This is a genomic window from Massilimicrobiota sp. An134 (genome assembly GCF_002160815.1).
Classification (GTDB): Bacteria; Bacillota_I; Bacilli_A; order Erysipelotrichales; family Coprobacillaceae; genus Allocoprobacillus; species Allocoprobacillus merdigallinarum.
The window spans coordinates 1-57,671 of record NZ_NFLH01000012.1; the positions used below are offsets into that span (position 1 = coordinate 1).

The following is a 57,671-nucleotide window of genomic DNA, read 5'->3' on the forward strand; positions in this document are numbered from 1 at the left end:
TTAGAATACAATCAAATCGCAAAACGAAAACTCACTTAGAAATGGAGAGCCGTATGCATTGAAAGGTGCCCGTACGGTTCGGGAAGGGGCGAGGTCTTCTAGACTTCGCCTATTTCATTATATTAATGAATCACTCTTGTAATATTATAAATACCTTGAATTTTATTTAAATTGTCAATAGTCAACTGTAAAAGTTCTGCATTTTCAACCGAAAGCTTTAATTGAATTTGCGCCTCTGTATCTACAACTCCAGCATTAATATTTAAAATGTTGACTTTCACCTGTCCTAATACAGTAATAATATCATTTAATAAATTAGGACGGTCTAAACCTCTGATATCAATATCAACTTCAAAACGTTTTTGCATAATATTAGTATAATCCCAATACACATCAATTAAACGTCCTTTTTCAACGCCTTTTAAGTTAGGACAATCACTACGATGCACTTTGATTCCCTGTCCCTTAGATACATATCCAACAATATCATCTCCAGGAATAGGATTACAGCATTTAGATAACTGTATTTTCAGTCCATCAACACCTTTAACACTGATTCCTAAACTACTGCTTTTCTTTTGATTTTTTAAAGCATTATTATTCTTCTTTAAAATCTTTGAAAGATTATCAAAGAATCCAGTTTTGCTTGGAAGAACCTTATCAATCAAAGTAGAAGCAGTTGCTTGTTTCTTTCCAATGACTAACATTAAATCATCAAAATGACGAGCACCAAAAGACCCAAAATAAGATTTATACGTATCAGGATCCATAAATTTCTTTTCATCCAAATTACGTTTACGAATTTCTTCCTTTAATAATTTTTTTCCTTCCTCAATAGCTTCTTTTTGAGTTTCAGCATCTTTCTTTGAAATATACTGTCTGATTTTATTTCTTGCTCCTGCTGTCTGAACAAATTTCAACCAGTCTTCACTTGGTCCAGAATTTTTATTTGTTTTAATTTCACAGACATCACCTGTTTTTAATTTGGTATTAATAGGAACCATAACATTATTGACAATAGCTCCTACAGCATGATGTCCAACTTCTGTATGAATACGATAAGCAAAATCAATAGGTGTTGAGCCGTTTGGTAACTCTACAATCTTACCTTGAGGCGTCATAACATAAACATTAGCTTCAAAAATATCTCTTTTTAAAGAATCATAATATTCCTTAGCATCACCATCTTTGATTTCATCACTTAAAGTAATAAAATCACCTAACCATTGTAACTTATCAACGATATCTTTTTGTTCCTGTTTAGATGAATATTCTTTTCCTTCTTTATAACGCCAGTGAGAAGCAACTCCACGTTCAGCTAATTCATCCATTTCTTCTGTACGAATCTGAATTTCAAAAATATGCCCGTCTTCTCCTATAACCGCTGTATGCAAAGACTGATACATATTAGGTTTAGGCATCGCAATATAATCTTTAAAACGTCCAGGTAATGGACGATAATGATCATGAATAATACCTAAAACTTCATAACATTTCATTTTATCTTTTAAAATAATACGTAAAGCATTTAAATCATATAATTCATCAAAACGTTTATGCTTGATAACCATTTTTTTATAGATACTATAAATATGTTTTGCACGTCCTTTAATGCGATATTCAATATGATTTTCATCCAATAATTCTTCTACTGACTTCATCATCTTCTCAACAGATTCTTTACGCTCACTACGTTTTTGTTCTAATAATTCAGAAATTTCTAAATAAGCTTTAGGATCCAAATAATGTAAGCATAAATCTTCTAATTCAATACGAATATCATTAATACCTAAACGATGTGCAATTGGCGCATAGACTTCCAATGTTTCCCTAGAAATACGTTGTTGTTTTTCAGGTGTCATATATTGCAATGTGCGCATATTGTGTAAACGATCTGCTAACTTAATCAAAATAACACGAATATCTTTAGCCATAGCAATATAAATTTTACGATGATTTTCAGCATAAACATCTGCTTCATCTTTAAATGGCATTTTATTAATTTTGGTTACACCTTCTACTAAACTTGTAATTTCTTCACCAAAACGCTCAACCATTTCATCATGCGAAACATCACAATCTTCCATGACATCATGTAAAAGCCCAGCTGCAATCGTTGTTGGTCCTGTCTGTAAAGTTGTTAGAATATATGCAACCCAAATCAGATGAATAGTATATGGTTCTCCACTTTTGCGCTTTTGTCCTTCATGTTTGACCATAATAAAATCATAAGCTTTTTGAATCAAATCTATACTTTCTTTTTTCGTAATGTAAGTTGAACAGCTTTCTAATACATCATCAAAAGTAACTTGATCATGTGCTCCTTTATATTTCATATATCCTTCCTCCTTTACTTTGGCTTTATGCTAAAAAAGAGACACCGTCTCTTCTTAATACTTCAAGACTGAATAAACGTCATAATCTTTTAAAAGTTCTCTACCTTTCAAAGCTTCAAGTTCAATCAAAAAAGCAATTCCTACAACGTTTCCGCCCATTTTTTCAATTAAAGATACAGCTGCATCAACTGTACCACCAGTTGCTAATAAATCATCAACAATTAAAACATTCTGTCCAGGTTGAATACTATCACTGTGCATTTGAATTTCATTTGATCCATATTCTAAATCATATGACTGGCTTACAACTTCACGTGGTAATTTCCCTGGCTTTCTAACTGGAACAAAACCACAATTCAATGCCAAAGCCACTGGACATCCAAATAGAAATCCTCTCGCTTCTGGTCCTACAACAAGATCTACTTTTTTCTCTTTTGCAAAATCACTCAATAAGCGAATAGATTCCTGATAAGCATCTTTATCAGCTAAAAGTGGTGTCACATCTCTAAACAAGACACCTGGTTCTGGAAAATCAGGAATATCTTTAATATACTTTTTTAAATCCATAGCTTAAAAGCCCTCCTTATTTGTTTATTATATCAAAATTTTATCTTTTTATAAAGTCATTATACGATATCTTTAATAATAAAATTCAGACTTTTCTGATTTCGATATTCATTAATTTGTAATGTTCCTATAACACTCATCTTTTTTATATTTTTAAGTTTTCCATATAAATCTCCATGCTGAAAATACAACATCGACACATGACTACGATTCAAGTCAGTTTGCATTTTTAAATGTTTTCCCTGACTTAATTGTTGTATTTGTGATACAGGTACATCCTTTAACATATATAACGGTTCTTCATTACTCATACCAAATGGTTCCAATAAAGATAAAGATTCAACATTTTTTATATCTATATCCTGTTCATCAATATGAAGAACTGCTGTTGTTGGATGCAAATGAAGATCTTTTAATGCATCCTTTATACATTGATAACATGAATCATAATGTGCTTCATCTACAGTAAATCCACCCGCCAAAGAATGTCCACCAAAAGCAACAAACTGATCTTGATGTTCCATAAAAAATTGATGTAAAGAAAAACCATCAATACTTCTGGCGCTTCCTTTATATAATCCCTTTTTCTCATCATATGCCATCACAAAGCCTGGACGCTCATATTCTCGAGTATATTTACCAGCAATCAAACCAACTAATCCTTCATGAACCTGATCACTTGACCAATATAGAAAATCATCTCCCATACCTTCTTTAGCCATTTCATATTGCTGATTTGTCATTGTTTGACGTTTGGTATTTAAAGAAATCGCCATTTGAGAAACTTTCACCATAAAATCTCTAGGAGCATTCTTTAAAAAATATTTCACTAAAACATTAGGCGAACAAAACTCTGGTAAACGTCCAAATGAATTAATTTTAGGGGCAATCACAAAACCTATACTTGTCGTTGAATATGTCTGCTGATTTCCTAATAATAGCTCTAATGAAGGATATTTTTCTTCCTTCATGAATGTTAAAGCTTTTTTCACTAATGAACGATTTTCATCCAATAATGGCATCATATCTGAAACCGTTGTAATTGCAGCCAAGCAATAAAGATATTTATCTTGTCTTCCTAATAAAGCACTCGCTAATTTATATGCTACAAAACCACCAGAAATTTCTTTAAATGGATAATCCGGAGATAATTTCGTATGAATAAAAGTACAGGCATCAGGTAAATCGTTATCAAATTGATGATGATCAGTAATGATAACATCAACACCCAATTCATTAGCTCTTTCTACCGCATCGAAAGCTTTGACTCCATTATCAACCGTAATAATAAGAGAATAACCTTTTTGTGCCATCTGTTCTACACGTTTAACATTGAGTCCATAACCATCATCAAAACGATTAGGAATGTGATACCCTACTTCTACACCTAATTCTAAAAAAGCTTGTACAAGAATTGTCGTTGCTAAAATACCATCACAATCATAATCACCATAAATACAAATTTTTTCATGATTTTCAATAGCTTCATGAATTCTTTCCAATGTCATATCAGCTTCTTCAAACAAAGAAAAATCATGATAAATCAAACGTGGACTTATAAAATCTTTTAAAGTGTTTTCATCATATTGACGACTTTCAATCACTTTTGCTAATAAAGAATTGATATGATATTGATTTTGAATCTGCTGATAATGTTGTGGCTCAATAATTTTATATTTCATAAAATATATCTATCTCCTTAAAGTTCATCCTTTTTCAATTACGTGTATTATAACATACGTATCTTTTATATTTCAAATAATCTGTTTGGCATGATATCAAATAAAAACACCTCTAACAAAAACAAAACGGTTAGAGGATCAATCATTATTATTATTTAGCTATAAAATCACTAAAATCATCTATATTCATGGTTGAAGCTTCTTTAATGACTTTCATTTTTAAATAATCAAAAACTTCTGAGAAACGTAATGACATAATATCATCAATAACATCACACATTGCTTTTGTTTCAACATCTTTCCATTTTATAGAATAAAGATAGTCTTTAATATCATAACTATCAATTTCATGAATTCCTTCATTTTTAAATTCATTAGCTTTTATACGAATTAAAAAAAGAATATCTAATGGCAAGTTATTCTTAATATTGATTTCCATTGACTGCACTTCCTAACATATTTTTTGAATAATTAACATATTTATTATAAAGGAAATTCGACAATAAAGGAAGTATTTTATGAAAAGAAAATTGATTAATTCATTTCTCATATTAACAAGCAGTACCCTCATCACAAAAGTCTTTTCTTTATTCAACAGAATGCTTTTATCCCGTCTTTTAGACGAAAATGGAATGACTCTTTATATTTTGGTTATCCCGACACTTTCTTTATGTATTACCTTAGCTCAGTTTTCCATTCCATCTACTGTTTTCCGCTTGATTTCACACCCCAAATACAACAATAAAAAAGTTATGATTTCAGCTTTATGCATTTGTTTAGCAACATGTTTATTGATTATGGGTGGACTTTTGTTTTTTTCAAAAATAATTGCTCTCTATTTTCTAAAACAAAGTGATGCATATTTACCTTTATTATGCATCCTTCCATTCATTCCATTAGTTGGTATAAGTGGTATTATTAAGAATTACTATTTAGGAAGAGAAGATGTTTGGAACTTATCACTTGCACAATTATTTGAAGAAGTTTCTCGTATTCTTTTTACCTACATTGTTATTCAACAGTTTCATTATTTACCGATGACGTATTTAGTCAGCATTGCTATTTTAGCTATGAGTATTGGTGAACTCACTTCTATTCTTTTTTTAATGTTACGTTTAAAAAGGAAAATCAATTGGCATTATCATCCCATATCCTATTTTCAAAAACATTTTATATTTAAAGATATGATGAATATTGCTTTACCATTAACAGGTTCAAGACTGCTTCATGTCTGCTATAATTTTTTAGAACCCATCCTTTTGGTTTCTATTTTAACAAAACTTCATATAGGAGAAAATCAAATACACCTTCAATATGCGATTATTAACGGTTATGTCATTTCTTTGCTGGTTACACCTACTTTCTTTAATAATGTTGTTTTAAGATTGTTGATTCCTATTCTTAATAAAGATATTGCATATAATCGTTTAGAAGCATTAAAAAAACATGTTTTTTATAGTTTGGTCATCTGTTTTTTTATCAGTCTTCCTTTTACACTTATATTTTATTTTTATGGCGATGTCTGCCTTCAAATCATGTACAATACAACCAAAGGTTATCGTTGTTTACAATACATGTGTATTCCCTTTACAATCTTCTATTTACAAACACCTTTAAGCGCCACACTTCAAGCATTCAACAAAAATAAAGAAATGTTTATGATGAGTACATTTGAAGTTATTATTGAATTAATTTGTTTAATCATTTTAATTCCACGTTTTCATGTAGAAAGTGTGGCAATTGTCATGCTGATTGGTTTATTTTCGACACTGATGTTCTCAACTTATTTTGTCTATCAATTAGTATATAGACGCAAAAAAGTCTATAGCTGAATATCTATAGACTGATGATCAAATTGTCTTAACCATTTAGAAAATGTAATAAGCCCTTCTTTTATCACTTTTTCATCTTGTGTAAAGCCAAAACGTAAATGATATTCTATATCAAATGCACTTCCTGGCACAAAAAATACACCCGTTTCTTTTTGAAGTTTTTCACAAAACTCTGCTGATGGTATATCCAAATGATAATGTAAGAAACAAACTGTTCCATGACGTGGTATAACACAAAAAACAAGCGGTTCTTGATCTAACCATTTTTTAAGAATAAGTTTATTTGTTTGACATATATCACGACTACGTTTTAAAATCATATCTTTATTTTCTAATACTAAACAAGCTAGATAATCATCTAATGGACCACTACTAATAATATGATAGTCACGTCGATAGTTTACTAAATCAATGACTTCCTGAGGTCCTTTTATCCAACCAAGTCTTAAACCAGCAAATGAGAAAACTTTTGATAAACTTTGTGTCACTATTGCTTTATCATAATAATCACTAAATGAAGGATATAATTCTAAGCTTTCAGTATCTACACCACGATAGATTTCATCACATAAAATATAGCAATCATATTTTTGAGCTAATTTTATAATATCTTTCATTAATGACAAAGGTATTGTTGTTCCAGTAGGATTATTAGGTGAATTTAAGCATATCATTTTTGTATGTTCTTGTATACATGATTCAAAATCTTCAATTGTTGGTAACCAGTCATTTTCTTCTTTTAAAGGAATTAAAGAAACCTCACAGCCTAATGATAATGGAAAATCATACATTTGCTGATAAGTTGGAAATAAACTAATAACATGATCTCCTTTTTCTAGCAAGCTCATTAATACCAGTTCATTGGCATTAATAGCTCCATGAGTTATAGTTATATTTTCAAGTCCACCCTGTTCATAGAGTGATAAGATAGCTTTTTTTAAACGTGTTGATCCAACAATAGGACCATAATCCATTTTCATAGACATCATCTGTTTCGCTATATCCTCTTGAACAAATTGTTGAAGTTCTAATAAAGATAAGGATGACACACATGTTTCTGTCAAATTATATTGACAATCGTTTTCATGATCTGTCATCCATGTTTCTACTTTAAATTCATTAAGTTTCATTAATGCATAACCTTATTTAAGAAATCCTGTGCTCTTTGTGTTTTAGGATTTCTAAAGAATTCTTCAGCCGTATTTTCTTCAACAATTTTGCCATCCTCTAAAAAGATAACACGATCTGCTACCGTTCTAGCAAATCCCATTTCGTGTGTCACAACAACCATTGTCATTCCTTCATTAGCCAATTCCTGCATAACTTCCAAAACTTCAATAACCATTTCTGGATCCAAAGCACTTGTAGGTTCATCAAATAACATGATTTGTGGATTCATGCATAAACTTCTTGCTATCGCAACCCTTTGTTTTTGCCCACCTGATAATTTATTTGGATATTCATCTTTCTTATCAAGAAGACCCACTCTTTCTAAATATTGACAAGCTATTTGTTCAGCTTCATCTTTGCTTTTTTTCATAACTTGAATAGGTGCTAAAGTCAGATTTTCTAAAACTGTCATATTTGGGAATAAATTAAAATGCTGAAAGACAAATCCCATTAAACTTCTTAATTTTTTATAAGTTTCTGGATCTTTTTCATCAAGCAATTGATCATTCACATAAATATGTCCACTTTCTGGTTTTTCTAATCCATTAATACATCTTAAAACTGTACTTTTCCCAGAACCAGAAGGACCAATCAAACAAACAATCTCACCTTTTTTTATTTCTAAGGAAACATCATTAACAGCTTTTAAATCCTTAAATTGTTTCACTAGATTTTCTACTTTAATCACTGACAGCCAACTTCCTTTCTAATTTTTTTGCAAAGTATGAAATTGTTAATGTCATTATCAGATAATAAACACCAGCAATACAATAAGGAGACATAAATTCATAATACTGATTCCCTAAAACTCTTGCTGAATTTAACAATTCAACTGCACCAATTACACTAACTAATGATGAATCTTTAATCAAAGTAATAAACTCACTAATTAAAGGTGGAATTATTCTTTTAAAAGCCTGTGGCAAAATAACAAGACGCATTGTCTGCCATCTAGATAAACCTAATGTTTCACAAGCTTCCCATTGTCCTTTATCCACACCGTTAATACCACTTCTGATAAGTTCTGTTGTATAGGCACCACTATTAATACTCATAGCGACAACACCTATGAGAAAATAATCCATTCTAAAAACATTTCCTGTTATTTGAGTAATGATGATAGGAACAACATTAAAAATCAACATAATCTGTAATAACATAGGTGTTCCACGGATTACTTCTACATATATATTTCCCAATATTCTTAAAAATCTATTTTTAGATATTTTAGCTGACGCACCTAATATACCAAAAATCAATCCAATTAAAAGGGATAGAGCTGCCATACTTAAAGCAACCATAGCCCCTTTAAAAAGATAAATTAAATTATCAACAGTCAGAATATCCCAAAAGGCAGTAAACATCATCTATCCCCTCTCATTTTTAATTTTCTAATTGTTTTAAACCATATTTTTCGCATAAAGTTCCATAATCATCACTTGCTAAGAATTGATCTAAACATTTATTAACCAAATCAATCATTTCAGTATTTCCTTCTTTAGCAATGATATAGTTTTCTTCATCTAATAATGATTCATCTAACATAACGAATCCTTGTTCTTTGACATAATTCTGAGCAACAGCTAAGTCTACAACAACAGCATCATACTGTTTACTTGTTAAAGCACTAAAGATTTCTTGAACATTTGATACTGAAACAACTTGAGCATTTTTAATTGATTTTGCTGCTTTTTCTCCAGTTGCTCCACTTTGAGCAGCAATGACTTTACCTTCAAGATCATCGACTGTTTTAATATCAGAATCTTTATTCACAACAGCAACCTGTGCAGTTGCAGTATATGGTTTAGACCATTCTACTTTTCTGCTTTCATCATATGTAAATCCAGATACTCCTAGATCTACTTGTCCATTTTGAACTTGAGTCACGATATTTTCAAAAGACATTTGATGCCATACAAATTTATATTCTGTATTTTCATCATTTAAATAACTTGGAAACAAAGCAATCATATCTGGATCAAATCCAATAATATTACCTTCAGTATCTAATGATTCATAAGGTGCATAATCTGGTGATACAGCAATATTAATTTCTACGACTTCTTTATCACTTGTGTTATCAGCAGTAGATGCATCATTTCCTCCACATGCAGTCATTGTTAATGCCATAGCGGCAACTAATAATCCTTTAAATAATTTTTTCATTTTCATTCCCTCTTCTTTCTTTTTTGATTTTATTTATTTTATAGCCTCTGTGATTTTAATCAATCATCGCCGTAAACTCATCCTCATCAAAATCAATTCCCCCTTTGTATAAAAAAACGTCTCTTAGTTGAACTAAGAGACGAAATCATCGCGGTACCACTCTTTTTGATATATCAAAGATATATCCACCTCTATCCTTAAAGCAGATTCACTCGATACCCTACTTCTTTCAAGCATCGTTCTCCAAAGTGCGGTTCATTTAAACGCCTATACTGATCTCACACCAACATCAGCTCGCTTGATATTTGTTTAAACTACTCTCTTTTTCATCGAATTTTTTTATATGCTTTTATTATATGCATTTGCATAAACATGTCAACACTTTTTTTACTTTTTATTTATATAAATCATTATATTTTGAATTTTACTATAAAGGCTATCATTATTTTGTTATATTCGCAAAAAATCATTTTATTTTTTCATATAAAATAAAATTTGTGAACTTATATCATGAGCCTTTTGAATAGAGTCATCCATCAAATCAAGTTGGTATTGAATCTCATCTAATTGATTATTCAGTTCTTGAATTTCTTGTTTTTGTTCTTTGATTTGTTTAATCTTTTTTGACATTTTTTCTCTACGATCTAATACATATATAGCCAATAATAAACAAACAAATCCACCAATAATATATAAAACTATCATATCTTTCCTCATTTCATTACAGTTATATCTTCAAATGTTTTACGTTGTGGTCTTTCAATTTCCATATCACTATAACCTAAAGCGATAACACTGACAACAGATTGATTATCAGGAACCGCAAATATTTCCTTTATTTTCTGTTCATCACGAATACCCATAACCAACGTAGATAATCCTAATTCTGTCGCCTTCAACAAAAGGTTCATATTATGCATACCACAATCATAATATCCCCATCCATTGCCAAGTTCATTCGTTGGTGTACCATCTTTATTATAACCAGAGCGATTCAAAACAATCGTAGAAACGATTAAAACAGGAGCTTGACCAACATTTTCCTGATTGAATTCTGGCAAAGCATTCTTCACCTGCTGTAAAGCTTCTTTTGATTTAGCAATATAATAACGTGTCACCTGTGAGTTCTTCCATGAAGGCGCTAAAATCGCCGCTTCAATAACCTGACGAATCACCTCATCATCAACTTCTTTTGACAGATATTGTCTTCTTATACTTTTTCTTTTATTCAAAACTTCATCTAATTCCATGTTTTCATCACCTATCCTTATTATAATCTTGATGAATCCGATTTGCAAATAAAGTTACATAGCATCATCTATATATTGTACAGGAATGATTGCCATTGGAGCAATATCAGGAATTTCATCACCATCATCATGAAGAGCATAATTTCCATTCAATGTTAAATAGACTTGATCACCTTTAGATAACTGATAAGGCATAAAAACATCTTCTCCATAAACACTATCTAAACACAAGCATAGCTTTTCATCTTTTTGATAATCAGATGATGTTGATTCAGGCTTGAAAAATATCTGATTGTCATTTTTTTCAATGACTGTTGCTAAAACTCTTGAATAACCTTCCAATTTTGAAGAGTCAGTCACATCATTTTGTTGACTTGTCAGCCAATCTTGAGAAGTGATCTGAATAGATTCATACGGAAAAATAGCTTCTGCAACCTGATAGTCACTATCTAAATTAATAATATGAATTTCAACAGCACTATCACAATCTCCCGTTGTCAATACACGACTTGCTGTAACAAGACTTATAATGCCAAGCATGTTCCCACCTACTTGAAATGTTTCACTTGAAAAAATATCTACAAAATGTTCCTGATCAATCCAAATTGTCATAGACGAATAATCATCACTATAATCCATCTGGTAATCTTCTCCCATTTTCATAAATTCTTGTGTAGCCTGTTCAATAAGCTGCTTATTTTGATTGATCAGTGCTTGTTTTTGTTCATCAGTTGCTTCTATAATCAGGTATTCACCATCTCGATAAATCTTTTCACCATATTGAGAATCAATCTTTAAAGATTGATCATTAGAGACATATGTCATAAAATCTTCATATTCCTCTTTTCCTAAAAACCAATCATAATAACCTGCAAAACGATATTCTGTTAGATTCGCCTGTTGAGATCCGTCTTGAGATTGACAACCTGTTATCAGTATTAATAAACAACTTATAATCATTATAGAAATACCCTTTTTTATCATAATTCCTCACCCAAATCTATTATAACATAAAAAGAAACGATTTATCAAAACCGTTTCCTCCAATGACTTATTTATTTGCATCTACCATTAATTGACAAACCTTATTAGAAAATTCAACAGGATCATCAATACTAAATCCTTCAATTAATAAAGCCTGATCATATAACAATGATGCATAATCATTAATTTTATCTTTATCTTTTTCAAATAAAGATTGTAAAGCTGTAAAGATTGCATGATTTGGATTAATTTCTAAAATTCTTCCTGCTTTGATATTTTGTCCATCAGGCATTTGATTGAGAACTTTTTCCATTTCAAAAGAAACACCTTCGCTACTTACCAAACAAACAGGATGTGTTTTTAAACGTGAAGACACTTTGACATCTTGAACTTTATCTTTCAATGCATCTTTAAGAGTTGAGATTAAGTCTTTATTATCTTCACTGACTTTTTCTAACTCTTTCTTTTCTTCTTCACTATCAATATCTAAATCACCTTGATTGATATTTTTAAATGGTTTTTCTTTATAATCTCTTAACATCTGAATACAGAATTCATCTACATTATCAATCATATAAAGAATATCAAATCCTTTATCTTTAACCATTTCTACTGTTGGTAAATGATCAATCTTTTCATAGCTTTCGCCGCTGGCAAAATAGATTTCTTTTTGACCATCTTTCATGTTTTCAACATATTCATTGAAAGTTATCATTTTCTTTTCATTGGCACTATAATATAACAATAAATCTTGTAATTTATCTTTTAACATACCATAGCTGTTATAAATACCGAACTTTAACTGTAATCCAAAGCTTTTAAAGAATTCTTCATATTTTTCACGATCATTCTTTAACATTTTTTCAAGTTCACTTTGAATACGTTTTTCAATTTTATCAGCGATGATTTTCAATTGACGATCATGTTGTAACATTTCACGAGAAATATTTAATGATAAATCCTGTGAATCCACTAAACCTTTCACAAATCTGAAATGTTCAGGTACAAGTTCACTGGCTTTATCCATAATAAAGACACCACGAGAATAAAGTTGTAAACCTTTTTCATAATCTTGTGAATAGTAATTCATTGGTGGCTTAGAAGGAATAAATAATAATGAATCATAAGAAATTGTTCCTTCTACACTATTATGCATAACACATAATGGATCGCTAAAATCATTAAATTTATCCTTATAGAATTCATTATAATCTTCTTCTGTGATTTCCTTTTTAGGTCTTTTCCATAAAGGAACCATTGAATTTAATGTTTTATTTTCAATCACTTGTTCATATTCATCACTATCTTCTTTTTTCTTAGAAGTTGTCATATCCATGTTAATTGGATAATGAACATAATCAGAATATTTCTTAACTAATCTTTGAATTTCATATTCATCTAAATATTGGTCATAATTTTCATCATCAGTGTTATCTTTTAAATATAAGTTAATTCTTGTTCCATGATTTGGATAATCAATTTCATTGATTGTATATCCATCACTTGTATCAGATTCCCAGATATAAGCCTGTTCTTCTCCATACTTTTTAGAAATCACTTCCACCTTATGAGCAACCATAAATGCTGAATAGAATCCAACACCAAATTGTCCAATAATATCAACATCATCTTGTCCTTTTTCTAATGCCTGTTTAAATTCAAAAGAACCACTATTAGCAATTGTTCCTAAATGTTCTTCTAATTCATCTGCATTCATACCAATACCTTGATCAATAATAGATAACATACGATGATCTTTATTGATCACAATTTGAATAGATAAATCTTCTCTTGAAATACCATTTAAATTTTCAGTCAATGCTTTGTAATATAATTTATCTGAAGCATCACTGGCATTTGAAATCAATTCTCTTAAAAAAATCTCTTTATGTGTATAAATAGAGTTAATCATTAAATCTAATAATCTTTGCGACTCAGCTTTAAACTGTTTCTTTTCTGCCATATTTACATCTCCTTTTATTAGCACTCTATCTATTTTTGTGCTAATAGTATCTTACACCTATCTTTTAGCACTGTCAACCCAGATGTGCTAATTTTTCTTTTTTTATCCGTCTCATAAAAATAACTACATTGAATATTCTTTTTTAATATAATTTTTATCAAAAAAAGAATGGTCAAGTCAACTTGCCATTCTGGTATATTAAATATTTGCGGGGCAGACCCTAGCCTTTAAATTTTTAAAGGGGTCTGTCTTTTCTTGCTTTAAATTTAAATTGGGGTTGCTTTTTATAAAATGAGAATCTCCTGTTATAATTTGTTTGCAAACAATATTACGAAAAAGAAGACTATCTAGCAGACCTATTGAGAAAAAAATAACTATATCAAGAAGATCAACCAGTAATGCAAATGGAATGCAAAACTTTGCAAGAGCTAGAAATAAGTTCATCTATTCGCAAAATTCATATAAAAACATACTGCAACCGAGCATGAAAAAAAGATGAAAAGAGTTGGTAAACCAAGAGGAAAATGTAATAAAAAAAGATGACAGATAGTCACCAATCAAATATTGTTCGACCTGCTTTAAAATGAAAGTGGGGTCAAAATACCCCACTATTAATTTAAAGCTTTTTAGATTAGACCCCTCAATTATTTAAAGGGCCGCCATTCTTTGATTTTATTAATCTAAATCTTCACCATTAGATTTAAATGCTTTAGCAACCCAATAGAATGATTTTTTAGGAATACGTTTTAAATCTCTGATATCTTTGTTTGTTCTATTAACATAAACAAATCCATAACGTTTATCCATATTACACATACTTGCTAAAATATCAATTGGTCCCCAAGTAATATATCCTAAACAAGGAACACCATCTTCAAACATTGCATTTTCCATTTCTTTAATATGATCTCTATGATAGTTGATACGATAATCATCTTCGATTGTTTTACCTGCTGCAAGCATTGCATCTACTTCTTCTTGAGTCATATCTTCACGCCATCCAATACCATTTTCAAGAACGAATACTGGTAAATCAGAACGTGTATGTAAATCATTTAATGTCCATCTAAATCCAATTGGGTCAATTTCCCATCCCCATTCATTAGCTTCACAATGAGGATTTTTAATCATATGTTCACCAACAACTTCATGATATGGTCTTTCTAAGTCAAATTCACCTTCAGTCACTGTATTAGAACGATAATAACTGAATGCAATATAATCAACAGTGTATTTTAATAATTCTTCATCGCCTTCTTCAAAATGAGGCATCCATCCTCTATTTTCAAGATAAGCTACCATATAATCTGGATATTTTCCTTTTGCAAAAACATCAACATGGAAACCATTCATATATTGATAAGCTTGCCATGCAAATAAGTTGTTTTTAGGTGTATTTGTGTATGGATAAATATTTGTAACAGCAGCCATACCACAGAATTTAGCATCAGGTTGTAATTCTCTTAATGCTTTAACAGCTTTACAATGTGCAATAAAGACATTATGGTTAACTTGATATAAATGTTTTGGTTCACTTACACCTTCAGGAATTTCTTCAGCATTAGAAACTCTTAACATTTGACCATGCAAATTTTGTTCATTGAAACTCATCCAATGTTTCACACGATCTCCAAATCTTTCAATACATACTCTTGCATATCTTTCAAAGCAATCTACAACATAACGAGATGCAAAACCATTATAATTTTTAACAAGATGGTAAGGCATATCAAAATGAACTAATGTAATCATTGGTTCAATACCTGCTGCCAATAACTTATCAATTAAATCACTATAGAACTTCACACCTTCTTCATTAACAGGTTCATCTAAAGTTCCATTAGGAATAATTCTTGACCAGCAAATAGAAAAACGATAGAAATTAAATCCCATTTCTTTCATTAATGCAATATCTTCATCATAACGATGATATTCATCAATCGCAACATTCCAATCTGAAAATTCAGGATTCATTGGTCTAACATCATAAATACAAACCCCTTTTCCTCCTTCATTTCTTGCTCCTTCAGTTTGGAATGATGATACAGAACCACCCCAATAAAAATCTTTTGGCATTTTCTTTTCCACTTATAAAATCCTCCTTTTTCTCTTATATTCTCATTTTAAAAGATATTGACATATGAGTAAATATCTTTTCATAACTTTATAAATTAGTTTCATAATTATATAAAAAATGCATTGTCATATGAAACTTTGTTTCATAATTATTCGTATTTATATATTTTAGGTAGACGATATCCTATACGACTTAAAATTTCGTTAGAAATCGTATTTGTTTGCATCGCAATTGTTTCTACATTTTGACAAACCTGATTCTTACCTATAATAGTTACAACATCATTTTCCTGAATATTGTCAACATCTGTCACATCAATCATCATCTGATCCATGCAAATACGACCCACTATCGGTGCAAATTTCCCACGAACAATAACGTTTCCACGATTAGATAAGGCTCTAGGTAATCCATCAGCATAACCAATAGGAACAGTGGCAATTTTCATGGGTTTTGATGCTATAAATGTTCTTCCATAGCCAATAGAATCGCCTGATTGAATATCTCTGACTAAAATAATTTTTGATTTTAATGATAAAACAGGTTTTAAAGATAATTGACTTTGCTTAGGCAATGAAGAATCAACACCATATAATAAGATTCCCATTCGGACATAATCAAAACTATATGTTGAATAATTTAATAAACCATAACTGCTTAAAAGATGAACCTTCCCTATTGAATAATGCTCTTTTTTAAGATTTTGAATGAATGTCATGAATTCTTCAATTTGTTGATATGTATATTTTTGACTTTCCTTTGTCGTTTCATCACAGACACAAAGATGTGAAAAAAGACCTGTCACATGTAAATAATGAGATTGATAAATAGCTTTGACTTTTTTGATATCACTTTCTCCTAAACGGTGCATACCTGTATCAATAGCCACATGAACTTTCACATCTATTTTTTGCTTTTCTAAAAGCTTAGCATAATCTTCGCATATAACTGTCTGCGTCAAATCATAATCTCGTAATTCTTTGGCATGACAAGGATCGGTATATCCTAAAATCAAGATGTCACCCTCAATATGATTGTCTCTTAATTCAATGGCTTCTGCCAATGTCGCAACCGCAAAATGATGTATCCCCATTTGATTCAGTTCTTTGGAAATACGAACAGCACCATGTCCATAAGCATCCGCTTTGACAACAGCCATGAATTGTTCTGGACAAGAAAGCATTGTACAAATTTGTTTCACATTATGTCTTAAAGCTGATAGATCTATTTCTAACCAGCTTCTTTGACAATCAAACATGTTGTTTCTCATCAATATTCCCCTTTCTTTTCATAAGAACATTCATGATAAATCCAAAACAAAACGAAAATAAAACAACCACAAGAAATTGAATAAAATTATTCTCGATAAGAGCCATCTGTCCACTCCATTTACCTATCATTCTCACCACAACAATCATCCATGGATGTATGACATAGACCCATAATGATATATTTTTAAGACTGATATATCGACGACCTTGAAACGTTATTAAAAATGAAAATAATAAGTAGGAAACAACAGGTAAACTGAAGTACATAGCATCATGTCTTAATGTATAAGAAGTATGTAAAATCAATGATTCCCCTATCATCATACACAAACTCAGCAATAGTAAAATCATATGAATATGATGCTTGAAATGATATTTCTGTCTCGCTATCTGAGCACCCAACATGATAAAGAGTGGCGCAAAGAAAAATTCATTTCGTGTATAATCCATATATTGAAATATGTATGTATAGAAATGATGAAAAATATCAATCTGACTGATCATACTCCAATAACTATCACCAAACACCCCTATAACATATAAACCTATAACTATAAACCATGCATAGTTAAAACAGTATTTGATTAACAATAAAACGATAATCAATCCAATGATGGTAGCTGGAAAATACCATAAATGATAAAATGGTCCATCAATAAATATATCTTTGATAATAGCTATCACAAGATGTTCCTGAGAAAAATAATGATTATAAATCATGAGTGGAATATAAATCACAATCGCAATTCCATACCATTTCAACAATGAAAAAATTGTCTTTTTTATATGTTCCTGTGTAGGATAGCCATCTTTAAAAAGAAAGAACGATGTCACCATAAAGAAAAATGGGACAGCCAACCTTCCAATGGTACGTGTGACAATCAATTCCATAGTTGGATTGATTTGTAAAAATGGATAAATATGAATAGCTATTACGAAAACAGCTGCAATGATTCGCCCTATATCAATACAAGGATAACCTTTTTTCATAAGCTTCTCCTCCATACTGTCGCAATGAAACCATCCATGTTATTACCTGATACCTGATAAATATCATCATTTCGTAAAGCTATTGTTATCTGGTCTTTGATCATGGGTACATAAAAGATTTCAAATACTCTTTGTCCGACAACATAAACATAGGGATGATAAACGGAATAACATTTCAAAAAATCATGATATTCTTCTAAACAAAAGTGGTGATCGTTCATAATCAAAGAATGTGGAAATCCTACATAACGAAAATGCCATGCTTCACCACTGATTCCTGTCATCTTTTCTTTATCTTTTTGATATCTTTCTATAAAACCAAAATCACCACAAACATGGCGAAACTTTTGACAAATGCCTTGTTCAGGAAAATCCGGACAAATCTCATCAATATCATCCTTATTAAGTGCCAGATCAATAGCCAAACCTGTTTCATGTTCACTATGATGAGCCTTTGCAACATATTTTTGTGTAAATTCCTGACCATGTTTTATTAAAGATTCCTGATAAAGCTGTTTTTGTTCTAAAGCAGAGCGATAAGCACTGGCCACAATGATTTCATCTTGAATATGAAGATGATTTAAACATTGGTGAAGAAGTCTAGAAGCATCCATTTGTATTTGATGGACTGTATCTTGAAAGAAGCAAAGATTGATATGAGAAAAGGAAAATGGATAATGTTGATTAACAAGGATTAGTGAGCCCTGATGAATATCTTTTTTATAAAGTGTTTTGATTTGCATGCTGAATCCCCATTTCAATCAATTGTGTTAATAATGTCTGAAAAGATAAACCGTTTTTTTCCATCATCATAGGATATCGACTATGGGCTGTAAATCCTGGTATTGTATTGACTTCATTAAAAACAATATGATGATCCGGTGTCAAAAACATATCCACTCTTGCAAATATTTGGCATCCTAAAATGCGATAAATTTCTTTAGCTGTTTCCTGAATTTGCAACTCTAAAGAAGATGAAATACGTGCTGGAACATGAATTTGAGATGTTTTGAGTGTATATTTTTCTTGAAAGTTAAAGAAACCTGAGGACAATTCAATTTCATCAACACGTCCTGTTTTTAAAGTCTTGCATCCCATAACAGCACATCCTACTTCAAAGCCTTTGACTTCCTCTTCTATTAAAACACAATCATCATATTGGAACGCTTCAAAAACAGCCTGATCAAGATGATCAAAACTTTCTAAACGACACATACCTAGTGATGATCCAGATTTCACAGGTTTCACATAAACAGGTAACTGTAACCCCATGATATCTGGTTTCTTATTTGGATAATCCTGTTGATGCTGTAAATAAACACAGCCAGGCACTTCAATGCCATGTGCTTTCACTAATTCATGTGCACGATATTTATCCATACACAAAGCCGATGACAATACATCACATCCAACAAGTGGAATACCAGTGATTTGAACAAGTCCCTGTACACTTCCATCTTCCCCATTTTTACCATGCAAAATAGGAAAAATCGCATCGACTTCCACTTCTTCAACTTTTTGATTGCGTATTTCTAGCAAACATTTTTGATGCGGATTTAATGATATAGTAACAGGATTTAAATATTCATGATCCCACTTATCATCTTTAATCAAAGAGATATCCCCTTCAAAATGTTTCCACTCTCCTTTTTGATTAATACCAATCATGTAAACTTCAAACTTATGTAAATCAAGATGAGATAAAACAGAATAAGCTGACTCTAATGAAACACTATATTCTGTCGATTTCCCACCAAAAAGAATTGCCACTTTTTTCATCTTATTTCCCTCCATTAAAAAAAGCATTTTTATTTTGACAACTTCAGTTTATCAAAATAACAAATGCTCTTTTTTAATATTTCAATATAATCTTCTTATCATTCTATTAATAAAATCTTACAATTTTCTTACAATAAAGGGATCAAGACTTTAAAAATGATTTTTTCATCATAGCTTTCCACCTGAATCTGACCATGATGCTGTTCAATAATCGCTTTAGAAATAGAAAGTCCTAAACCTGCACCACCCGTATGAGAAGCACGTGAACTATCCAGTCGATAAAATTGTTCAAAGATATGATCAAGCTTTGCTTGAGGAATTGTATTTCCCTGATTTTCAAAAGTAAACTCATAACCTTTTTCACTTTGCAAAAGAGTTATATGAATGACTGTATTTTCAAAGCTATAATTCACTGCATTTTTTAAAAGGTTATCAAAAACTCTTTGCATTTTTTGAACATCACATTTCATTTCCAGTAAACGTGGAGCATCCAGTTCACATTGTAAGTTCTTATCCTTGAACATAGGTTTAAATTCATATATCAATTGTTCTAATAATCTCACGATATCAATACGCGAAAGCTCTAAAGCCTGTTGTGTCAGATTGAAACGTGTAATTTCAAAAAATTCATTAATTAAATCTTCTAATCTTTCTGCCTTATCTAAAGCAATCTCAACATAATGATCATGGGATTGTTGAGGAATATCTTTTTCATCTTTTAAAATTGTTAAATAACCAATCATAGAAGTTAAAGGCGTTTTTAAATCGTGGGCCAAATAAACAATCAAATCATTTTTCTTCTGTTCAGCCATTTTGGCAGCCTGTTCATTGAGTTCAATATCTGCTTTTGTCTGATTTAATAAATCATTGACATCTCTTAATTCATCATGTTCCAAATGAATCAGATGTAAATGACGATCATTAATATTTTGAACACCTTGAATCACATCTTCTAAATAAGCATAAGGTTTCCTTAATTCAAAAAAGACAATCACCAGATAACCAACAATTAATAAGATAGGTAAAAAAATAACAAGTCCATCCTGAATAAACAATAGAAAACGATACAAAGGATCTGATGCATACCATGTGATTTGTGAGGCTAAATTCCAGGCAATCAAAATAATGACAAACAAAACACAGGTATAAATAATGGCGAATCCAATAATTCGTAACATTGCTTTTTTTAATAACTCATTTTTACTTTTCAATTTGATACCCCACTCCCCAAACCGTTTTAATAAATTTAGGTTTTTTTGTTGACTCCTTGAGTTTTTCTCTTAATCTGGCAATATGTGCCATGACTGTATTATTGTTATCAATGTATTTTTCTTTCCATACTGCTTCAAACAATTCTTCACTCGATACAACTTTGCCCTGCTTTGAACATAAATACCATAAAATTTCAAATTCAATAGGTGTCAAATCCAATAATTCATTATATAAATAACACTTATGTGTTTCTTTATTAATAACCAGCCCTCTAATATCATATTCTAAAATGTCTTGAGGCTGTGTCGTTGCATTATATCTTTTATAACGTCTCAGTTGTGTTTTCACTCGAGCCACAACTTCTAAAGGATTAAATGGTTTTGTAATATAGTCATCCGCACCTAATGTTAACCCCATAATTTTATCCATGTCTTCTACTTTAGCCGTTAACATAATAATTGGGAAAAAATAATGTTCTCTAATTTTCTGACAGATTTGAAAACCATCAATATCAGGTAACATCACATCTAAAACAGCGATATCAATTTCTTCTTTTTCAATGCACCTGATTGCATCCTGTCCATTATAAAATTTATAAACTTCAAACCCTTCATTACATAAATAAAATTCCAAAAGATCTGCAATTTCTTTTTCATCATCTACAACTAATATTTTATCTGCCATTTTGATCACCTATCTTTGATCATCTTCATTGTCCCATTGAAAATGATTTTTTCCTGCACCTATTTCAAAATGATATTTCACAATACCTAAATCTAATTTTGTATAAAAACCTATTCCTCTTTTCACTTTCACTTTTCCATTTTCAAAAGCAAACTTAAATTTCTGTTGATTCATAGCAGTTGGGGCCAATAATGCATAACGAACGCCTTCATAAAACCATTGTGGAAGATTTCCCTCTGTTTCTATAACATCTTTCATATCTTTGCTTCGTCTAGCCGCTCCTTGATTTTCACCATAACCAATTGAAATCACAGCTACTATTTTCTCATCAGAAGCAAGATGAAGCACTTCTGGAATTTTTTTATAAGTTAAAGCCACCCAACATGTATTTAAACCTAACTGTTGTGCTAATAAAACAAGATGCTCTCCATAATAGCCACATTTACCCTGTAAATCAGGACTATTCTTCTTACCAATTAAAGCAATATAATGTTGAACACCCTTAAACTTACCATAATGAGCCAGCTGACTTTGAAAAGCACGCGGTTCATTGAGAATCAACTGAATGTTTAAATGACCCGCCTGATTACATTTTTCAATTTGTTTTTCTAATATTTGTATTTTTTCATCATCAATGGGTTTATCTAAATATTGACGAACACTATGTCGTTTTTCTACTGCTTCTTTGATATCCATTATGAATCTCCTTTCATCCATTCATCAATACTGATTCTATTCTAACACAAAGCATCATAAAATACTTCAAAAATATAACAAACATCATTTTTCACAATAAGAGTAAAAATCATCACTTCTATGGAACAAAGTTTCATGGTATACTAGGATTGGTGATAAAAATGAGTATAATGACACAATTAGAATTTGAACTGGAATTCTCTCAATCAGAAAAACAAATTGCAAAATACATTTTAAATCATGGTGAAGAAGTTTTAAGTATGTCAGTCAAAGAACTGGCAAAAGAAACATATACTTCTCCTGCGACCATTGTCAGACTCTGTAAAAAAATAGGTTTAGAAGGTTATAATGATTTTAAAATCAAATATTCTGCCGAATTACAATATGATTTACATCATACGGATCGTATTGATGTCAATTTTCCTTTTTCTAAAGATGACAGTTATCCTATGATTTGTCATAAGTTATCTTCTCTTTATCAGGAAGTCATTGCAGATACAATTAAACTTATTGATTTTACTGAATTAAATAAGATTGTTGATTTATTATATCCCCATCAGCATATTGATATTTATGGTTCTGGTAATTCCTTATTAGCAGCCATGAGTTTTCAACATAAGATGATGCGTATTTCCAGAGATGTCAATTTAAGAATTTTACATGGTGAACAGGTCTTTATGTCATATAATTCCAATTCCTCACGTATTGCGATGATTATTTCTTATTCAGGAGAAACCAATGAAAATATTCAGATTGCTCAAACCTTAAAAGAAAACAATACACCCATCATTGTTTTAACATCAGTTGGTGATAACCGTTTATCTCATTATGCTGATTATATTTTAAATATTGGTTCTAGAGAAAAGATTTTTACGAAAATAGCTCCTTTTGCTTCACAAATTTCTATTGAATATCTCTTTAATGTCATTTTCTCTTGTATTTTTCAAAAAGACTATGAACAGAATATTCAAAATAAAATTAGTTACGATAAAAAGAATGATTTTCGTCATCCATTATCTAGTCCAGTGAGTGATGAAATAAAGTAATTTCATAATATGAAAAAAAACACGTTTCAATACTTTTTTTGTTATGATTGAAAAAACAAAAGTTATGGAGGGTGAATCAATGAAATCTTTACAAATGAAATATAATGGATTACAAATTCTTTTCTGGTTATCCTATTTAGCTATTTATGGTTATGTGGCTATATTTTTACAATACCGTGGTTTATCCAATACAGATATTGGGATAGTGACAGGTGGTGGAGCTATTTTGTCCATCTTTTTATCTCCATTTATCTCATCCCTTTTATCACGCATCAAAGGTTTATCTATTAACAAACTAATTTTCACCCTATACCTGATCATGATTGTCATCTTTACTGTCTTAACAATCATCTCTTCGCCTATTTTTCTCATTATGATTTTATATGTTTTCCTATTAAGTCTGATTGCTGCAATGGTTCCCCTATTTTCTACAATATGTATGAATTACTTGAAAGATGGTCAATATATCAATTTTGGTTTAGCTAGAGGACTAGGCTCTATCTCTTATGCTGCGGGAGCTATCATTGTTGGTCAGCTGATTGAATTTTTTAATCCAACAGTCATTGCTTTTGTCTACACAATTGCCAGCATCGCTTTATTAATTCTTCTTTATATAATGCCACCCTATCAAATTCAAGAAGAAACAACGACAAAAAACCAGGAAAATATATTCTCTGTTATTAAAAAATATCGTATATTTTTCTTCATTCTCGTAGCTTTTACATTTATGTATGCTGCTTCAACAGCCTTATCAACTTATTTAATTAATATTGTTAAAAATCTTGGTGGAAGCACTTCATTATATGGAATTGCTGTCTTTTGTATGGCTGCCAGTGAAATGCCAATTATGTCCATCACTTATCGTTTATTAAAAAAATACCGTTCTGAAACATTACTTTTAGCGAGTGCTTTCTTCTATGTTTTGCGTAATCTGACAATCTGTTTAGCACCTCATTTGATTGTCTTATTGATAGGTATGATGTTCCAGGGATTATCTTTTGGACTCTTTACTGCAACCATCACTTATTATGTCAATGATCATCTTGATGAAAGTGATCAAATGATGGGACAAACAATGATTGCGATGATGTCAACAGGATTAGGATCATCCATAGGAAATATCTTTGGTGGTATATTACAAGATAGTTTAGGTTTAAATAGTATGCTTATCTTTGTATGTGGATTGACTTTGATTGGATGCTTCATTATGTTTATGACATTGAAAAATAAAGTTGGTTTAGGACATCGTCCTTTAATCAAGTCTACGAAAAACAGCTAATGATTTGGTTTCATGAGCTGTTTATTTTATATTTGATAATCTTTCAAATAATTCTAAGAATTCTTTTTCAACATCTCGATAATGTTTTTCTGTAAAACATGGTTGACTTTTTAATAAACAAGTCGGCTTTGGTTGCTGCTCCATCAATGTATATAGTTCATAAGCTAACATATCATCATCTATCCTTTTGATTTTTAAAAGGTCTTCGTCTTTTAATTCTGAAAGTTCATACTTTTCAAAAATAACTTTTATCCATTGACTTTCAATATCCTCATAAAGCTTTAAATGCTGTTTAAGAGGTCTGATAATATCTGATATATAGGCTTCACTGGCATCATGTAATAAACAGGCCAGTGATAGTCGAGAATCACGATATCGAAGAAATGCTTCTTGAGCACAGTTAAGACTATGTTGTGCTACAGAATAAAAAATTTTTAAATGACCACCACCACGACACAATAAGCTTAATGCATGCGCAATGTCTTTGATATCTATATCATCTTTTGTAAATGCAAGAGGATTAATTTTTTTACCTGTATATGTATGCATATATGAATTCATAGAAACACCTCTAAAAAGAATGGCATTTGTCTTCCCTTAACAACAAAATCTTCTTTGAAAAGCAAACCATCATCAAAATAATTGTTGACAAATTGATTTTTTAACATATCACTTTCACCTTCTTTAAAAACCATTGCTTTATGTATCCTATTATATATAACATAGCATAAAGTCGCAATAGAAACAAAAGTGATGAGAAGTTCTCATCACTTACCAGATTAGATTAATAATTTTCAGTCATTCTTTCGAAATATGCTTTTGGATAACCGCATGTTGGACATCTTTCAGGAGCTTCTTCTCCTTCATAAATGAAACCACATTGTCTACATTTCCATCCTTTTGGGGCATCCCCTTTGAATGTTTTTCCTTCTTTATAATTTTTTAATAATCTTAAATAGCGTGCTTCATGTGATCTTTCAACTTTACCGACATTTTCAAACTTAATAGCTAATTCTTCGAAACCTTCTTCTCTTGCTTCTTGAGCCATACGTTTGTACATATCAGTCCATTCTTCATTTTCTCCAGCAGCAGCATCTTCTAAGTTTTGATCAGTTGAACCAATACCATGGAATTCAGCAAACCACATTTTTGCATGTTGTTTTTCCTGGTTAGCTGTTTCTTCAAAAATAGCAGCAATTTGTTCTAAACCTTCTTTTCTTGCCATTTCAGCAAAATAAGTATATTTATTTCTTGCTTGAGATTCACCTGCAAAAGCTTCCATTAAATTCTTTTCAGTTTTTGTTCCAGCATATTTAGATTTCTTTTCTTCTTCAACTTTTTCAAATTGACTTGCTGGAGCTTTACAGATTGGACATTGTTCTGGAGCTGTTTCTCCTTCATGAACATATCCACAAATTTTACAAATCCATTTTGACATTTTCTTTTTCCTCCTTGTTCATCTATCTTCATTATACACCTTAAAAATAATAAAGCAAGGACTTTTTTAATAATAGTAATTATTATTAATAATATTATACATTGCTTTTAAAAAGATAACCATGTATAATGTGAAATGAAAAAAGAATATCGTCAGTAGTGACTTTTATCAAGCACTAACTTTTCTTTTTTAAACTTATGAAAACGTCGTATTCTATGATAGAAATGACAGTGGAGGTACAAATGAATAAACAAAAAACTAAGAATCTTGCATTCATGTCGCTTTTTATTGCCATTGAAATTTTAATGGTTATGGTTCCTTTTCTAGGTTTTATTCCTATTGGTCCATTACGTGCCACAACTTTGCATATTCCTGTTATTATTGCAGGGATTGTCTTAGGGAAAAATAAAGGTGCTCAAGTTGGTCTGGTTTTTGGCTTATCAAGTCTATTTATAAATACAATTCAGCCAACCATTACATCTTTTGTTTTCTCACCATTTATAAGTGGCTCATTTTGGAGTTTAGTGATTGCGATCATTCCTAGGGTCTGTATTGGATATGTTGCTGGAATGATTTATGAAAAATGGAAAAAACATCCTATATTAGCAATGAGTCTAGGTTCTTTTTTAGGTGCAATGACAAATACAATTCTTGTATTGGGTGGTATTTATCTTTTCTTTGGAAATCAATATGCTTCAGCTTTAGGCATGACATTTTCAAAATTGATGCCCTATCTTCTCACGATCATTGCGACAACTGGTTTGTTAGAAGCTATTGTTGGAACAATTATTTCTGTTATTGTTTCACGTATTTTAATTCAAATTAAGAAATAAGGTGAAAAAATGTCAAAAAAAATAATTATTGGTATTACAGGAAGTATTGCGGCTTTTAAAAGCATACAGCTCATTAGTGATTTAGTGAAACAGGGATATCAGATTGAAGTCATGATGAGCGAAAGTGCTACACGTTTTGTGACTCCTGTTTGTATTCAGTCGCTGACAAAACGTAAAGTCTATGTGGATACATTTGATGATGAAAATCCAGCTATCATTACTCACGTAGATATTGTCAAAGATGCTGACTTATTTATGGTTGTCCCTGCCAGTGCTCATACGATTGCAAAACTGGCATATGGTATGGCTGATAATATGCTAACAAGTGCTTTTTTAGCTGCCACATGTCCAAAACTCATTGCGCCTGCAATGAATGTTCATATGTATGAAAATCCAATCACACAAAAGAACATGCAGTTATTAAAAGAAACAGGTGTTGTTTTTGTAGAACCTATCTCAGGATTATTAGCCTGTGGTGATACAGGAAATGGAAAACTGGCAGATGAAGACACTTTATTAGAAATGATTGATTATATGTTAGCACCAAAAACACTTTCAGGTAAAAACATATTAATCAGTGCTGGACCTACACAAGAAAGTCTGGATCCTGTTCGTTTTATTACCAATCACTCAAGTGGTAAAATGGGCTATGCGCTTGCGAAAGCTGCTTTCCAATTAGGGGCCAATGTCACGCTTGTCAGTGGACCTACGCATCTCAAAAAGCCACATGGAGTCAATGTTATTGATGTGATCAGTGCAAACGATATGTATCATCAAATCATTCAGCGTGTTAAAGAATATGATTATATGATTATGTCTGCTGCTGTGGGTGACTATGCCTGCAATGAAATAGCTGATGAGAAAATCAAAAAGCATACAGATACACTTACATTGGAACTTCATAAAAACAAAGATATATTATTAGAAATTGGGAAAAGACGTTTAGCATCTCAGGTGATTTGTGGTTTTGCGATGGAAACAAGTCATCTTATTGAAAATGCTCAAATGAAGCTACAAAAGAAAAACTGCGATATGATTGTGGCTAATCATTTAAAAACAGATGGCGCAGGTTTTCAAGGAGATACCAATGTCGTCAGTATTTTAACACAGCAAGAAATCACAGATTATCAAAAGATGTCTAAACAGGAATTAGCTTACATTATCTTAAATCAAATGAAAAAGTTGGAGGAAGAAAAATGTTAATTGTTATTGATATTGGAAATACAAATATTACAATGGGAATCTATCATCAAGATCAGTTAATTGGAACTTATCGTTTAACAACAAAATTCCAAAGAACATCTGATGAATATGGATTTATGTTATTATCTTTTTTGAGCGCTTCTTCAATATCTGCTGATGATATTCAAGATATTATTATTAGTAGTGTTGTACCAAAAATCAACTATTCATTTACTAACTGTATCAAAAAATATTTACATAAAAATCCTATCTTTATTGGCCCAGGTGTCAAAACTGGTATTGATATTCGTATTGATAATCCTTCAACTTTAGGTGCTGACCGTCTGGTTGATGCCGCTGGTGCTTATTATACTTATGGTGGTCCTTGCCTCGTTATTGATTTTGGGACTGCTACAACTTATGATGTTGTGAGTGAAAAAGGAGAGTTTTTAGGTGGAGCAACTGCTCCAGGAATAGGTATTTGTGCGACTGCATTGTCTTCTCAGGCAGCTAAACTTCCTGAAATTGAAATTCAAAAACCAGAACGAGTGATTGCTAAAAATACTATCAAAAGTATGCAGGCTGGTGTCTTCTTTGGATATATTGGACAAACGGAATATTTGATTAAACAAATCAAAAAAGAATATCAACAAGATATGAAAGTCATTTCAACTGGTGGTTTAGGAAGAATGATTGCTAAAGAAACAGATTTCATTGATATTTATGATGCTGATCTTACATTTAAAGGTCTTAAAATCATTTATGATAAAACAAAAAAGAATTTATATGAAAAACAAGGTTTATAATGAACCTTGTTTTTCTTCTATATATATCATTTTAATCAATTGAGCTATAACATATTGTTTATCAAATAATGTCATCAATCTTTCATTTCCAATTTTATCATGTTCAGGATAAAGCAGAAAATGTAGAATGATGCCTACAATTCCTTTATTATTCATATGTTTAAGAATGTGCAAATCACCATTTAATAAAACAGAAAAATCTTTTTGCAGATATTCTTGAAAATCTTGGAGTAAATCATGAACGAATATGTCAAACTGATAAACATAACTCTCATCACGTCCTAAAATTTCACAGATCCAATCGAGTAAAATATATAAATAATCTTCTTTTTGTAAAGGCTCTTGAAAATGTGCCTCTAGAAACTGCTGATAAAGATGATCTTGACTACTACTTTTTGTATATTGACGTATATATCTTTCTATCAATAAAATATTTTGATAAGTTTTTTCAAATAAGACAGTTTGAAATGGTAAAAATGTATATTTATGACCAACATACTTGTTCATTGCTTTTTGACCCTGCTGATATCCTAAACGTAGTGAACGTTGAATAGATTCTTTAGAAAAATCCATAAATCCACTGAGTTCAACAGTTGGATACGTATAATGAATATGAGGACGATGCAAATAATGGGAATGCTTAACAGGATAACTCATATCAATGACTAATACTTCATCTGCTCCCATAGCTAAAGCTAAATCAATGGGAACATTATCATAATATCCTCCATCAATATACGCCTGATCTTGAAAGCGATGAATAGGAAACAATGGAAAACAAGAGGCACTGGCTAATAAATAATCATAAATATGTTGACGTGGCATTTCTTCTTTTGTTATATACAAGGGTTTGAGTGATGGAAATTGTACTGTACATAATCCAAAATCAATTGATGATTGAAGAAGTTTATCTTCATTTAATAACCGGCGTATCAAATGTTTTAAAGGTGTAATATCAGCACCTTTTTCTTTCATATAATTCTTAAAAAATGAAATAACCAGATGTGATTGATCAAGCATATGATCAAAATCAAAACTCAAATCTGGTAAGCCCCCTTCAAAAACATCTTTTTCTTCAATATTTTCCCATAAATGCAAAAGAACATCTATATCCTTTTGCGCTAACAAACAGGCATTTAAAGCTCCTATAGATGTTCCCGTTACTATCTGATAATCCATTTGCGCTTCATGAATAGCTTTTATAAACCCAGCTTCATAAGCACCCTTGGCTCCTCCTCCAGCGAAAACAATTGCTTTTTTCAAAATTAATCTCCCCTTTTGCTCTCTTTTATCATATGAGAGAACTGTTCTAAATAGACATCAAATTCCTGAAAATCTGTTAAATGATATTCCCAGTTAGGAGAACCAATTTTCCCTGGTACATTAAAGCGGCAAGATGTATCTTTGCCCATCAAATCCCAAAATGGAATAATAACTTCTTTGGCATCTAAATCTAAACAATAATTTAAGATTTTCTGATACATATGTTTTTGTGAATAATCTTGTAATAGTTCTTCTAATTTTTTATATTCATCTTCATCTAAAGTATTGAGCCATCCAACTAAAGTATCATTATCATGTGTTCCACTATAAACAACAACTTTTGAAAAATCAAAATCATAGACATAATGGAACTGAAAAACATACATACCTTTTAAATGATAATGATCTCTCAACTGATAAACTTCATCTCTTAAATCACCCAAATCTTCAGCTAAAATAGACAAATGATCAATTGATGAATACAGAGTATCAAATAAATCATAACTTGGTCCTTCAACCCACTCTCCAATAACTGCAGTCGGTTCACTCGCTGGAATTTTCCAATACGTATCAAATCCCCTGAAATGATCAATTCTAACACGATCATACATTTGTTGACTCGCTTTCATACGTTCAACCCAAAAGGCATAATGATGTTGTTTTAAATAATCCCAATTATAAATAGGATTTCCCCAACGTTGTCCAAATTTACTAAAATAATCAGGAGGTACACCTGCTACAAATGAAGGTGTCCCATCTTCTTCTAATAAAAAGCATTCTCTGTTTTGCCAAACATCCGCCGAATCTAATCCTACATAAATAGGCATATCTCCAATAATTTCAATATTTTTTTTGTGCGCATAATCTCTGAGTTGTTGCCACTGTAAGAAAAAGAAATACTGTAAGAAAATTTGATAATCAATATTCTTAGTAAACGGCAATAATGAAAAAGATTGATCATGTTGATAATTTTTATATTCTTCTGACCATTCAACCCATGAACGTTCATGATGATGTGATTTAAAAACTCTAAAAATAGCATATGAATAAAGCCATGACTTATTTTTTTCAACAAATTCCTGATATTGCTGATCACCGTGAAAACGTGAAAATGCCAAACGATAATATGCTTGTTTTTGTTTTCTTACCTTTGCATAATCTACATATAAACTCTGTTGATTATCAATGTGAACTTCATCAGGATATAATAACCCTGCTTCAATAAAAGCTTCGATATCTAAATAAATTTCATCACCAGCATGACTTGATAAAGGCTGATATGGGGAATGACCATATCCTAATGGATTTAATGGCAGTATCTGCCAAATTTCAAGATGTGCTGCGGCTATTTTATCAATAAATTGATATGCATTTTGACCAAAATCTCCTACTCCATATACACTAGGCAATGCTGAAATAGGAAATAATATACCTGTTTTTTTCATAACTCTTCACCTAATAACCTATATTTTCCTCAATAATAATGACATGAATACGATTTTTTTGTCCCTGATAAGCAAGTTTAACATAACTGCTGCAAATACGTTCGTCACTTAAACAATCCTGACATTGTCCTAACTTTGTACAAGGTGTATGCTTATGCAATCGTAAAGCATTAGCTGGTGCACTATATTGACGTATATGTTCAATCGCTTCCTGTTCATTCGCACAGATTTTATTTATTCCAGCAATAACATAAACATCTTTAGGACCAAAGATCATTGCAGCTACACGATTCCCTGTACCATCTATATTATATAAACATCCATCCATTGTCAAAGCATTAGTTCCTGTAATAAATATATCTGCCAATAGCCCTTCTCTTAAACGTTCTTTCACTTGTTCTTGAGATAATCCCATTTCATAACGATCTATAAACTGTACATCACTTTCCCTTATCAAATCAATAATTCCTAATTGTGATAATGTGACACTTCCTCCTACAGCAACTTTCTTTTGATCCTTTAAAACAGTTCTTAAATATTGTTTTAATTCATTTTCATCCTTGACAATCATACATGACATCTGATTTTTTTCAAAAGCCTTTATTAACTGATTTTCTTTCATACGTAATAATGTTTGATAATTTTCTTCCATTTTTTATCCTCCTATAATAGCAATTGTCCTAACTGATAGATAACAAACGCAACCAGATATGCCATTCCGGTTTGAAACATGACTGTTAAAATTGCCTGAGGCCATGAACGTAATTCACGTTTTGTTGCAGCAAAAGCAGCAACACAAGGCATATATAAAACGGTAAAAACTAAAAATGTAAAAGAACTTAATGGTGTAAAAATGCCAATTAATGCTTGATTTAAAGCTGCTGTTGAAGAAGATTGTGTTAAAACAGTTAAAGTAGAAACAACTGACTCTTTTGCAGTAATACCTGTCATTAAAGCTGTTGAAGCACGCCAATCATTAAAACCAAGTGGTGCAAAAATAGGTGATACAAATGAACCGATTGCAGCTAAAATACTTTGCGAACTGTCTGTGACAAAATCAAAAGTAAAACTAAAACTTTGTAAAAACCATATCACAATAGAAGCCATAAAAATGATAGTAAAGGCTTTATGGATAAAATCCTTTGCTTTATCTAAAACATTTAAATAGACATTTTTTAAAGTTGGAATACGATAAGCTGGAAGCTCCAATACAAATGGAACAGGTTCACCAATAAATATCGTATTTTTCAATAATAAAGCAGAAATAATAGCGACTAAAATTCCAATACAGTAAATGCTTATCATGACTATTGCTGCTTTATGAGGAAAGAAAGCCGCAATAATCATTCCATAAATAGGCAGTTTTGCACTACAAGACATAAATGGCGTTAAAATAATTGTCATCTTACGATCTCGATCACTGGATAAGGTACGTGTTGCCATAATAGCTGGAACACTGCATCCAAAACCAATTAACATAGGTACAAAAGAACGTCCTGATAATCCTATTTTTCTCAACGCCTTATCCATGACAAATGCAACACGTGCCATATAACCGCTATCTTCCAGCATTGATAAAAAGAAAAACAAAATCACAATCACTGGTAGAAATGATAATACGCTTCCAACACCTGCCAAAATACCATCTCCAACTAAAGAACGTAACCAAAAAGCAACATCATATTGTTCTAGAAGGCGAATGATCATATTTGAAAATTCTCCAATAATAGAATCCATTAAATCTTGTAATGGTGCTCCAATAAGTGAAAATGTCAAATAAAAGATCAACAACATAATAAGAATAAAAATAGGAATTCCTAAATATTTATGTGTCAATAAACGATCAATTTTCTCAGAACGAATTTGTTCTTTTGTTTCACTTTCTATAAAAACAGTTTGCTTACATACATCTTCAATAAAAGAATAACGCATATCAACAAGTGCTGCCTCACGGTCTGTCCCTGCTTCTTCTTCCATCTTCTGTAAAATATGCTCAATAATATGACGATCTCCCTGATCAATATGCAATTGATCAAACATCTCATCATCACCTTCAATAATCTTTGTCACACAATAACGTAAAGGCAACTGTAAAGATTGTGCACTCTGTTCAACGATATGTGATATAGAATGAATAGCTTTATGCACAACACCATGACAAATATCAATATGTTGTGATGGCTTATCTAAATTATTTTCAATAGCCGTTATAACATCTTCAATACCTTCATTTTTACTTGCTGAAATAGGAACAATATCCATTTCTAAACGTTCCTTTAAGCCATCAATATCAATGCTATTACCACTCGTAATCACTTCATCCATCATATTTAAAACCAGAATCATAGGAATATTTAATTCTAATAATTGAGTTGTTAAATAAAGATTTCGTTCCATATTCGTTGCATCAATAATGTTAATAATTAAACATGGTTTTTCTTCCAATAAATAACGAATAGAAACGATTTCTTCAGCTGTATAAGGTGATAATGAATAAATACCAGGTAAATCTATTAATTCTAATTCATCTTTATGTTTTTTTATGAATCCTGTTTTTTGTTCAACAGTAACGCCAGGAAAATTCCCAACATGCTGAGAAGAACCAGTCAAAGCATTAAATAATGTTGTCTTCCCACAATTTTGATTACCAATTAAAGCAATTTTTTTACTCATCATCAACCACCCTCACTTCAATCAAGGCAGCATCCTCTTTCCTCAAAGTCAAAACATAGCTTCTTAAATAAACTTCTATTGGATCCCCCATAGGTGCCACTTTCCTGATTTTCACTAATGTATGGGGTGTTAAACCCATTTCTAATAAGCGTCTTCTCAAAAGTCCTTTACCATTAACAGATACAATCTGTACCAATGTTTGAGGACTCATCTGATCTAATGTCATACCCTCACCTCATCTACCTACCCATTATAACGCATTTTTTAAACAATGAAAATATTATCTTTTTCAATATCATTGACATGCTTCAAACAAGCAGTAAAATAATATTGAGGTGAAAACATGAAAAAATTATTAATTGTTGTTGATTTTCAAAATGACTTTGTGACTGGTAGTTTAGGATTTGATGAAGCTCCTCAACTAGAAAATCATATTGTCCATTTAATTCAGACATTCCAACAAAATCATGATGATATTATCTATACAATGGATACACATCAAACAAATTATCTACAGACTTATGAAGGATTGCATCTTCCTATTGCCCATTGTATAGAAAATACACCAGGATGGCAGTTATATGGAAAAGTGAAAGAATTATTAAGTGATTGTACCTGCTATAAGAAAGAAACATTTCCATCTTTAGAAATGGCTAATGATTTAAAAAATAAAGAATATGAAAGTGTTACTTTAGTTGGACTTGTTTCTCATATTTGTGTTTTATCGAATGCGATTATGGTCAAATCAGCTTTACCTGACACGCCCGTACGTGTAGATTTAAAAGGTTGTGCCAGCAGTGATCAAATCACTCATCAAAAAAGTATTGACGTTATGAAGTCTTTACAAATAGAAATAATTGAATAGTAAAAACCACGCCATGAATTGAACTTTTAGAGTTCATTCAAAAGACGTGGTTTTTTACATTTATAATAGACTTGTTTCAATATAAACACTCTTTAATAAAACATATCTTCATCATCAAATAAATTTTGTGAATTTAATTTTTTCTTTTGCATATATTGAACATAATCATGTTCTAGGATATCTTTACCTAAAAGATTGACATTCATAGGATTATCCATATTAAACTCATAAACATATGCTTGATCTTTGACTTTTCCAGCATTATCTAAAATATCCATATAAATTTTATTATATTCATTATTCTGGCAATCTTTACCAAAATAGCTTTCTAACTCATCAAGATGAGCTAAAGTCTGATCATTAACATCATAAACTTCACCAAAAATCATATCCTGACCTTCACATAAATAAGCAGGATAAATTTTACCAATAATTGTCATTAAACTTCCTTTTATATAACCATGACCACAATATGTTGCTTGATCTTTTAAATAAATGTCATAATTATACATACCTTGTCTTAAAGTTCCATATACAAATACTTTTGCCATTAATGTGTCGCTCCACCTGTTACTTTTAAATCTTCTTTAGTATCTACAATAGCTTCAATAGCTGCGCATAAACCTTCTACTATAGTTGATAAACTCATGCTTGCAGTGTTTGCTCTTTCAATAACTTGTTCTGGTAAAAATGGAATATGTATAAATCCACTTCTTTTCCCTGGATATTTCGTTTCAATTATGTGTCTAACTCCATATAACACATGATTGCATACAAATGTCCCTGCCGTATTAGATACTGCAGCTGGTATATTCTTTTCACAAATTCGTGCAACCATGGCCTTTATTGGCAAATTAGAAAAATAAGCTGCAGGTCCATCTTCAAAAACAGGTTCATCAATAATCTGTTGCCCAGCATTATCAGGAATACGGCAATCATCAATATTAATTCCAATTCTTTCAACAGTGATAGCTGTACGTCCTCCAGCCTGGCCAATAGATAAAACAACATCTGGATCATATTTAGCAATTGCTTCATCAATGACATTTAAAGATTGATGACAAATTGTTGGAATTTCTAATTTTATAATCTGAGCTCCTGCAATTTCATCAGGCAATAATTTTACAGATTCAATCGCGGGATTAATTTTATCTCCACCAAATGGGTCAAAACCAGTCACTAAAATTTTCATCTTTTATAACCTCCTAAAATGCTAAGACAAGCATTAATACAATATGAATAACAATCATAATCAAAGCCATTGGAAGCTGTGATTTAATGACAGCCCATTTTTGATCCTTTGTTTCTAAAACAGCACAAGGAACGATATTGAAGTTTGCTGCCATTGGCGTTAATAGTGTACCACAATATCCAGCTGTCATACCTAAAGCAGCTACAATTGATGGATCTCCACCTTGATTAATAACAAATGGAATCCCAATACCAATGGTAATAACGGTAAATGCCGCAAAAGCATTACCCATAATCATTGTAAAGATAACCATACCTAAAACATAAACAATAACACCAATCACAATATTACCAGATGGGATAACACTTGAAATAATGTTTGAAATAACATCTCCAACACCTGCTTCATTAAAAACACTTCCTAAAGCTCCTAACAACTGTGGTAATAAACAAGAAGCTCCTACTTGCATTAATAAACGTGATGTATCACTACGTGTTTCAGATAATTTTGGTTTACAAATGATCATCGCTAAAACAAGTGCTACAAGACATGCAATTCCTGTCATAACGGCACCATCTAATGCAGTTGGATTTCCTGCACTGCTACCAAATGAAAATAATTGTAAAGTAAAGAAATTACTTAATTTCAAGAAAAATGTTTGTGCTGTTTCAGCATTATATTGAATTAAAGATAAAATTAAAGCCATAACCCCAATAGAAACAGCAGGAATAAAGATTTTATTTCCTAATTTTTCACTCGCTTGTTGACGGAATTCATGAGTTGATTCTGTAAATTCACCCATTTTCACCTGATTTGTTGCTGTTAAACATCCCATAACAACAAGCATAGCTCCAATTAAAACATTAGGAAGTAATTTCCCTAACATAAAAATGACACCTAATAAAGCCCAGAATAATGTTGTTCCTACTTTTGCTTCTTTATTACGTGTTGCACGATAAGCAGTATCAAAACTTACAAATGCACATAAAACATAGAAGAATTCAGGAAGATAGATTGTTAAAAAGTCTAACATTATTTATTTCCTCCCTTCTTGATTTTTCTGTCATATAAAAAGACTTGAACAAATGTTAATGCTACAGAAATAACCGCAATATATATAGAAGCCGTTGCAATGGATGCAAGAGTCACTTCTGTAAATCCTGCTTCAGCCATTGTTCCATACATCAAAACAACACCACTGGCAGCTGGGAAACAGTTTTGTGCAAAGAAGTTTCCATAGTTTTCTACTGCAGAAGATAATCCTTTTAATGATTCTTCTTCTTTTTCATCTAACTCTCCACCTTTAACTTTTTCACCTGCTGCTTGAGCCATTGGATAAATTAATGGTCTTACAAACTGTACTACCCCACCAATTCTAATATTTAATGCAGAAGCAATAGTACGAATAACAGAGTAAATCGCTAAGACTTTTCCAGCCGATGCATTTTTTATTTTACCAATTAAATATGCGGCTCTTTCTTTTAAACCATATCTTTCGATAATCGCAATAACTGGGAAAATAATTAAGAAAATTGACATTAAACGATTAGAAACAAATGAACTTCCTAAGATTTCTAATATTTCAATAAAACTCATTCCAGAAACTAAACCAGTCACAATTCCTGAAATAATAACGGTCGCTAAAACATCTAATTTTAAGGCAAATCCTACAACGATGATAACGATTCCAATCAGTGTTATATACTCCACAAATACACTCCCTTTCAAAATGTTAACAAAAATATTATATATGATTTTTCTGTTTCTTGCAACTCAATGTCCTTTTCACTAAAGTTGTTCATCACCATTTTATACCAATATAACAATTTTTTATAAACAAATTTATGAATTATAGAAAATATAACGTTTTTTCATTATTTCATTTCAAAAAAACATTGTATACAACTTTAAAAAAGAGTATAATTTCTTTAATCAAAAAGGGGGATTTTTATGGAAATAAGAATTGAAAAAGCACAAACTTTAAAAGAAAAACCTAATCAAGATCAGTTAGGTTTTGGAAAATATTTTACTGATCATATGTTCATTATGGATTGGGATAAAGATCAAGGTTGGCATGATGCACGCATTGTCCCTTATGGACCCATCCCAATGGATCCAGCCACAATGGTTTTACACTATGCTCAAGAAACATTTGAAGGATTAAAAGCTTACCGTAATCCAAATGGCGATATTTTACTTTTCAGACCAGAAATGAATGGAAAACGTATGATTAATTCTAACAAACGTCTATGTATGGCTGAACTTCCTGAAGATATGTTTGTAGAAGCGGTTGAAGCCATTGTTAAATTTGAACAAGATTGGATTCCAACTGCACCAGATACATCTTTATATATTCGTCCATTTATGTATGCTTCTCAACCAGGCGTTGGGGTACATCCTGCTGACAGTTATCGTTTCATCATCATTCTTTCACCAGTAGGTGCTTATTATCCTGAAGGTGTAAACCCAGTGAAAATTTGGGTTGAAGATGAATTTGTCAGAGCGGTCAAAGGTGGTACTGGTTTTACAAAATGTGGTGGAAATTATGCTGCCAGCATTGCTGCACAAGTCAAAGCTGAACAGAACGGATATACACAGGTTCTTTGGTTAGATGGTGTTCATAGAAAATATGTTGAAGAAGTTGGAACTATGAATGTCATGTTCCTTATTGGTGATACCGTTGTGACAGCGGCGCTTGAAGGTTCTGTCTTACCTGGTGTGACAAGAGATTCTATTATACATATTTTAAAAGATATGGGATATAAAGTAGAAGAACGTGATTTAAGTATTGATGAACTCATGGAAGCGGGTCGTACTGGTCAATTAAAAGAAGCATGGGGAACGGGTACAGCTGCTGTTATTTCTCCAATTGGTGAACTTTGTTATAAAGGTGAAAAAATAACGATTCATGACTTTAAAACAGGTCCTCTCACACAAAAACTTTATGACACTCTAACAGGTATTCAATGGGGTCGTCTTGAAGATAAATATCATTGGACAAAAGTTGTTAAATAATGAACATATAGAGATTTGTTTAAACAAACTTTTGCATTTTAAAAATGATTTTGCTATAATATCAACGTTATCGAGCAACGAAAAGGTGTAAGTCCAGATTATGGACTTATGCCTTTTTTGTCATTTAAAGGAGGAATATATTTTACAATTGTGGCTGTCATGTTATTCTTAACAAGAATTTTCATAGGAAAAGTGGCCAATCAAAAAGAGGAAGTTATCTTTGTTTACACATGTCATATGTGTATGTTTATTGCATTATTCCTGATAGCTTTCATTCCTCATAACATCACTTTTCTTCTTTCAGCAGCTCTTTCTGGTTATGTCTTTAGAGGAATTGAACTCGCCTTACAATCTATGGCCGTGAGTATTGCACCACCTCAAAGAAGAGGTGCAGTCAATTCAACATTTCTATGTGCTTATGATATGGGAATTGGTTTAGGTGGAGGAATCGCTGGTGTTTTGATTGATATGATTGGATATAATTATATGTTTGCTATCATTGCTATAGCAAATATTTTATCTATTCTTATTTATATTGCTATTGGCCAAAAGCATCCATCATCATTAACTTATCGTTTAAAAATGCAAAAAGAAAAGCAAGCTTAGACTTGCTTTTTATTTACGTTTTTCAACTGGCTGATAGTCTTTTAATGTCCCAACATATTTTGTGGCTGGTCTGATAATACGGTTTGAATATAATTTGTTTTCTACATTATGTGCGATCCACCCTACTGTTCTTGCAACAACAAATAATAATGTATAAAGATCACTCGGTATATTCAACATATTGTAAACAAGCCCACTATAAAAGTCGACATTCGTACAGACATGGATTCCTTTTCGTTGATAAATTTCTTGAACAGCAATTTCACCAAAACGTTTATAAAATAAATATTCCTGATGACGCCCTTTTTCAATGGCTAATTCCTCACAGATTTGACTTAACATCTCACTACGAGGATCACTTAATGTATAAACAGCATGTCCAATTCCATAAACAAGACCACTGCCATCATTGAAATCTTTATCCAAAATACGATTAATAATCATTTTTATTTGATCATCAGTTGCATCTAATGATATTTCTTCAATAACGTTTTCCATTTGTTTTTTTACAGCTAAATTTGCTCCTCCATGACGTGGTCCTTTTAAAGAGCCAATAGCTCCTGCTACTGAAGAATATATATCTGTTCCTGTTGAAGAAATAACAACATTGGTAAATGTAGAGTTATTTCCTCCACCATGGTCTGCATGTAAAACCAATGCAATATCTAAAGCTTCTGCTTCTTTTTGAGTAAATTTTCCGTCATTTCTCAATAAAGATAAAATCGTTTCAGCAATACTTAAATCTTTTTGAACATGATGAATAACCAGACTCTTTTCATCAAAATAATGAACTTTTGTCTGATATGTATAACAGACAATACTTGGAATCTTAGCCAATAAATCAATTCCCTTATTAAGAGTTTCTATTATACTTGTATTATCAGGATCATCATCATAACCATATAACATCAATACTTCCTGCTGTAATTTATTCATTAAGTTTTTAGCTGGAAATCCTAAGATATTGGCCTCTAAATAATGTGGAGGCAATTCATAACGATCACTTAAAACTTTTTTGAATTTTTCAAACTCATCATATGAAGGCAAATAACCAAAAAGAATTAAAAAACACACTTCTTCAAATAAATATCTTTTCTCTTTTCTTTGACCATTTATAATGTCTTCAGCATTAATACCACGATAATAAAGACTTCCATAATCATCTGTTTTTTCTCCATCTTGGATTTTATATCCAACAACATCAGAAATTTTAGTTAATCCAACCAATACTCCTGTACCATCTTCATTACGTAAACCTTTTTTCACAGAATAAGTTTGATAAAGTTCATTATCTATATGATTTTCAACTAAGGACTTTTCAAAAAAATCTTGGATTTGATCATTCATAGATTCTCACCCCTTTTTCTATATTAAATCCATTATATCACTATTTTGTATAATTGTATACAATAAATAGATATTTAAATCCATCCAAAATATTGACAGGCATATTCAATACCATCTTCATAACTTGCTTTTGTAATAAAGCTCGCTTTATCTTTCAATTCTTGACAGGCATTTCCCATTGCAATTGATGTCCATTCTGGTTTAAACATAATCAAATCATTATAATCATCCCCAAAAACAACGACATCTTCAGCTTGACCATGAACATACTCTAACATTTTGAAAATGCCTTCATCTTTAGCATCATGCTGATATGTTAAATATTCTTTCATAAAACGAATATGTCCAATTGAATCAAGAAGTGTTAATTCATGTTCATGTTTTTCATCCACAGCAATATAAATTTTATAATAATCTTGAATATCCTGATAAGTTAATGATGAATCAAAGAAATATCTAGTTGGTTCTTTTCTATATCCAACCTGTTGAATAAATAATTCATCATTCATAATAACATCAATACTATCATTAGGTGAAATAAGAAGTCCAAACCCTTTTTGATGAGCTTCCTGACATAACGCAATAGCTTTTTGACGATCCAAAGGTTTATTTTCAATAAGCTGATCATCCATTGTAATAGCAGCGCCTCCATTACTTACAATATGGTGAAATCCTGCTTCTTTCGCAAATTCTTTTGTTTTATAATAAGCTCTTCCTGTCGCAATACATACAAAATGACCATTGTCCTGTAATTTTTTGATTGTTGTTTTTGCACTAGGTATCAATTCACCTGTTTGCTTATTTGTAAGTGTTCCATCTATATCAAAGAAAAAATATTTTTTATTCATAACCATCACCTTCCTAAAGTTTATTATATCAAATCCTCACTTTTATGAAAATACTGATAAATAAAACTCATATGAATGGGTGAAAGAATAACGCCAGCTATACCAAAAAAATGAATATGCAAAACCATAGATACCAATAATAAAAAAGCAGGAATTTTCATCTCTTTATTCATGATATGTGGTTCAAGAAAACTACGTATCATATTAATAATCAGATATAAGCAAAATAAATAAATTGCCTTCATATATGCCCCTTGAAATAAATATAGAACCATCATAGGTATTAAAATAATTCCAATTCCAATAAATGGCAAACTGTCCAGCAAACAAATTGTAAAAGCATAAAGCAATGGTGAATCAATCTTTAAAATAAGAAAAGCAATCAATAAAATTAAAAATGTTACAAACATTAAAATAATCTGACATTTCATGTAAATCCATAAACTTTTTAAGACTCTATTTTTAAACTGTACAAGTTGAAAACATGTCTTTTTTTGTAAGAGTCGTAAAAAACAACCTTTCATATCTTCATAATCTAAAACAAGAAAAAATGTAGAAATCACAAATATGAAGAAAGACAAAAGAAATGAAGGAATGGATTTAATAAAAGATGATGCAAAAGATATGAAATCAAGCATATTCTGATTAATCCAGTTTTGAAAGATGATTACAAAATCTTGTGGTACAAAAGAAAAGATATTTTCTAAAAGTTTTGTTATTTTATATATAAAGGGTAAAAAAATAGAATCATAATACACAGGCAATTGTTGAAAAAAGTGAACACATAAACAAAATAAAGCTGTTATTAATATGCCCAAAAGGAATGCTAAAGCAAGATAAATAAATAATAGCAAAGAAATACCTATAGCACTTTTTTGTAATGGAATATACTGTTGAATACGATCAATCAATGGCTTTAAAACAAAAAAACAGAGAATAGCTAATATAAATGGAAAAAGCAAAGAAAACATATATTTTAAAATAATAATATATATTAATAAACCAAACCCAATGATAAGGTATTGTTTTTTATCCATAGACTCACCTATTCATTTATATGTTTATAAATAAAAATAAGTCCATTCAGGACTTATTTTTACAATTCATGACAACAATCGACATTTTTCTTATTGAAAACATGTTAAAGTTAATCATGGTGATTAAAAATGCATATATATGATTCAACGAATAATCAATATCAATTTCCAATTTTAGATCCAGATTTTTCCTATCAGCATATTGATTATCAAAAAAATCTATATCCTTTCTTTAAACAGTTACATATTCCTTCTACTGTACGCTTTTTAACAGGAATATATATTGAATATCAAATTGTACCCTTTCATATTGAAGAATATCCTCAACTTTATTTTCATATTTCAAAACATTTAGCAACAAAAATGAATGAATTCTTTGATTTTGGTGATGCTCACCTCTATTATGAAAGATCGAACTTCTTCTTTTTAGTTATGTTTAATACAAATGAAGAACTGATTGAAATTGCTTTTATTCAATTTCATTCATATCTGAAAAACAAAACATTTGAATACTTACATCATACATGTTCATTTCAAATCAAATGTGGTGCTTATGTATCAACCATTAATATTCATCCTTATAAGCTCTTTGATCTAGCTAAAGAACAATGTCAACAAATTTTATCTAAAGATAAAACTCACATTTCAGTTTATAATTTAAAATTATTACGTTAATTCAAAGTGTTGATATAAAAGGACAATTGCTTTTTTTAAAATCAATAATACAAAAATACTGCTCAAACATATTGGAATAATGAAAATTAATGATTTTGAGAAAAGTGAATAAATCTCAAAGAAATCATGCATTATCATCAATATGAGATAAAAAACAACTGTAATCGTACTCGTAACAATGACTCTTATACGATTCCATGGCAAGCATACAACAAAAACGACCAGAAAACTGATAAAACCAGCAACTAAATAATAATATGTAGATAACATTTTAGCATCAAAATGGAATTCTTTTCCAATCCAGGTAATGGCCAACATATAAATGATCATAGTCAGGGCACAAGGCAAAGCTGTCGAAATGACATGTTTCAAAAAACCTTGTGATGATAAAGACGATGAACGTTCTAGAGTCAACAAGAAACTAGGTAAACCGATTGCTAAACCACTAATTAAACTTAACTGTAATGGTGTAAATGGATAACTCATTCTTAAAACCGCAAAAATCAAGGCTAATACTGTTGAATAAATTGTTTTGGTTAAATAAAGTGAGCTGACTCTTTCAATATCTGCAATAATAGCTCTCCCCTCTTTCACAATATCAACCATAGATGCGAAAGAAGAATCTAATAAAACAATATGTGCAGCCTGTTTAGCAGCATCACTTCCCACGGCCATAGCGATACCACAATCAGCATCTTTAAGTGCCAGAACATCATTTACTCCATCTCCAACCATTCCAACAACATGCTCATTTACCTGTAGTGCTTTAATAATACGCTGTTTCTGTTCTGGTTTAACACGACCAAAAACATGATAATGTGCAACAATATTTTCTAATTCCATATCATCTTCAGGTAATGTTGAAGCATCAATATAGAGATGACCATTCTTTAATCCAGCTAATTGCGCAACACGAGATACAGTTGCTGGATTATCCCCTGATAATATACGTATATCCACATTTGCATTTTCAAAGAAATGTAATGTTTCTTTAGCTTCAGGACGAATACAATCATAAATAATAATAAGTGCGATTGGCTTGACTTGACCAATCTTGGATTCTTGTTCATCAATCAAATCTGTTTTTCCTAACAAAAGAACACGAAATCCCTTTTGGGCGTATTCATCAGCCTGATTTAAAACAACATGATCTGATGGTAATAAAAATTCTGGTGCTCCTAAGACATAGTTACCATTTCCTTGAATACTTAAGCCACGCATCTTTCTTTGAGATGAAAAAGGAATACGTTTATTCACAATAACGTTGTCTTGTTTAAAGAAATAGTCTTGCAATGCTAATTGCGTTGCATTGACATCATCAAACTCATGAGCCATCACACCCATAATATATTCTATTTCCTTTAAACGATATGGCTCAACAGGTATCACTTCTTCAACTTTGAGTTCACCTGTTGTAATGGTTCCTGTTTTATCTAAGCATAAGACATCTACCCTTGCTAAAGCTTCAATAGCTTCCATTTCTTGAATCAAGGCCTTTTTACGCGCCAATTTCCCAACACCAATGATAAATGATAAACTTGTTAATAAAACCAAACCTTCAGGAATCATTCCAACGACACCAGCTACAGTTTTGACAATGGCACTGGCTAAATCATTTGGAAAGGCACTACGTTGTGAAAAAAACAATACGATACCAACTGGAATAATCACAACACTTAAAACTTTAATCACTTTTTCAATAGAATCTTTCATTTCAGAAGAAGCTTTATTTTTATTTTTCGCTTTATGAACAAGCTTAGTGGAATAATTATCATTCCCTACACGAATAACCTTCGCATAAGCACTTCCGGCAACTACAAAACTACCTGAAAGTAACTCATCATCTTTATACTTCTTAACAGGTTCAGATTCACCAGTTAACATAGCTTCATTAACTTCCATTCCCTGCGAACTTAAAACGATACAGTCACTTCCTATTTGATTACCCATTTCTAAAAAAACAATATCATCTAAAACCAATTCTTCCGTAGGAATAATAATTTCTTCTTGATTTCTTATAACTTTTACTTTCTTAACTGTCACAACAGTTAACTGATCAATAATTTTCTTAACCTTAAACTCCTGATAAATACCAATAAAAGCATTAATAAAGATGACAACCATAAAGGTTAAATTGGTCCAACGACCAGTAGAAATAATAATGGCTGCTAAAAAAACATTTAAACAGTTGAAATAAGTCAAAGTATGTTCTAAAACAATTTGTTTTTTTGTTTTTGAAATATTATCATGTGATATATTAATAAGCCCTCGTTGCTTACGTTCATCTACCTGTTGATATGTTAACCCCATATATTTCATATCATCCATCAAATCACCTACTTTTATATCAATATATAACATTGTTATGAAATATATATGAATATCATAAAAATATCATAACACAAATTATAATATAAAAAAATAAAAAAACCTCATAAAGAGGTTGCATACATCTTGGTGGACCCTGAAGGACTCGAACCTTCGACCGATCGGTTATGAGCCGATAGCTCTAACCAACTGAGCTAAGGGTCCAAGTAAAATAAAAAGTGGTATTCACCACTATTAAACTTAATGGTAGCGGGGAAGGGATTCGAACCCCCGACCCACCGGGTATGAACCGATTGCTCTAGCCAACTGAGCTACCCCGCCATGTAGTGAATCGTTTTTGATAAAAATGGTGGTTCCGGCCGGAATCGAACCAGCGACACGAGGATTTTCAGTCCTCTGCTCTACCGACTGAGCTACGGAACCAAAATAAATGGCGGTCTGGACGGGGCTCGAACCCGCGACCTCCGCCGTGACAGGGCGGCATTCTAACCAACTGAACTACCAGACCATTTGGTTGCGGGAGAAGGATTTGAACCAACGACCTTCGGGTTATGAGCCCGACGAGCTACCAGACTGCTCCATCCCGCGATATGAAATTTAATAAATGGCGGAGGTTGAGGGATTCGAACCCCCGCGGGACTTTCATCCCCTGTCGGTTTTCAAGACCGATCCCTTCAGCCGGACTTGGGTAAACCTCCGCAACATAATGGTGGAGCTTAGCGGGATCGAACCGCTGACCTCCTGCGTGCAAAGCAGGCGCTCTCCCAGCTGAGCTAAAGCCCCATTACAATGGTCGGGAAGACAGGATTCGAACCTGCGACCCCCTGGTCCCAAACCAGGTGCACTACCAAGCTGTGCTACTTCCCGTTCGTATATTTGATTGGCGCGCTAGGCAGGAATCGAACCCACAACCTCTTGATCCGTAGTCAAGCACTCTATCCAGTTGAGCTACTAGCGCCTCTTAACAGTGCCATTCAATAATATCACATTTCTTATTCAATTGCAACACTTTTTTTCATTTTTTTCAAATTCTTTTTTTGAATGGTGCCCAGGGCCGGAGTCGAACCGGCACGGATTTTAAGGTCCGCAGGATTTTAAGTCCTGTGCGTCTACCAATTTCGCCACCTGGGCAGTTGGAGGTTCCAGCCGGACTCGAACCGACGATGACAGAGTTGCAGTCTGTAGCCTTACCAACTTGGCTATGGAACCAACTTCCTTAACTCGTTGCTCACCTAGTATATAATATTTTCCACATTTATGCAATACCTTTTTTCGTTTTTTTTACAAATGATTGCTCTCATTTGACTCCATATTTTAATTTTACTTCTTAAATTCAAAGCTTTTTTTATTTTATAAAATATAATTTTTTTATAAAAAGAGTATCTTTATCTTTTCATTGATAAATCTACTCTCTTAATTCTTTGATGACTTATTTTTCTAACTTTTCTCTACGCTTAGATGATTGCCAAAACATCTCCTTTAAAGATTTTTCATCCCCTGAAGCAATAGCTTGTTTTAACAAATCAAATTGCTTTTCAAAACGCTCCATAGAAGCCAATAAATAATCACGATTATGAAAGAAAAGTTCTGCCCATAAATCTGCATTGATATTAGCAATTCTCGTTAAATCACGGAAAGAATCTCCAATATATTTACCTGTTTCATATTTTTCATCATCACTATTCATCAATGCTACAGCTAATGTGTGTGGTAATTGTGATGTATAGGAAATAATTTCATCATGATCATAAGGACTCATGATTTTCACACTCTTAAAACCTAGTTGTCCTACAAATTGACGCATCCAATCAATTTTATCTATCTGATTATGTTCATGCTGAATAACTATATAATTTGCATTTTGAAAAACTTCCTGACTGGCATACAAATAGCCTTTTTTTTCACGACCAGCCATAGGATGACCACTAATATATTCGACATCCTGATCTATTCTTGATAAGGCTTGATTTAAAAAATATGATTTAATACCAACAACATCTGTAACAATACTTCCTTTTTTAAAAGTATGTTCAGAAATAAAATCTAAAACTTTTGATGGATACAAACAAATAATCGTTAAATCACTCTGTGAAATAATCTGATGTCCATCAAGATACCCTTCAATAATACACCCTTCAGCTTTCGCCATTTCTAAAGTCTGCTGATCGCAATCCACTCCATAAACATCATATCCTTTTCCTTTTAAAGCTTTAACAAAACTACCACCAATAACACCTAATCCTACAACTGTAATAATCATAAATAAAATCCTTTAAAAAGAAAGGACTAATGTCCTTTTTTTCCTTTCGCTAACATTTTTAGCTTATAATCTAATAATTTCTGAGTTAAATCAACATAATACAAATGAGGGTATTCTAAACGGAAAATTTCATCCCATAATAATTGCTTTTGCTGATTAGAATATGCTCTAATTTCATCTAAAGAATAATATGGATAAACATTTTTTCCATTTTCAAACACAAGTGTCTGCAATGGTTGAATTTCATATGTTCCAGCATAAAGTGTTTTATGTTTCCATGCATCTAATTGATGATAAATTGTAAGATCTTGATTTTCATCTAAAACTTCATCATGGAAAGCAATAATATCAGCAATGGCTTTATGAGTTTCTTTTTCAATTAAACGATAAACTTTTTTAAATCCTGGATTTGTAATTTTTTCAGTATTTTCAGATATTTTAATTTTAGGAATAATTTCTCCATCTTTTTCAATAGCAGCAAGTTTATATACACCACCAAAAACTGGTGAAGATTTAGAGACAATCATATTTTCACCTACACCAAATGAATCTATCTGAGCGCCTTGTTCCAACACTGAACGAATTAAATACTCATCCAATGAATTAGAAACTGTAATTTTACAGTCATGCAATCCTGCAACATCTAACATCATTCTGGCTTTTTTAGTTAAATAAGCAATATCTCCACTGTCTAAACGAATTCCTTTTAATCTTTTCCCCATTGGTGCTAAAACCTCTTCAGCAACGCGTATAGCGTGAGGAACACCACTTTTTAAAGTATCATAAGTATCAACAAGTAAAACGCAATTATCAGGATAAATTTGAGCATAAGCTTTAAATGCTTCATATTCCGAATCAAAAGACTGTACAAATGAATGTGCCATTGTTCCTAATACAGGTATTCCAAAATCTTTTCCAGCAGATACAGTCGCACTTCCAGCCACTCCGCCAATATAAGCAGCTCGTGCCCCATAATGAGCGCCATCATATCCTTGAGCACGACGTGCTCCAAATTCCATCACAGCACGCCCTTTTGCTTCCTGTACAATACGTCTAGCCTTTGTTGCAATTAAAGATTGATGATTAATTGTCACTAATAAAAATGTTTCTATCAACTGTGCTTCAATAAGTTTAGCTTTCACTGTAATTAATGGTTCATATGGAAAAACAGGTGTCCCTTCTCTTACCGAAAAGATAGTTCCTGTAAAATGAAAATCTTTGAGATACGCAAAGAAATCTTCATCAAAGACATTTAATGATCTTAAATATTCAATATCCCCATCAGTAAAATGCATATTTTCAATTGCTTCAATTAACTGCTGTAAACCCGCAAAAATAACAAAACCACCCTGGTCAGGATTTTTACGATAAAACATATCAAAATAAACAATTTCATCTTGTTTTCCTAATTTAAAATAATTATAAGCCATTGTTAATTCATAAAAATCCATGATCAAAGTGATATTTCTTTCACAACCAACATAGTTTTTTTCCATTATTTAGCCCCCTATCATTTTCATTATCATATACTAATTTTCCTAAAAAATAAAGATTTATTCTTCAATAAACAAAAAAGCAGTCACTTTTATTGTAACTACTTTTGATCAATATAAAATACTAAGATTCATTTTTAGCTTCTTCATAAGCCTTAGCAACGGCTTCTTTTAAAGCTTGAGAAGACTTGGTAGCTCCAGAAATGGTATCAACATCATAATGATTCTTTTTCTTCATGTTGTCAATCATTTGTTCTAAAGCTACACCTCCAATAGATGGTGTTTCATTATGCTCTTTAATCACAATATCCTGAATTTTATCATCTTTTAATGTTGTTTCAACCTCAAACTCTCCGCCATATCCCATAGCAGTTGTTGTATAAGTCCCATCTTTATATTGCGATTTTTCTTCTACTTGTTTTTCTTGAGCACATCCACATAATATCATAGCTACAAATAGGATGATTATTTTCTTCATTTTTCAAACCTCCTATTTATAGTTTTTGCTCAAATGAAAATCTTATGCATTTTTTTAAAAATATAAATCATAAGTTTCTCTTTGGAATGGCTGTGGCATTGGTGGAACCTTTTGATAAACAATTGGCACCAAGAGTTCCTGTTGAGGATGAATCAACAAATCATCATTAAGCTGATTCATAACCTGAATCCATGCCACTTCACTATTTAATGTTTTCGCAATACGATAAACATTATCACCTTTGTGTACCGTATATAAAACAATTTCTCCAACACGAGGATTTATGACTCTTTCATCATCATACATATATGGATTATACATGATTATCACTCCCAAAATAAACTATGCTTTTTTGAAAAAGATATCTAGGCAAAATCCATCATTTCATCATTATTTTGTCGCAAGTTTATTTAAAGCATCCTTCGCTGCCTGCTGTTCAGCTCTTTTTTTGCTTGTTCCTTTCCCAACACCTAGACACATATCATCCATCATGACAGCTACTTTAAATTCTGGAGCATTAGATGGACCAGATGTTTCTAACAATTCATATGTGACAGTACGACGCTGATCAGCTTGAATTAATTCCTGCAAAGTTGTTTTATAATCAGTAATATCATCATAATCTAAATCGTTGATATGTTTGAATATAGTTTGTTGTAATATCTTTAAAACTTCATCGTGACCACAATCTAAATATAATGCACCTATAAATGATTCAAAAATATTAGCAAGAACACTTTCACGTTCTCTACCACCACTTTTCTCTTCACCAACACCTAAGTATAGCAATTCTCCTAAACCTAATTCTCTAGAGAAACGTGCTAATGACTCTTCACGTACGAGTTTACTACGTAAAGTTGTCAATGTTCCTTCTGGAACATCAGGAAAAAGATTAAATAAAAACTCTGAAACATAAAGCTGTAAAACAGCATCTCCCATAAATTCTAAACGTTCATAGTCTTTTTTTACATAATGCGATTCATTAGCATATGAAGCATGTGTAAATGCTTCTTTATAAATGGCAATGTTATGAAATGGTATATTTTCTTTCTGTAAAAAATCTAATATTTTCATTTTTGACTTAATCCTTCCTTCATTTGACTTACAACATCCATTTTCACCATCTGATAAGCTAAATCCATAGCATTACAAAACGCTTTAGCATCACTGGCTCCATGTGCCTTTACAACTGCTTTTTCAAATCCCATCATTAAAGCACCACCAACAGATTTGTAATCAAATTTTTCTTTCAAACTATAAAGTGAAGATTTGGCTAATAATGCCCCTATTTTTCCTTTTAGTGAAGACATCATGCTTTCTTTGATCATTTTCATTAATGTTGAAGCAACCCCTTCACAAGTTTTTAAAGCAATATTACCACTAAAACCATCAGTGACTACAACATCATAATCACCACTTAAAATATCTCGACCCTCAACATTTCCTACAAAGTGCAAACGGTCACTTGCCTGTAAGAGCTGATATGCCTGCTGATGCGCTTCATCACCTTTTTTAGATTCAGTTCCAATATTTAATAAAGCAACTTTAGGTTCTTGGATTCCTCTTATATTTTTAGCATAAATATTCCCCATAATCGCAAAATCATACAATTGTTCAGCTGTATTTTCAGCATTGGCTCCTACATCAAGCATAGCCATGCCTTTTCCATTATATGTAGGCATCATAACCATCAGACAAGACTTTTCAACACCCTCAATACGTTTTAAAAAGAGCATAGCACTTGTATAAAAGGCACCAGTTGAACCACATGATACCACACCATCAACAACACCTTCTCGTGCCATCATGACAGCTTTTACCATACTTGATTCTTTTTTACGACGCACAGACATAATGCCATCATCCATTTTCACAACATCTCTGGCATCTACAATATGAATATTTTCATATTTTGTTAATGTTTCTAATTCTTCTTTTTTTCCAGTGACATAAAGTTCTACATCATGATGATTTTTCATAAACATTTCACAAGCCTCTACAACGATAGAACTTCCTAAATCACCACTCATAGCATCTATTGATAACTTATACATAATTCTTTCACTCCTCGTTTGTATAGTATAACATATTTAATCAACATATTCATTATTCACCTGTAATTTCTCTTGAATCTTACATACAATTCCCTGATATTCATGATTTTGTATATAATCATGTATAATTTCATCGGCATCTTTTCTTGCAATTGATAAAATAGGAAAATCTTTCATTATATCAGCAACTAAAAAAGTTGGTAAACCACTTTGTCGTTGGCCTAAAACTTCCCCAGGTCCTCTAAGTTTTAAATCATATAATGATATTTCAAATCCATCATGACTCTTTTCTAAATATTTCAATCGCTCAATGGCTTCCTTTGACGATGATGAACTCATTAAATAACAATAAGCCTGCTCCTGTCCTCGCCCAATACGTCCACGCAATTGATGTAATTGACTCATTCCAAATCGCTCTGCATTATAAATAACCATCATATTTGCATTCTTAACATCTACTCCTACTTCTACAACTGTCGTAGATACTAAAATCTGAATTGTGTTATTCAAAAAGCCATTCATCACTTTTTCTTTTTCGTCTTCTTTCATCTGTCCATGTAATAATCCAACATTGTATTGAGTTTGAAAATACTTTTGCATAGCCTTAGCAATCTGTGAGGCACTCTTTGCTTCTAAATTTTCACTATCCTCCACTAACGGACATATCACATAGCATTGTCCTCCTTGAGCCAAATATGATTTTAAATGTTTTAATATCGGCTTCATCGAAGACGAGTGAATATATTGTGTTTTCACTGGCAAGCGCCCTTGAGGCATTGTTTTGATTGTCGATACATCCATATCACCATACATAGAAATAGCTAGCGTACGTGGTATAGGTGTTGCACTCATAATTAAAAAATCAACCTGCTGACCTTTATTTTTTAAAGCCTTACGTTGCATAACACCAAAACGATGCTGTTCATCAGTAATCACAAATCCTAAATTATGGTAAACAACTTTTTTTTGAAATAAAGCATGTGTCCCAACCACAATATCTGCCTCTCCACTTTGGATAGCCTGATAAACACGTTCTTTTTCTTTCAATGACAATGAACCTGTTAATAACTCTATATGGACATCTGTATTTTCAAAGAAACGGCTTAATGTCTGATAATGCTGAGTCGCTAAAATTTCTGTTGGTGCCATTAAAGCTCCTTGATAACCAGCTAAGTAATTGGCATATAAAGCTACAGAGCTGACAACTGTTTTTCCACTACCAACATCACCCTGTAAAAAGCGATACATCATCTGTGGACTTTTTAAATCTTCTACAATCTCTTTAATAGCCGTCTGCTGATCTTTGGTAAGAGCAAAAGGCAATGATAATATCAATGATTGTAATTGTGTTACATCAAAATCTTTCGCAATCCCCATTTCTTGAGTACGTTGTTGCTTCATCAATTGCATTGTTAATTGAAATTTTAAGAATTCTTCATATTTTAAATATTTCAACGCTTCTTGAACATCTTTTTTATTTTCTGGAAAATGAATACAATACAAAGCACTTTCCTTTCGAATCAAATGATGTTGAATGCGGTATTTTTCAGGAATAAAATCATCAAATTCATGATTTAATAAAGACAATGCTTTTTTGACATATTGTCTAAAAGATTTTTGCGTTATTCCATCTTTTAAAGAATAGACTGAATAAATACCAGATATGTCTTGTAATGACTTGATTTTAATATCAGATGCCGTAATACGATGATTGACGCATTTACCAATGATTGTTATGGTTGTTCCTAGCTTTAAATGTTGCCTTAAAAAATGACGATTAAAAATAGACACCTGAAAATGTTGTAAATACTTATCTTCGACTTCAAAACTCATTCTAGACATTTTACCCTTAAAAAAAATCTTAACTGGTGAAATGACAGTCGCTTCAATAATCAGATGTTCATCCTCATCAGTGGGATATTTTTCTTCAATCACTTCATAACGATAAGGATACTGATAAATCAAGTCTTCCAAAGTTGTTATATTCATTGAAGCTAAAATTTCTAAACGTCGAGATGTCGTTTTTAATAATTTTATATCTGTCATATTCTCACCACCTGTCGTTTATTGTACCATAAATTCAAAAAAAAGATACTCATTTAGAATATCTTTCATTTGATTAAATAAAAATCAATAACAATGTAATCATACAGACAATAGAGATAATGATACTTAAAGAATTTGCTGTTGCAGGCATATCACCACTATAGCCAATTTTTTGACTAAACACAGCTGAAACTGTTGATAAAGGGGCACAAAGAGCCATAGTTAATATTTCTTTAGCTAATAATGGCAATGGTAATACAATGAAAATGATACCTGATAAAATCAAAGTGCCAACAATTCTTAACACTATAATTTTGACAACATGATATGCTTCACTATGTGAGACTTTGATTTCAAGCATTAAACCAATCATCATCATGGCTAAAAAGCTATTTCCTGCGCCAATAGTCGTTGCCATTGAAAGAATATATGATGGAAATTCAATTTGAAATATTGCCATTATAAAAATCAATAAATAGACATCAAATGGAATAGAAGAAAAAAGTTTTTTTAAAACATCCTTTAAATGAAAATCACTTTGACCACTGGCAACATGATCGGCTAAAGCATACGTAATCCCTAATCCCATTAATGCATTTCCAATATCAAATGAACATAAATAAACGACTCCCATACCAGGGAAAAAAGATTGAACAAATGGTAATACAAAATTTCCAATATTATACCCCGATACATTAATCATATATGTTCCTTTGATAACAGGACGTTCTTTATAAGCAAATCCATAACCAACGAGAATCATAATAACATTAGATAAAATACCTACAGCTATCAATATAAGAATTGTCATATCTAATGTAATTCCATTGGCACTTGTTAATAAAGCACATGGCAATGTCACATTCATAATAATGGTTGCTAAAATATTTGCATCACTCTTTTTTAAAACTTTCACTTTTTTTAAAAAGTATGCAATCACAATAATCAAAATAAAAGTTAATGATGTTATCAAAACGTCAAACATTTTTCCCCTTCTTTCTTCATGCATTATAGCACTTTTATTATAAAAAAGATAAAACAAGCAAAAAATGAAAATTTTTTGTAAAATATATAATGTTTGATATAATAAAAGAAACGATAAGGAGGATATATATGATTAAGGCAATCTTTTTTGATATAGATGGTACATTAGCCAGTTTCAAAACTCATCAAATCCCTGATTCAACTTTTTATACTTTAAATAAACTCAAAGATAATGGAATCAAACTCTTTATTGCAACTGGAAGAGGAAAAGATGGTTTAGATATTTTACAAGGTTTCCCCTTTGATGGCTATATTACATTAAATGGGCAATATTGTTTTACAAATGATGAACTGATTTATGAAAACACAATTGATTCTCAGGATATTCAGGCTTTATTAGAATATTTAAAAGAAAAACCATTTCCTTGTGGTTTTACTGAAGAACATACCAAATATTTTAATATGCGTAATCATCTTGTTGATGAAATCCATGCAATCACACATAACGATGATCATCCTGCTCGTGATTGCAGTCAGGTTATCCATAAAAAGATATATCAATGTATGTGCTTTGTTGATGAAAATGAGGAAAAGGAATTATTAAAAGTCATGCCCCATTGTCATGCTTCAAGATGGTATCCCACTTTCTGTGATATTTCACCGATAGGTGGTTCTAAACAACATGGAATTGATGAATTCTTAAAACATTATCATATTGATTTATCCCAAACTATGGCTTTTGGCGATGGTGGAAATGATATTCCTATGTTAAAGCATGTTGCTATAAGTGTTGCAATGGGAAATGCCAGTGATGAAGTCAAGGCTATTGCTGATTATATAACGGATGATGTTGATCATGATGGTATTTTGAATGCCTGTGTTCATTTTCAATTATGCCAAAAACAAGAATAAGACATGAGCTTATTCTTGTTTTTATATTATCCTAATCTCTTTTCAATTTCACGAATGACAATTTTCATCGCTTTAATACGTGCATATTTTTTATCTACTGATTCTAATACATACCATGGTGCAAACACTGTATTTGTTTTTTGAAGCATTTCTTCAATAGCATTTTCATATAAATCCCATTTTTCACGATTACGCCAATCTTCTTCGGTAATTTTCCATTGTTTTTCAGGTGTATTTTGACGCTCAGTAAAACGTTCTAATTGTGTCTGGTTATCAATCTGTACCCAGAATTTAATAACAATAGCACCCCAGTCATAAAGTTCTTTTTCAAATTCATTCATTTCATTATAAGCACGTTGCCAGTCATTTTCACTACAAAATCCTTCTAATCTTTCAACCATAACACGGCCATACCATGTTCTATCAAAAATGGCAATATGTCCGTCCTTTGGTAAACGTTTATAAAAACGCCATAAATAATGTCTATTCAATTCACTTTTATCAGGAGCTGCTATAGGATAAACTGTATATCCACGAGGATCCAATCCAGAAGTGACTCTCTTGATATTTCCACCTTTACCAGCTGCATCCCAACCCTCATAGGCAATAATCACAGGTATTTTTTTACGATAAAGTTTATTATGCAACTTCATTAATTTTTTACGACATTTTTTTAATTCTCTACGATATGTTTCTTCACTAATGTTAACACTCAAATCATAATCTTCTAAGTGAATTTTCTCTCTCATCTCAAAAACATTGTCAATCAGTGGTGCATCCTGTTTTTCATGTTCTAGACGTTCTTGAATACAGCTCATTAATGTTTCAAGCACCTGTAATTGAGCTAATTTTTTATTTGTTGCATCAATAATATACCAAGGAGCATATGGGTCATTTGTCGCATTCA

Annotated in this window: 55 protein-coding genes, 11 tRNA genes and 1 other annotated feature (1 of these 67 running past the window's edge); of the genes, 11 read left to right on the forward strand and 55 right to left on the reverse strand. The window is 31.5% G+C overall.

All coding sequences use genetic code 11. From position 1 onward, the window contains the following. Positions 1-122: 122 nt before the first annotated feature. The 4 genes from B5E79_RS06460 to B5E79_RS06475 form a co-directional block, all read right to left on the reverse strand. Entirely contained in the window at positions 123-2,336 is a 2,214-nt protein-coding gene (locus tag B5E79_RS06460; protein WP_087245496.1) for a RelA/SpoT family protein, read from the reverse strand. 54 nt (positions 2,337-2,390) lie between these two features. Continuing rightward, on the reverse strand, positions 2,391-2,903 hold the full coding sequence (locus tag B5E79_RS06465; protein WP_087297401.1) for an adenine phosphoribosyltransferase: 513 nt from the start codon (positions 2,901-2,903) through the stop codon (positions 2,391-2,393). A 59-nt stretch (positions 2,904-2,962) separates the two neighbouring features. After that, positions 2,963-4,585, reverse strand: coding sequence for a single-stranded-DNA-specific exonuclease RecJ (recJ, locus tag B5E79_RS06470; protein WP_087297402.1), 1,623 nt, complete (start codon positions 4,583-4,585; stop codon positions 2,963-2,965). Positions 4,586-4,736: 151 nt separating this feature from the next. Further along, a complete protein-coding gene (locus B5E79_RS06475; protein WP_087245490.1) occupies positions 4,737-5,024 on the reverse strand; it encodes a post-transcriptional regulator in 288 nt (95 codons plus the stop codon). A 79-nt stretch (positions 5,025-5,103) separates the two neighbouring features. Between B5E79_RS06475 and B5E79_RS06480 the strand changes: the two genes are divergently transcribed. Then, complete coding sequence (locus B5E79_RS06480; RefSeq protein ID WP_087297403.1) at positions 5,104-6,417, forward strand: oligosaccharide flippase family protein; 1,314 nt, start codon at positions 5,104-5,106, stop codon at positions 6,415-6,417. Here B5E79_RS06480 and B5E79_RS06485 read toward each other — a convergent pair. The 16 genes from B5E79_RS06485 to B5E79_RS06560 all read right to left on the reverse strand — a co-directional run bounded on the left by B5E79_RS06485 (position 6,408) and on the right by B5E79_RS06560 (position 22,659). Beyond that, positions 6,408-7,547 carry an aminotransferase class I/II-fold pyridoxal phosphate-dependent enzyme gene (locus tag B5E79_RS06485; protein ID WP_087297404.1) on the reverse strand — a complete coding sequence of 380 codons (1,140 nt, stop codon included), beginning with the start codon at positions 7,545-7,547 and terminating at the stop codon, positions 6,408-6,410. The two genes, B5E79_RS06480 and B5E79_RS06485, sit on opposite strands and share 10 nt — an antisense overlap. After that, complete coding sequence (locus B5E79_RS06490; RefSeq protein WP_087297405.1) at positions 7,547-8,275, reverse strand: amino acid ABC transporter ATP-binding protein; 729 nt, start codon at positions 8,273-8,275, stop codon at positions 7,547-7,549. The genes B5E79_RS06485 and B5E79_RS06490 overlap by 1 nt, the downstream gene beginning before the upstream one ends. After that, positions 8,268-8,951, reverse strand: a complete 684-nt coding sequence (locus tag B5E79_RS06495; RefSeq protein ID WP_087245483.1) for an amino acid ABC transporter permease — start codon at positions 8,949-8,951, stop codon at positions 8,268-8,270. The genes B5E79_RS06490 and B5E79_RS06495 overlap by 8 nt, the downstream gene beginning before the upstream one ends. 19 nt (positions 8,952-8,970) lie before the next feature. Further along, on the reverse strand, positions 8,971-9,753 hold the full coding sequence (locus B5E79_RS06500) for a substrate-binding periplasmic protein (protein ID WP_087245481.1): 783 nt from the start codon (positions 9,751-9,753) through the stop codon (positions 8,971-8,973). 132 nt (positions 9,754-9,885) lie between these two features. After that, positions 9,886-10,092 (reverse strand) — a binding site (T-box leader). A 132-nt stretch (positions 10,093-10,224) separates the two neighbouring features. Then, on the reverse strand, positions 10,225-10,458 hold the full coding sequence (locus B5E79_RS06505) for a hypothetical protein (RefSeq protein WP_087297406.1): 234 nt from the start codon (positions 10,456-10,458) through the stop codon (positions 10,225-10,227). A gap of 8 nt (positions 10,459-10,466) precedes the next feature. Further along, positions 10,467-11,003 (reverse strand): nitroreductase family protein, encoded by a 537-nt coding sequence (locus B5E79_RS06510; RefSeq protein ID WP_087297407.1) that lies wholly within the window; start codon positions 11,001-11,003, stop codon positions 10,467-10,469. A gap of 54 nt (positions 11,004-11,057) precedes the next feature. Continuing rightward, a complete protein-coding gene (locus B5E79_RS06515; RefSeq protein WP_087297408.1) occupies positions 11,058-11,987 on the reverse strand; it encodes a hypothetical protein in 930 nt (309 codons plus the stop codon). A 67-nt stretch (positions 11,988-12,054) separates the two neighbouring features. Further along, positions 12,055-13,950: a molecular chaperone HtpG gene (gene htpG, locus B5E79_RS06520; protein WP_087297409.1), complete on the reverse strand. Its 1,896-nt coding sequence runs from the start codon at positions 13,948-13,950 to the stop codon at positions 12,055-12,057. 675 nt (positions 13,951-14,625) lie between these two features. Then, positions 14,626-16,038 carry a glycoside hydrolase family 1 protein gene (locus tag B5E79_RS06525; protein ID WP_087242708.1) on the reverse strand — a complete coding sequence of 471 codons (1,413 nt, stop codon included), beginning with the start codon at positions 16,036-16,038 and terminating at the stop codon, positions 14,626-14,628. A 137-nt stretch (positions 16,039-16,175) separates the two neighbouring features. Beyond that, complete coding sequence (gene vanT / locus B5E79_RS06530; RefSeq protein ID WP_087297410.1) at positions 16,176-17,297, reverse strand: serine racemase VanT catalytic subunit; 1,122 nt, start codon at positions 17,295-17,297, stop codon at positions 16,176-16,178. Then, positions 17,278-18,288: an acyltransferase family protein gene (locus B5E79_RS06535; protein ID WP_158095478.1), complete on the reverse strand. Its 1,011-nt coding sequence runs from the start codon at positions 18,286-18,288 to the stop codon at positions 17,278-17,280. The genes vanT and B5E79_RS06535 overlap by 20 nt, the downstream gene beginning before the upstream one ends. Then, the gene (locus B5E79_RS06540) at positions 18,285-19,031 is read right to left on the reverse strand and encodes a D-alanyl-D-alanine carboxypeptidase family protein (RefSeq protein WP_087297412.1); all 747 of its coding nucleotides are present in this window, start codon (positions 19,029-19,031) and stop codon (positions 18,285-18,287) included. The genes B5E79_RS06535 and B5E79_RS06540 overlap by 4 nt, the downstream gene beginning before the upstream one ends. Then, complete coding sequence (vanG, locus tag B5E79_RS06545; protein ID WP_087297413.1) at positions 19,009-20,067, reverse strand: D-alanine--D-serine ligase VanG; 1,059 nt, start codon at positions 20,065-20,067, stop codon at positions 19,009-19,011. The genes B5E79_RS06540 and vanG overlap by 23 nt, the downstream gene beginning before the upstream one ends. 128 nt (positions 20,068-20,195) lie before the next feature. After that, complete coding sequence (locus B5E79_RS06550) at positions 20,196-21,278, reverse strand: sensor histidine kinase (RefSeq protein WP_206393142.1); 1,083 nt, start codon at positions 21,276-21,278, stop codon at positions 20,196-20,198. Next, a complete protein-coding gene (gene vanR, locus B5E79_RS06555) occupies positions 21,268-21,963 on the reverse strand; it encodes a VanR-ABDEGLN family response regulator transcription factor (RefSeq protein WP_087297414.1) in 696 nt (231 codons plus the stop codon). The genes B5E79_RS06550 and vanR overlap by 11 nt, the downstream gene beginning before the upstream one ends. Before the next feature lie 9 nt (positions 21,964-21,972). Further along, on the reverse strand, positions 21,973-22,659 hold the full coding sequence (locus B5E79_RS06560; RefSeq protein ID WP_087297415.1) for a nitroreductase family protein: 687 nt from the start codon (positions 22,657-22,659) through the stop codon (positions 21,973-21,975). A 161-nt stretch (positions 22,660-22,820) separates the two neighbouring features. On the opposite strand from B5E79_RS06560, the gene B5E79_RS06565 reads away from it, so the two are divergent. Both B5E79_RS06565 and B5E79_RS06570 read left to right on the forward strand, forming a co-directional pair. After that, positions 22,821-23,705, forward strand: coding sequence for a MurR/RpiR family transcriptional regulator (locus B5E79_RS06565; protein WP_087242712.1), 885 nt, complete (start codon positions 22,821-22,823; stop codon positions 23,703-23,705). Positions 23,706-23,784: 79 nt separating this feature from the next. After that, on the forward strand, positions 23,785-24,984 hold the full coding sequence (locus B5E79_RS06570; RefSeq protein WP_087297416.1) for an MFS transporter: 1,200 nt from the start codon (positions 23,785-23,787) through the stop codon (positions 24,982-24,984). Between the two features lie 21 nt (positions 24,985-25,005). Here B5E79_RS06570 and B5E79_RS06575 read toward each other — a convergent pair whose 3' ends face one another. Both B5E79_RS06575 and rbr read right to left on the reverse strand, forming a co-directional pair. Continuing rightward, positions 25,006-25,545, reverse strand: a complete 540-nt coding sequence (locus tag B5E79_RS06575) for a hypothetical protein (RefSeq protein WP_087297417.1) — start codon at positions 25,543-25,545, stop codon at positions 25,006-25,008. A gap of 223 nt (positions 25,546-25,768) precedes the next feature. After that, entirely contained in the window at positions 25,769-26,422 is a 654-nt protein-coding gene (gene rbr / locus B5E79_RS06580; protein ID WP_087242718.1) for a rubrerythrin, read from the reverse strand. A gap of 242 nt (positions 26,423-26,664) precedes the next feature. Between rbr and B5E79_RS06585 the strand changes: the two genes are divergently transcribed. Genes B5E79_RS06585 through B5E79_RS06595 form a run of 3 tightly spaced genes read left to right on the forward strand, consistent with a single transcriptional unit; the run spans position 26,665 to position 29,243 of the window. After that, positions 26,665-27,255 (forward strand): ECF transporter S component, encoded by a 591-nt coding sequence (locus B5E79_RS06585; RefSeq protein WP_087242720.1) that lies wholly within the window; start codon positions 26,665-26,667, stop codon positions 27,253-27,255. Positions 27,256-27,264: 9 nt separating this feature from the next. Then, the gene (gene coaBC / locus B5E79_RS06590) at positions 27,265-28,458 is read left to right on the forward strand and encodes a bifunctional phosphopantothenoylcysteine decarboxylase/phosphopantothenate--cysteine ligase CoaBC (protein WP_087297418.1); all 1,194 of its coding nucleotides are present in this window, start codon (positions 27,265-27,267) and stop codon (positions 28,456-28,458) included. After that, a complete protein-coding gene (locus tag B5E79_RS06595) occupies positions 28,452-29,243 on the forward strand; it encodes a type III pantothenate kinase (protein ID WP_087297419.1) in 792 nt (263 codons plus the stop codon). Before coaBC ends, B5E79_RS06595 begins: the two co-directional genes overlap by 7 nt. Here B5E79_RS06595 and B5E79_RS06600 read toward each other — a convergent pair. Genes B5E79_RS06600 through B5E79_RS06620 form a run of 5 tightly spaced genes read right to left on the reverse strand, consistent with a single transcriptional unit; the run spans position 29,238 to position 34,850 of the window. Beyond that, positions 29,238-30,506 (reverse strand): patatin-like phospholipase family protein, encoded by a 1,269-nt coding sequence (locus B5E79_RS06600; RefSeq protein ID WP_087297420.1) that lies wholly within the window; start codon positions 30,504-30,506, stop codon positions 29,238-29,240. The genes B5E79_RS06595 and B5E79_RS06600 overlap by 6 nt on opposite strands. A 2-nt stretch (positions 30,507-30,508) precedes the next feature. Continuing rightward, positions 30,509-31,951, reverse strand: a complete 1,443-nt coding sequence (gene malQ, locus B5E79_RS06605) for a 4-alpha-glucanotransferase (RefSeq protein WP_087297421.1) — start codon at positions 31,949-31,951, stop codon at positions 30,509-30,511. 10 nt (positions 31,952-31,961) lie between these two features. After that, positions 31,962-32,603 (reverse strand): lactate utilization protein, encoded by a 642-nt coding sequence (locus B5E79_RS06610; RefSeq protein WP_087297422.1) that lies wholly within the window; start codon positions 32,601-32,603, stop codon positions 31,962-31,964. Positions 32,604-32,614: 11 nt separating this feature from the next. Then, a complete protein-coding gene (gene feoB / locus B5E79_RS06615; RefSeq protein ID WP_087297423.1) occupies positions 32,615-34,627 on the reverse strand; it encodes a ferrous iron transport protein B in 2,013 nt (670 codons plus the stop codon). After that, positions 34,617-34,850 (reverse strand): FeoA family protein, encoded by a 234-nt coding sequence (locus tag B5E79_RS06620; protein WP_087242734.1) that lies wholly within the window; start codon positions 34,848-34,850, stop codon positions 34,617-34,619. The genes feoB and B5E79_RS06620 overlap by 11 nt, the downstream gene beginning before the upstream one ends. A gap of 117 nt (positions 34,851-34,967) precedes the next feature. Between B5E79_RS06620 and B5E79_RS06625 the strand changes: the two genes are divergently transcribed. Continuing rightward, on the forward strand, positions 34,968-35,489 hold the full coding sequence (locus B5E79_RS06625) for a cysteine hydrolase family protein (protein WP_087297424.1): 522 nt from the start codon (positions 34,968-34,970) through the stop codon (positions 35,487-35,489). A gap of 92 nt (positions 35,490-35,581) precedes the next feature. Here B5E79_RS06625 and B5E79_RS06630 read toward each other — a convergent pair whose 3' ends face one another. From B5E79_RS06630 to B5E79_RS06645, 4 genes are read right to left on the reverse strand one after another with little or no spacing between them, the layout of a single operon-like run. Then, positions 35,582-36,040, reverse strand: a complete 459-nt coding sequence (locus tag B5E79_RS06630) for a gamma-glutamylcyclotransferase family protein (protein WP_087297425.1) — start codon at positions 36,038-36,040, stop codon at positions 35,582-35,584. Further along, complete coding sequence (pcp, locus tag B5E79_RS06635; protein WP_087297426.1) at positions 36,040-36,681, reverse strand: pyroglutamyl-peptidase I; 642 nt, start codon at positions 36,679-36,681, stop codon at positions 36,040-36,042. Before pcp ends, B5E79_RS06630 begins: the two co-directional genes overlap by 1 nt. Before the next feature lie 13 nt (positions 36,682-36,694). After that, complete coding sequence (locus B5E79_RS06640) at positions 36,695-37,714, reverse strand: DUF979 domain-containing protein (RefSeq protein WP_087297427.1); 1,020 nt, start codon at positions 37,712-37,714, stop codon at positions 36,695-36,697. Next, the gene (locus B5E79_RS06645) at positions 37,714-38,391 is read right to left on the reverse strand and encodes a DUF969 domain-containing protein (RefSeq protein ID WP_087242744.1); all 678 of its coding nucleotides are present in this window, start codon (positions 38,389-38,391) and stop codon (positions 37,714-37,716) included. Before B5E79_RS06645 ends, B5E79_RS06640 begins: the two co-directional genes overlap by 1 nt. 240 nt (positions 38,392-38,631) lie before the next feature. On the opposite strand from B5E79_RS06645, the gene B5E79_RS06650 reads away from it, so the two are divergent. After that, positions 38,632-39,696 (forward strand): branched-chain amino acid aminotransferase, encoded by a 1,065-nt coding sequence (locus B5E79_RS06650; protein WP_087242746.1) that lies wholly within the window; start codon positions 38,632-38,634, stop codon positions 39,694-39,696. A 108-nt stretch (positions 39,697-39,804) separates the two neighbouring features. Next, on the forward strand, positions 39,805-40,302 hold the full coding sequence (locus B5E79_RS06655; protein ID WP_087297428.1) for an MFS transporter: 498 nt from the start codon (positions 39,805-39,807) through the stop codon (positions 40,300-40,302). Between the two features lie 9 nt (positions 40,303-40,311). Here B5E79_RS06655 and B5E79_RS06660 read toward each other — a convergent pair whose 3' ends face one another. From B5E79_RS06660 to B5E79_RS06670, 3 genes are all read right to left on the reverse strand, one after another. Continuing rightward, positions 40,312-41,649 carry a citrate synthase gene (locus tag B5E79_RS06660; protein ID WP_087297429.1) on the reverse strand — a complete coding sequence of 446 codons (1,338 nt, stop codon included), beginning with the start codon at positions 41,647-41,649 and terminating at the stop codon, positions 40,312-40,314. Between the two features lie 74 nt (positions 41,650-41,723). Then, positions 41,724-42,497, reverse strand: coding sequence for an HAD-IIB family hydrolase (locus B5E79_RS06665; protein ID WP_087297430.1), 774 nt, complete (start codon positions 42,495-42,497; stop codon positions 41,724-41,726). A gap of 23 nt (positions 42,498-42,520) precedes the next feature. Then, a complete protein-coding gene (locus tag B5E79_RS06670; RefSeq protein WP_087297431.1) occupies positions 42,521-43,534 on the reverse strand; it encodes an AI-2E family transporter in 1,014 nt (337 codons plus the stop codon). A 129-nt stretch (positions 43,535-43,663) separates the two neighbouring features. Between B5E79_RS06670 and B5E79_RS06675 the strand changes: the two genes are divergently transcribed. Then, positions 43,664-44,209 (forward strand): hypothetical protein, encoded by a 546-nt coding sequence (locus tag B5E79_RS06675; protein WP_087297432.1) that lies wholly within the window; start codon positions 43,664-43,666, stop codon positions 44,207-44,209. On the opposite strand, the gene B5E79_RS06680 is transcribed toward B5E79_RS06675, so the two are convergent. From B5E79_RS06680 to B5E79_RS06775, 20 genes are all read right to left on the reverse strand, one after another. Then, a complete protein-coding gene (locus B5E79_RS06680; RefSeq protein ID WP_087297433.1) occupies positions 44,201-46,537 on the reverse strand; it encodes an HAD-IC family P-type ATPase in 2,337 nt (778 codons plus the stop codon). The genes B5E79_RS06675 and B5E79_RS06680 overlap by 9 nt on opposite strands. Before the next feature lie 127 nt (positions 46,538-46,664). After that, positions 46,665-46,741 (reverse strand) — tRNA-Ile (locus tag B5E79_RS06685). A 40-nt stretch (positions 46,742-46,781) separates the two neighbouring features. Then, positions 46,782-46,858, reverse strand: a tRNA-Met gene (locus B5E79_RS06690). A gap of 26 nt (positions 46,859-46,884) precedes the next feature. After that, positions 46,885-46,960: transfer RNA gene (locus B5E79_RS06695), tRNA-Phe, on the reverse strand. Positions 46,961-46,968: 8 nt separating this feature from the next. Then, positions 46,969-47,045: transfer RNA gene (locus B5E79_RS06700), tRNA-Asp, on the reverse strand. Positions 47,046-47,048: 3 nt separating this feature from the next. Then, a tRNA-Met gene (locus B5E79_RS06705) sits at positions 47,049-47,125 on the reverse strand. 17 nt (positions 47,126-47,142) lie between these two features. Then, positions 47,143-47,235, reverse strand: a tRNA-Ser gene (locus B5E79_RS06710). Between the two features lie 9 nt (positions 47,236-47,244). Continuing rightward, positions 47,245-47,320 (reverse strand) — tRNA-Ala (locus B5E79_RS06715). Between the two features lie 7 nt (positions 47,321-47,327). After that, positions 47,328-47,404: transfer RNA gene (locus tag B5E79_RS06720), tRNA-Pro, on the reverse strand. 14 nt (positions 47,405-47,418) lie between these two features. Further along, a tRNA-Arg gene (locus tag B5E79_RS06725) sits at positions 47,419-47,495 on the reverse strand. A gap of 84 nt (positions 47,496-47,579) precedes the next feature. Further along, positions 47,580-47,668: transfer RNA gene (locus tag B5E79_RS06730), tRNA-Leu, on the reverse strand. Positions 47,669-47,671: 3 nt separating this feature from the next. Continuing rightward, positions 47,672-47,746, reverse strand: a tRNA-Cys gene (locus tag B5E79_RS06735). Positions 47,747-47,966: 220 nt separating this feature from the next. Beyond that, on the reverse strand, positions 47,967-48,797 hold the full coding sequence (locus B5E79_RS06740; RefSeq protein WP_087242826.1) for a prephenate dehydrogenase: 831 nt from the start codon (positions 48,795-48,797) through the stop codon (positions 47,967-47,969). 26 nt (positions 48,798-48,823) lie between these two features. Beyond that, complete coding sequence (locus B5E79_RS06745) at positions 48,824-50,293, reverse strand: nicotinate phosphoribosyltransferase (RefSeq protein WP_087297434.1); 1,470 nt, start codon at positions 50,291-50,293, stop codon at positions 48,824-48,826. A 121-nt stretch (positions 50,294-50,414) separates the two neighbouring features. Beyond that, positions 50,415-50,768, reverse strand: coding sequence for an FMN-binding protein (locus B5E79_RS06750; protein WP_087242830.1), 354 nt, complete (start codon positions 50,766-50,768; stop codon positions 50,415-50,417). 54 nt (positions 50,769-50,822) lie between these two features. Continuing rightward, on the reverse strand, positions 50,823-51,089 hold the full coding sequence (locus tag B5E79_RS06755; protein WP_087242832.1) for a LysM peptidoglycan-binding domain-containing protein: 267 nt from the start codon (positions 51,087-51,089) through the stop codon (positions 50,823-50,825). 69 nt (positions 51,090-51,158) lie between these two features. Next, complete coding sequence (gene rnc, locus B5E79_RS06760) at positions 51,159-51,842, reverse strand: ribonuclease III (protein WP_087242834.1); 684 nt, start codon at positions 51,840-51,842, stop codon at positions 51,159-51,161. Beyond that, entirely contained in the window at positions 51,839-52,822 is a 984-nt protein-coding gene (plsX, locus tag B5E79_RS06765; protein ID WP_087297435.1) for a phosphate acyltransferase PlsX, read from the reverse strand. Before plsX ends, rnc begins: the two co-directional genes overlap by 4 nt. Positions 52,823-52,858: 36 nt before the next feature. Further along, a complete protein-coding gene (gene recG, locus B5E79_RS06770) occupies positions 52,859-54,868 on the reverse strand; it encodes an ATP-dependent DNA helicase RecG (protein WP_087297436.1) in 2,010 nt (669 codons plus the stop codon). Between the two features lie 73 nt (positions 54,869-54,941). Further along, positions 54,942-55,853, reverse strand: coding sequence for an AEC family transporter (locus B5E79_RS06775; protein ID WP_087297437.1), 912 nt, complete (start codon positions 55,851-55,853; stop codon positions 54,942-54,944). 128 nt (positions 55,854-55,981) lie between these two features. On the opposite strand from B5E79_RS06775, the gene B5E79_RS06780 reads away from it, so the two are divergent. Continuing rightward, on the forward strand, positions 55,982-56,764 hold the full coding sequence (locus B5E79_RS06780) for a Cof-type HAD-IIB family hydrolase (protein WP_087297438.1): 783 nt from the start codon (positions 55,982-55,984) through the stop codon (positions 56,762-56,764). Positions 56,765-56,790: 26 nt separating this feature from the next. Here B5E79_RS06780 and pap read toward each other — a convergent pair whose 3' ends face one another. Next, positions 56,791-57,671, reverse strand: partial view of a polyphosphate:AMP phosphotransferase gene (gene pap / locus B5E79_RS06785; protein WP_087297439.1) — the 3' portion only. Its footprint extends 589 nt past the window's final position; the window shows 881 of its 1,470 coding nt (coding positions 590-1,470); its start codon lies beyond the right edge, outside the window — the gene reads right to left on this strand; it ends in the stop codon at positions 56,791-56,793.

What these genes read in the sequence shown, in the direction of transcription:
- B5E79_RS06595 (WP_087297419.1), top strand. Translation starts at nt 28,452, where the DNA reads ATGTTAATTGTTATTGATATTGGAAATACAAATATTACAATGGGAATC.
- B5E79_RS06480 (WP_087297403.1), top strand. Translation starts at nt 5,104, where the DNA reads ATGAAAAGAAAATTGATTAATTCATTTCTCATATTAACAAGCAGTACC.
- B5E79_RS06780 (WP_087297438.1), top strand. Translation starts at nt 55,982, where the DNA reads ATGATTAAGGCAATCTTTTTTGATATAGATGGTACATTAGCCAGTTTC.
- recG (WP_087297436.1), bottom strand. Translation starts at nt 54,868, where the DNA reads ATGACAGATATAAAATTATTAAAAACGACATCTCGACGTTTAGAAATT.
- B5E79_RS06775 (WP_087297437.1), bottom strand. Translation starts at nt 55,853, where the DNA reads ATGTTTGACGTTTTGATAACATCATTAACTTTTATTTTGATTATTGTG.
- coaBC (WP_087297418.1), top strand. Translation starts at nt 27,265, where the DNA reads ATGTCAAAAAAAATAATTATTGGTATTACAGGAAGTATTGCGGCTTTT.
- B5E79_RS06620 (WP_087242734.1), bottom strand. Translation starts at nt 34,850, where the DNA reads ATGACATTAGATCAGATGAGTCCTCAAACATTGGTACAGATTGTATCT.
- B5E79_RS06640 (WP_087297427.1), bottom strand. Translation starts at nt 37,714, where the DNA reads ATGTTAGACTTTTTAACAATCTATCTTCCTGAATTCTTCTATGTTTTA.
- B5E79_RS06460 (WP_087245496.1), bottom strand. Translation starts at nt 2,336, where the DNA reads ATGAAATATAAAGGAGCACATGATCAAGTTACTTTTGATGATGTATTA.
- B5E79_RS06675 (WP_087297432.1), top strand. Translation starts at nt 43,664, where the DNA reads ATGCATATATATGATTCAACGAATAATCAATATCAATTTCCAATTTTA.
- B5E79_RS06740 (WP_087242826.1), bottom strand. Translation starts at nt 48,797, where the DNA reads ATGATTATTACAGTTGTAGGATTAGGTGTTATTGGTGGTAGTTTTGTT.
- vanT (WP_087297410.1), bottom strand. Translation starts at nt 17,297, where the DNA reads ATGAGAAACAACATGTTTGATTGTCAAAGAAGCTGGTTAGAAATAGAT.
- B5E79_RS06655 (WP_087297428.1), top strand. Translation starts at nt 39,805, where the DNA reads ATGCCTTTTTTGTCATTTAAAGGAGGAATATATTTTACAATTGTGGCT.
- B5E79_RS06540 (WP_087297412.1), bottom strand. Translation starts at nt 19,031, where the DNA reads ATGCAAATCAAAACACTTTATAAAAAAGATATTCATCAGGGCTCACTA.
- B5E79_RS06570 (WP_087297416.1), top strand. Translation starts at nt 23,785, where the DNA reads ATGAAATCTTTACAAATGAAATATAATGGATTACAAATTCTTTTCTGG.
- B5E79_RS06500 (WP_087245481.1), bottom strand. Translation starts at nt 9,753, where the DNA reads ATGAAAAAATTATTTAAAGGATTATTAGTTGCCGCTATGGCATTAACA.
- B5E79_RS06585 (WP_087242720.1), top strand. Translation starts at nt 26,665, where the DNA reads ATGAATAAACAAAAAACTAAGAATCTTGCATTCATGTCGCTTTTTATT.
- rbr (WP_087242718.1), bottom strand. Translation starts at nt 26,422, where the DNA reads ATGTCAAAATGGATTTGTAAAATTTGTGGATATGTTCATGAAGGAGAA.
- B5E79_RS06485 (WP_087297404.1), bottom strand. Translation starts at nt 7,547, where the DNA reads ATGAAACTTAATGAATTTAAAGTAGAAACATGGATGACAGATCATGAA.
- rnc (WP_087242834.1), bottom strand. Translation starts at nt 51,842, where the DNA reads ATGAAAATATTAGATTTTTTACAGAAAGAAAATATACCATTTCATAAC.
- B5E79_RS06515 (WP_087297408.1), bottom strand. Translation starts at nt 11,987, where the DNA reads ATGATAAAAAAGGGTATTTCTATAATGATTATAAGTTGTTTATTAATA.
- B5E79_RS06660 (WP_087297429.1), bottom strand. Translation starts at nt 41,649, where the DNA reads ATGAATGATCAAATCCAAGATTTTTTTGAAAAGTCCTTAGTTGAAAAT.
- B5E79_RS06495 (WP_087245483.1), bottom strand. Translation starts at nt 8,951, where the DNA reads ATGTTTACTGCCTTTTGGGATATTCTGACTGTTGATAATTTAATTTAT.
- B5E79_RS06610 (WP_087297422.1), bottom strand. Translation starts at nt 32,603, where the DNA reads ATGGAAGAAAATTATCAAACATTATTACGTATGAAAGAAAATCAGTTA.
- B5E79_RS06745 (WP_087297434.1), bottom strand. Translation starts at nt 50,293, where the DNA reads ATGGAAAAAAACTATGTTGGTTGTGAAAGAAATATCACTTTGATCATG.
- B5E79_RS06625 (WP_087297424.1), top strand. Translation starts at nt 34,968, where the DNA reads ATGAAAAAATTATTAATTGTTGTTGATTTTCAAAATGACTTTGTGACT.
- B5E79_RS06665 (WP_087297430.1), bottom strand. Translation starts at nt 42,497, where the DNA reads ATGAATAAAAAATATTTTTTCTTTGATATAGATGGAACACTTACAAAT.
- B5E79_RS06510 (WP_087297407.1), bottom strand. Translation starts at nt 11,003, where the DNA reads ATGGAATTAGATGAAGTTTTGAATAAAAGAAAAAGTATAAGAAGACAA.
- B5E79_RS06465 (WP_087297401.1), bottom strand. Translation starts at nt 2,903, where the DNA reads ATGGATTTAAAAAAGTATATTAAAGATATTCCTGATTTTCCAGAACCA.
- vanG (WP_087297413.1), bottom strand. Translation starts at nt 20,067, where the DNA reads ATGAAAAAAGTGGCAATTCTTTTTGGTGGGAAATCGACAGAATATAGT.
- feoB (WP_087297423.1), bottom strand. Translation starts at nt 34,627, where the DNA reads ATGATGAGTAAAAAAATTGCTTTAATTGGTAATCAAAATTGTGGGAAG.
- B5E79_RS06680 (WP_087297433.1), bottom strand. Translation starts at nt 46,537, where the DNA reads ATGGATGATATGAAATATATGGGGTTAACATATCAACAGGTAGATGAA.
- B5E79_RS06750 (WP_087242830.1), bottom strand. Translation starts at nt 50,768, where the DNA reads ATGAAGAAAATAATCATCCTATTTGTAGCTATGATATTATGTGGATGT.
- vanR (WP_087297414.1), bottom strand. Translation starts at nt 21,963, where the DNA reads ATGGCAGATAAAATATTAGTTGTAGATGATGAAAAAGAAATTGCAGAT.
- B5E79_RS06505 (WP_087297406.1), bottom strand. Translation starts at nt 10,458, where the DNA reads ATGATAGTTTTATATATTATTGGTGGATTTGTTTGTTTATTATTGGCT.
- recJ (WP_087297402.1), bottom strand. Translation starts at nt 4,585, where the DNA reads ATGAAATATAAAATTATTGAGCCACAACATTATCAGCAGATTCAAAAT.
- pcp (WP_087297426.1), bottom strand. Translation starts at nt 36,681, where the DNA reads ATGAAAATTTTAGTGACTGGTTTTGACCCATTTGGTGGAGATAAAATT.
- B5E79_RS06565 (WP_087242712.1), top strand. Translation starts at nt 22,821, where the DNA reads ATGAGTATAATGACACAATTAGAATTTGAACTGGAATTCTCTCAATCA.
- plsX (WP_087297435.1), bottom strand. Translation starts at nt 52,822, where the DNA reads ATGTATAAGTTATCAATAGATGCTATGAGTGGTGATTTAGGAAGTTCT.
- B5E79_RS06575 (WP_087297417.1), bottom strand. Translation starts at nt 25,545, where the DNA reads ATGAATTCATATATGCATACATATACAGGTAAAAAAATTAATCCTCTT.
- B5E79_RS06755 (WP_087242832.1), bottom strand. Translation starts at nt 51,089, where the DNA reads ATGTATAATCCATATATGTATGATGATGAAAGAGTCATAAATCCTCGT.
- B5E79_RS06560 (WP_087297415.1), bottom strand. Translation starts at nt 22,659, where the DNA reads ATGGATATCAAAGAAGCAGTAGAAAAACGACATAGTGTTCGTCAATAT.
- B5E79_RS06475 (WP_087245490.1), bottom strand. Translation starts at nt 5,024, where the DNA reads ATGGAAATCAATATTAAGAATAACTTGCCATTAGATATTCTTTTTTTA.
- B5E79_RS06535 (WP_158095478.1), bottom strand. Translation starts at nt 18,288, where the DNA reads ATGAAAAAAGGTTATCCTTGTATTGATATAGGGCGAATCATTGCAGCT.
- malQ (WP_087297421.1), bottom strand. Translation starts at nt 31,951, where the DNA reads ATGAAAAAAACAGGTATATTATTTCCTATTTCAGCATTGCCTAGTGTA.
- B5E79_RS06630 (WP_087297425.1), bottom strand. Translation starts at nt 36,040, where the DNA reads ATGGCAAAAGTATTTGTATATGGAACTTTAAGACAAGGTATGTATAAT.
- htpG (WP_087297409.1), bottom strand. Translation starts at nt 13,950, where the DNA reads ATGGCAGAAAAGAAACAGTTTAAAGCTGAGTCGCAAAGATTATTAGAT.
- B5E79_RS06670 (WP_087297431.1), bottom strand. Translation starts at nt 43,534, where the DNA reads ATGGATAAAAAACAATACCTTATCATTGGGTTTGGTTTATTAATATAT.
- B5E79_RS06650 (WP_087242746.1), top strand. Translation starts at nt 38,632, where the DNA reads ATGGAAATAAGAATTGAAAAAGCACAAACTTTAAAAGAAAAACCTAAT.